The following is a 56,201-nucleotide window of genomic DNA, read 5'->3' on the forward strand; positions in this document are numbered from 1 at the left end:
CCTACTCGGAGAGGTCGTGGTCCCTCCGATGGGCGGACAAAAGGATCATCCCGAGGTTTCAGCGATCAGCCTCGATCCCGCGAAGACAGTCCTGGCCTCGTACAACACCGGCACATTCCACTGGCATATCGACGGTGCCACCGACGCCATCCCACAGATGGGCACCCTGCTGACGGCACTCGAGGTCTCTGCCGAAGGTGGCGACACAGAGTTCGCCAACACCTACGCCGCCTATGACGCCCTGTCCGATGAGGACAAAGCTCTGGTCGCAGACCTGCAGGTGGTCCACAGCTTCAGCACGGCGCAACTGCTGGCCAATCCGGACCCCACAGACAAGCAGCGGGCAGCGTGGGCCCGGGTTCCCACCCGAGTCCACCCGCTGGTGTGGACACGCCGGACCGGACGCAAGTCCCTGCTGATCGGGGCCACCGCGGGTGAGGTGGTCGGGATGTCACCCGAGGAAGGACGGGCACTGATCAGCCGCCTGCTCGAATGGTCGACGCAGCCGCGATTCGCCTTGCGCCACCACTGGCATCGCGGCGATCTGGTCCTATGGGACAACACCGGCATGCTCCATCGGGCGATCCCCTACACCGCCACCTCACGCCGGCTCATGCACCGGACCACTCTGATCGGCGAAGAAGCAGTCGCCTGAACCCTCGCGGGTAGATTCGTGGCATGAACGGCAAGGCGATGTGGCAGTGACAGCGACAGACACTTCCACCCAGGACAGCACCGACGACGCACCACCGGTCCTTTTTCCTCGACTGCTCCCCTGGATCCTGGGTATCTGCGGCGTCATCGGCCTGGCGGCCTCGTTCACCTTGACCGTCGAGAAGTTCGAACTGGCGGAGAACCCGGACTATGTGACCAGTTGCGATATCAGCCCGGTATTGAACTGCGGTTCGATCATGGACACGTCCCAGGCGGCGCTCTTCGGTTTTCCGAATTCGCTGATCGGACTCGTCGGTTTCTCGGCCCTGCTGGCGATCGCCGTCATGATGGGACGCAGACCTTCTGCGCTGATCATGCTCGGCATGCAGGTCGGGCTGACCGCCGGCATCGTCTTCATACACTGGTTGATTTTCCAGAGCCTTTACCGCATCGATGCGTTGTGCCCGTACTGCATGGTTGTCTGGGTCGTGACCATTGTCGCGTTCTGCTACGTGAGCCTGCGCAATGCCGACGACTACATCACGGGCGGTTTCCCACGGAAGATGGTGAACGCGGTCCTGAGCATCCATTCCCTGATTCCGGTGGTGTGGATTCTCGTGATCGCCGGCCTGATCGGACAGCATTTCTGGTGGTACTGGTCGACGCTCATCTGACACCGAGCGGTCAGTCGACGTCTCCACCATTACCCGCCTGCAACCTGGGCCTCAAGACCATCGAACCCTTTGTTCGCGATCGCAAAGCCGTTATGCTCGATACCAATCTGTGTCGGGCAAGCCCAGGAGGACGGCAAAATGCACACCACGGATAATTCACCTCACCCATTGGTCACCGCGTCGGACGTCCACAAGGTTGCTTTCCGCAAGCCCCCGCTGGGCAAACGCGGCTACAACGAAGACGACGTCGACAGCTTCCTCGACGAGGTGGAGGAAACACTCCGCCAACTACACAACCGCCTTGCCCGCTACGAAGACCCCACCCGCTGAGAGCACCGATCAGGCCACCACCGCGATCGCGTCCGCGGTGGAGAACAACCGCGAGCGCGTGATCGCAACCTAGACTCGGACAGATGACGGGTCACGGCAACGCTGCGGAGAAGGAACTCGGACCGCGGATTCCAGACAAGCCGAATGGGCGTGCGGCACAGCGCCTCGAGACACGTCGACGCATCTTCGATGCCGCGGTGGCCGAATTCAAACGAACTGGCGTGGCCGACGCCGATGTCGGTGCCATCGTGGCTGCAGCAGGTGTCGCACGCGGCACGTTCTACTTCCATTTCCCCAGCAAAGAGCACGTCCTCATCGAGATCGAGAACGCCGAGGTCGCCAGAGCCGCAAGAGATCTTGAGCGATTCATCGCCAAGTCACCCGGTTTGGCCGACGTGCTCTCCGAGACTGTCCGCCTGACAAAATCAGCAAAGCGCAGGCTCGGAAGGAATCTGTTCCGGGATGTCCTGGCCCTGTATTTCTCCCCCACCCGACCACAGCTCGATCTCACCCCCGCCAAAGGTCTATCCGTCATCGAACTCGTCGTCACCCAGATCGAACAGGCCCGCGATCGCGGTGAGATCTACGCCGACGTCGACCCCGCGCACAGTGCGCTCTTCTTCTTCCTCGGTCTCTATGCCTACCTGACCGTGAGCCACGAAGGACCACAAGATCCGCATGCTCTCGATCAATACGTGGCCGGCGTGATGCGAGGCTTGGAACCCCGCTGACCGGTTGCAGGATTGCACGACGTGCGCAACACGTTCCTCCACAGGGAGTTTAGTTCGGACAGAGCCCCAAACCATTACTCGAACAAACATTCGACATGATGTGTTTTCCGGAGTATTCTGGTTGAAAGAATTCAATCAGATGTGCTGGGGGGCATGATGTCTGACGATCCATCTGATGAAGTTGGGGTTGGTTCTTCTTCGGTTCCGGTGTTGGTGCGTAAGTACCTCGAGTTGGAGTTGCTCGTTGCCGATATCGCGGACTGCGCTGATTCCGATATGTCTGGGGCGGAAGTCAATGAGCTTGTGCGGGTGCATGAACGGATAGTTCGCAAGCTCGAGTTCACCGGGTTGCGTCACCTGTTGCGGGTTTCAGATCGATCATCGTTTACCGAAGCCGGGTACTCGTCACTGTTCGGGTTCACCCGCAGCGAGTTGCGGCTGACCAAAGGCCAAACCTTCTCCCGGATCCGCGGGTTGGAAGCAGTCGGCCGATTCCACACGATGCAGGGTGAAGAACTGGCGCCGAAATGCCCTGCCGCCGAACAAGCCTGGGCTCACGGGCTGATCGGGACAGCACATATGGATGTGATGCTGGACGTGCGCAAACACATACCCTCCGCGGCTGATCCGGCGGTGTATGACGTGGTCGATCACTGGATGACCGAAGAAGCCGTCGGCCAAGACCCCACCCAGTTGGCGGCATCGGGTCGTGCGGTGTTGGCGCGGGTTGATCCCGATGGCCGGCTGACCGATGATTCGGATCGCGCGCGTAAACGTTCGCTGGGGATCGGCGATCAGAGTGTGGATCTGATGGCGAAAATCTCCGGCACCCTCGATCCGGAAACCCTGGCCTTGTTGCGGACGGTGATGGATGTGTGGGCGGCGCCGGGGATGAACAACCCGGCCGACCCGAACTCACCGGCCGGGGCCTCCGATGATCCGAAACAGGATGCTGAACTGGTCAAGGCTGCCGCTGAGCGTGATACCCGCTCGAAGGGCCAACAATGCCACGACGCGCTCAAGGCGATCCTGACAACGATTCTGGAATGCAACCTGCTCGGCAAGTCGCATCGAGGGTTGCCGGCGCAGTTGATCATCACGATGACCAAAGAGCAGCTCGACGACTGCGCGGGTATCGCCAGAACGGCGTCGGGAGTGGATATTCCAGTCAAAGAGGCCCTGCACCTGGCAGCCCGGTCCGACAAATATTTGGCCGTGTTCGCCGACCACTCCGCGGAGGTGTTGTATCTGGCCCGGACCAAACGGACCGCGCAGAAAGGCCAGCGGCTCGCGTTGTTCGTCCGGGATCGGGGTTGTTCGCATCCAGGCTGCACCAATCCAGCGACCTGGGTCGAGGCCCATCACCTGCTTGCATGGATCAACGGTGGTCTGACCGACATCAACATGATGGGATCAGCCTGCCCGCCGCACCACAAACTCATCGGTGATGGCCCACATCAGTGGCAGACAATCATGATCACCGAAGGCCCCGACACGGGTCGAGTCGGCTGGATACCACCGGCGTCTGTTGATCCAGAACGCACACCACGGGTCAACCGCGCCCAGCACGTCAACGAAACCTTCGCAGCGGCCTGGGAAAAAGTCCTCGCCGACCGCCAAGCGGTGTTGGCCGAAAAGCTGGCGGAACTGACCGGCGACGAATCTGACATCCCACCGGATCCCGGCATCGACGATCCCGAGTGCGACGAATAGCCCTCATGGAACGCATGTTTCGGGCAGACAGACAGTCAATCGCCGAGTCAGAAATAGCGCCACCGTGATGGCGGGCGCGCACTGTGCCTGATACCGCCCACTCAACTCATTGACAGATTTCATTGACATCAGTCAGTGAATGGGTCTAGAACTGACATATCCGCCGACATCGAGATGGGGTCCTGGATATGTGGCTGGACATTCTGCGACTGGTGGTCGCATGGAGCGCGATGGGTGCCGTGATCGCGTTCTGGTATTGGGTCATGAAGAACATCGGTACATTCTGATGACCATCCTTGCCGGAGCGAACGTCGCTGGCAACGTGACTGTTTCACGTTGAACGCAACGCCGATCCCGGCTGCGCTCACCGTCGAGCGCAGCTGCGGCCTGACTGCCGTCGCCTTCTCCGGGCGGCGACGGAGCGGTGCCCGACTGATGACAGGCGAGCATCGAACGTTCGGACTCAACAACCTTCAGAACATTGTCCAGGTACCCTATCCAGCGATCTCGACGGATTGGACAACACGAACACTGACCTGCGGTGTTGCGCTGCAGTGTTCGCCATCCAAAGACGACATCGGACGCTATCCGCTGCACCAACTCTCGCCTCGTGAGCTGGCAGCGTTGACCGTCGTCGAGGCGGGGGTCGCGCTGCGTTGGATCGCCGATCACTGGCCTGGCCTGATACCGGAACTCGATCGCCTCCTGACTGGACTTCCGTTTGCAGACAGCGGTTTCGACGCCACCGACATGCTCCGGCGTGCAGACATGATGGCCAAATCCCGCGAGAGAATCGACCCGCACCCGCTTCTCGGACAACTACCACTGCAGGCTCCGCCAGGCCGCGGCCTGGCTGCCGCGGTCAAGCGGGTGTACAGCCGGATGCCGTGGACTTCCCCCCGCAGCGATGCCCAGCGCCTGCTGTCCATCCCGGTCGGAGGGGAAGGCGGAGTGCGTAATTCGAACCTTCCGCCACCGAGTCGACCCGAAGACGAAGACATCGAGATCCGGCCGGACCAGCGGGCGGGCATCCCATACCCCGAGTGGAACGCATGGCGTGAGAGCTTCCTCATCGACCACGTTGCGGTGCTGGAGCGAAAGCATCGGGGATCTGGGCGGGCGGGTCCACCGGTGTCGACAGATCTGCGGAAATGGTTCGCCGAGCACACCCACCGCTCGACCAAGAACCGCCTGGAGGACGGGTCCGATCTCGACGTCGACTCATACGTCAACCACCACATCGACCTGATCACCGGAGAAGCCGCCGAACCCCGGGTGTTTCGGGAGCTGTTACCCATGTCGCGGGACGTGACCACCGCCTTGCTCCTCGATGGCAGCTCCTCACTCGGCATTCGCCGCGGCGAGGTCTTCGAGCTGGAACTGGCCTGTGCTGACGCACTTTCGCGCGCGATGACGCTCACCCGCGAGCGCCACGGAGTGTTTGTCTTCAGTGGCAACACCCGCCATCGGGTGGAGGTGAACTGCCTCAAGGACTTCGACGACACACATCTGGTCGTTCCGAGTGGTTCCGGCCTGGCAACCGGTGGCTATACCCGGCTCGGTGCCCCTATTCGGCACCTGACAAGCCGTCTGCTGGCCCAGCCCTGTGAACGACGACTGCTCATCGTCATCGGCGACGGACTGATATCCGACGAGGGCTACGAAGGGCGTTATGCCTGGGCCGACGTCGCCCACGCTCTCGAAGAAGCCGACGATGCCGGGATATCTGTCTACTACATCGGCGTCGGTCCGGCCCGCGTCGATCCGCTGCCCGAGGTTTTCGGCCCCCGACGTTCTCAGCGAATCCGGCAGGTCGAACAACTCCCCCGAGTGCTGGCTCATGTTCACCGAGAACTCGTCAGCACCTGACCAATTGGAGCACAAACACCTTGACCACCGACCTCTACCTCCCCACGGGCAGCGAAATCGAGATGTTCGAGCGGGCCTTTCACCAGCAGCTTCCGGTGATGCTGACCGGTCCGACCGGTTGCGGAAAGACCCGGTTCGTAGAGCACATGGGCGAACTGCTGGGCACTGCCGTCGTCACCATCAGCTGCCACGACGATCTCACCAGCTCGGATCTCGTCGGGCGGTTCATGGTCACCGGCGGTGACGTCCGGTGGACCGACGGCCCACTGACCCGCGCGGTGAAGAACGGGGCAATCTGCTATCTCGACGAAGTGGTGGAAGCCCGCCACGATTCACTCGCGCTCCTGCATTCGCTCACCGACCATCGACGGGCCCTGTATCTCGATCGCGCCGATGAGGTGGTCCGGGCGCCGGAGTCGTTCATGGTCGTCTGCTCCTACAATCCGGCATACCGTAGCTCGCTCAAGGAACTCAAACCCTCTTTCCGGCAACGGTTTGTGACCCTGCCGATGCACTATCTGCCACCCGACCGCGAAGCCGCCGCCCTGATGGCCGAAGCCGACATCGACATTGCCGTGGCCAACCGACTTGTCCGCTGCGCCATCAGCATCCGCGAGGCCGACGAGGTGTACCACTTCGAACCACCGTCGACGCGTGTGCTGGTGACCGCAGCGAGACTCATCGCCGCGGGCGCGTCCGAGATGCAGGCCGCCGAGGCTTCGATCCTGGCACCACTGAGCACCGACGGCGCCATCAGCAGCGGTCTGAAGGAAGTCGCCGCGGCAAGTCTGCAGGCCACCGAATACCAAGAATCACAATCACATTGATCGAAGGGAGCGGCTCATGAACGAACAGGACAGGCGGCGCAAACGGGCGCTGATCGTCTTCCAGATCTTCGCGTACGGCTTCCTGCTGTCGCAGTTCTTGATCCAGCTCTACATGTACACCGCTCGGGATTGGTAGGCAGGCCATGAATCTCCCTTCGATCAACCTACGGCGAGACAAGAGCGCCGGTAACACCTCCGCCTCCTACGACGAACATCAGGACGACTCGCGCCGCGCACAACGTGAAGCCGACTGGTGGCTCACCATCGGGACGTTGCTGATGGGAACGTTGGTCCTCGGAATCGTCGGTCTGCCCATCTTCCTGCGCGGCGTGTGGCTCCAGCGCCGGGCAGGACTCGAAGGCCTGTCGGTCCGGCCCATCCTCGTCACACTCATCGGCTACCTGGTGATCCTCGACGCCGCGCTCAACAGCCTCGGCTGGGCGCTGGACCTCATCGCGAACCACACCCTGATCAACCGCGTGATCCTCACCGCCTGGGGAAACATGTTCGACGCGGGCTACTTCTGGCACTACAACGAACTGTGGATCGGCGGCGCGGGCGGTCCGGGCGAAAAGGGTTGGGAGGTGGCCCTGATGCTCACCGTCTTCCCGATGCGGATCGCGGCCGGCATCGCCTTCCTGCAGATGAAGCGCTGGGGCCACCAGTGGATGATCGTCACCTGCTGGTTCGGCGTGGTCATCTGGATCGGTTACACGTTCAACATGACGATGTACGCCGATGTGCGTTACTCGGGCGTGGTGCTCCCGGTGATCGGCTGGTGGTTGTACGACATCTTCTACATCACCCCATTTCTGGCGATCCCCTACCTACACACGGTGAATCGAGAGATCTTCACCGACTGATCGCCGCCCATCCAACCGGCAAAGGAGGACATCATGTCCGCAGAGTCACCTAAATCTCCATCGGTGGACGAGTCGCCCGACGAGGACCTGCCACTGGGTACAACACCCCCGTATGCCCGCATGCACAGGTTCATCAAACGAGGGGTGTTCGTCTGCCTCTTCGCCCTCGTCATCGAAGGTGCGTTCACCGTTCCGGCACTGGCGATCTGGTACGGCTACCCCACGCTGTCGTTCCAAGAGATCTGCAGCGAGATGCTGAAGGTCCGGTACTCCGACGACACCCTCGAGTGTGAATATCCATACCCGCTGTTCGGACCACCCGAAGGCGCCGGCCAACAGACCGCCGAAGACGAATGGGGCGTGCAGCCGAAGCCCGGCTGGGACCCGATAGGCTTCCGCGAACTCGTCCGAAACCACGAAGAGCGCGAGGCGCGCGAGTCCGCCGGAAACTAGTGGCCGCCGTTGCCAGCCAACACGGATTGATGTCGGATCGACTGGAATCCCAGATGCCGCTCGGGAACCGCCGCAACATCACCGGCATGTGATCAACAGCAGAAGACCTATGGCGTGACGGACAGAAGAGTGGTTGGCACTCAATCGGTCTCCGCGAGACGGCGCTACTCGACGGGTTGCCGGTTCCCGGTCTTCGCTCGCATCTCCACTATGTCGTCGTCGAGTTCCACCCCCACTGAATTGAACATCCAGGAAGTCACCTCATAAGCCCCAACCGTGAAGATGACATCGAGAATCTGCTGGGTATCAAGCTCGCCGGCGAGTGCCTCCCAGGTTTCCGGGCCGATCTTGCCATCGAGGACCAATTCGTCGACGGCGCGTAACAGAGTCGCGTCCGAGTCAGACCAGAACGGCGCGGATGGCCCCCAGCCAATCCGGGAGATCTCCTCGTCGTCGATACCGGCGTCATGCGCCATGTAGACGTGTTGCGCCCACTGATAGGCCGAATTGCGAAGAACTGCAACCCTCATCACCAACAGTTCACGTTGCCGAGCTGTCAGAGTTGTCGACATCAGGATGTGTCCGTTGAAGGTGAACCAGGCCCGGGCGAGCGCGGGATGATGCGCGAGCGTGCCCATCGTGTTTTTTCCTTTGGGCCGGTCAGATCGGGTCTGGACCACATAACGCGCCGACGGTGGAGTCATCGCCTTCAACGCATCGCGCATCTCGGTCGACCACTCTTTGGACGGCAGGGGTTCAATACGTGCCATCGGTAGGTTTCCTTCCACCAGCGTTCTATTGGGATACCGCGATCGCACCGACGTGGTCGGTCGAACAATACAGTCGTACAGGGCTCACGAGGTTCAAATCAAGAACAATTGAAAATTCCGGCTCGGCGACGCCACCGGGCGGCCAGGCCGGCATCGACCCGGTACTGACAGTTGGGTCACTGATGCGGCATACTTGCACAGCACGGCCCGAAATCCGAATGGGATCCTGCAGCACAACAGGGGGTTTCACATGTCTGCAGCGTCCCGGCGCACCGGCGTCGAGATGTCGAAGACTCGAGACGCTCTGCTCGACTGCGTCGAACGCCTCATGCTGGAAGAGGGTTATCCGCGGGTCACGTATCGCGCACTGGCCGCCAAAGCGAACGCAACCCCCAGCCTTGTCCAATATTACTTTCCAACAATTGATTCCGTCTTCGTCGCCGCGATACAGCGACGTACCGAACAGAATCTCGATCGTTTGACGAAAGCACTCGAGGCGCACCCCAACCAACCACTTCGCGCCATCTGGGACTACAGCTGGGAAGAGGCCAGCGGGCCGCTCATGACCGAGTTCATGGCCCTTGGAAACCACCGCGAGTCCGTCGGCGCTGAGCTCGCGGTCGTGACAGAGAGACTTCGCAGCATCCAACTCGACGCCCTGGCGGATCGGCTGATCTCCAGCTCCGTGATGAACCAAAAACTCTCCACCGGCGCGCTTGTGCTGCTGATGTCCAACATCCCGAAGATGCTGAATCTCGAGAAGGGCGTCGGAGTCGCGACCTCGCACGACGAACTCATCGAGACGTTCGAGGCGTACGTCAACGCTCTCGAACCGCCCGATGGCGACCAGCCGCGCACCTCCGTAGCCCCAGATGACAGTGCCGATCCGGAACTCGAGCACCTTCGCGCCGAAAACAGAGCACTCAAGCTCCTACTCGCCGAAGCCGAGCTGGAGAAGCATGCGTTGCGGAAAGCGACCGCCCGCAAGGAATGAGTGCGTCCGCGGCGCCTGGTATCGACCGCGAAGAACCGCTCAGCATAAAGGCAGCGGTTCTGTGCTGCGCCATGAAGCCCGATAACGCCTAGCCCGGCAAATCCACGACACCCCTCGGCACACTCGTCGGTGATCCGATATTTCGCCAGTTCTTCACAAAGACCCGTCGGCGAGACTATACAAGTGTATGGTTTCCGCTGTACGACTGTATTGCGACTCCAATCATCCGGGTCTTCGTGAACTGAGGCAACCCGATACGACCCCGGGACTGCCGCCCCGAATTCGCCGGCACGGCACCCGCGCGACGAAAGAGGAATCATGAACAACGTTGAACAACAACCTTTTCCAGACTCCAAGGTGGGGTCTACGAAAGGCCCTGGGGTACCGTCTGCCGCCACGGTCGACGTCACGAGTGCCGACTTCTTCACCGATCAGAAGTTGGCGGTCGACCCGTACGAGTACTTTGACGCGATGCGGGCGAAGTGCCCGGTGCAATCGGTGCCGCACCCCGGGGTCATGGCCGTGACGGGGTATGCCGAGGCAGTGGAAGTGTACCGGGATCAAGCAACCTTCTCCTCGTGCAACGCAGTCGGTGGCCCTTTCCCGCCCCTACATGTATCCCCTGATGTCGATGACATCACCGAGGCGATCGAACAGAACCGAAATCAGTGGCCGATGGCAGAATTCCTCGTCACCATGGATGGTGAAACCCATCAATCCGAACGCACCCTGCTCAAACGCCTCATGACCCCGACGAGGCTACGAGAGAACGAGTCGGCGATGGCCGAGATCGCCGACGCCTGCATCGATTCCTTCATCGACCGCGGTGCGTGCGAGTTCATCGCCGACTACGGCAAGCCCTTCACCACCCTGGTCATCGCCGACCTTCTCGGGGTCCCCGAGGACGATCGCGAAGATTTCCGTAATGCACTGGCGGGTAGCACCATTGGCACAGTCGGCGACGATTCTGCTTTGACGGACAACCCACTCGAGTACATGTTCAAGAAGTTCACAGCGTACGTTGAAGACCGGCGCGCCCGTCCACACGAGGACGTTTTGACGCAACTCGCGCAAGCGACGTACCCCGACGGTTCAATCCCCCCGGTGAACGCGATCGTTCGCATGGCAACCTTCCTGTTCGGGGCAGGTCAGGACACCTCGGCACGGATGATCAGCTCTGCGTTGCGGATCCTCGCACAGGACAAAGCGATTCAGAATCACCTTCGAGCCGAACGCGGTGACATACCCGCGTTCATCGAAGAAACACTCCGCTTGGAGAGCCCGACCATGAGTGACTTTCGACTCGCCCGTCATTCGACCACCATCGGTGGTGTCGACATCCCGGCGGGAACCACGATCATGATCCATCCGGGCGCGGCCAATCGCGATGAGCGTCAGTTCGACGAACCCGGCGAATGTCAGATCGATCGCTATAACGTCAAGGAACACATCGCTTTTGGTCGTGGCGCACATTCATGCCCGGGCGGTCCGCTCGCTCGCGCCGAGGGTCGGGTCACCATTGAGCGACTCCTCGAACGCACGACAGATATTTCGCTTTCCGACTCCCACCACGGGCCCGCCGGCGACCGCCGCTACGAGTACGACCCCACGTACATCATTCGCGGCCTGAGCAACCTTCATCTCACCTTCTCCTGAACGACCACCACCACTCGGAAAGAAGACTCCTGTGAACAAAGTTGCCGTAGTAACCGGCGGAGCCTCGGGCATCGGTCTGGCCATCACTGAACGGCTGGCTCGCAATGGGTACAAAGTCGCAGCATTGGACGTCCAGAAAGTGGCGCTCGACACCCATGTCACCGCCATGCAGGCCGATGGACTCCAGGTCAGCGGGCATCACGTCGACGTCTGCGACCGCCAGTCCGTCGACTCCGCGATCGCCGCGGTCCGAAAGGAATTCGGCGCGATCCAGGTCATGGTCACCAGCGCCGGCATCACATCCTTCGAACCGTTCACCGAGATCAGCGTGGAACAGTGGAAGCACACCCTCGACGTCAACCTCAACGGGACGTTCCACAGCATTCAGGCCGTGATCGACGACATGGTCGAAACCGGATGGGGTCGAATCGTGACGATCTCGTCAACTGCCGCGCAGACCGGAGCGCCAAGTCGCGCGGACTACGTGGCCTCCAAAGGTGGAGTCATCGCACTGACAAAGGCGCTGGCTTACGAGTATGCAGGAAACGGCATCACGGTCAACACAATTCCACCGTCGCTGGTAGACACTCCACTCGCCCGCAACGCCGAAGCCGCGGGCAAACTGCCCCCGGTCGAAGACCTGGCCGCCATGACACTGGTCAAGAGAGCCGGCACCGGCAATGACATCGCCGCAGCGTGCCAGTTCTTGTGCTCAGAAGACGCCGGCTACATCACCGGCCAACAGATCAACGTCAACGGAGGCTGGTACATGTGACCGACCAACGAATGCGAGTTCGCGTCGATGTGCAGGCATGCGAGGGGCACTCGTTGTGCATCGACCTCGCGCCAGAGCTTTTCGAACTCGACGACGATGACATCGTGACCGTCCTCGATGAAACGCCAGGCCTCGAACACCGGGAATCCCTTCGAAAAGCTGTGGCCGCGTGCCCCCGCCAAGCGATTGCCATGTCATTGCAGTCCAATAACTAACCCACACTCCAAACAGCCAGATACCCCTAGGATGCCCGATGAAATCCGTTCACGTGCTCATATTGGCACTGACAACAACGTTGTTGATAGCAGGTTGCAGCGACCGCGGTAGCAGTAGCGAGGATTCAGCGACAACCGGCAACAGCGCAAGTGCCGACACCAAGCTCGACTCCTTCGGCGATCTCGACAAAATCTGCCAATCCGGCTCAGGCGAAACCGGTTCCAGCTCCCAGGGTGTGACAGCCGACGAGATCAAGCTCGGCGTGTTCACGGACGTCGGGTTCACGAAGAACCCAGAGTTCGTCGATACCGCGAAGGTGTTCACGTCCTGGTGCAACGATCTCGGAGGCATCAACGGCCGGAAACTCGTTGCCAATACCAGGGATACAAATCTCATGGACGTGCGCAAGCAAATGGTCACCGCCTGCCGAGACGACTTCGCGCTGGTGGGCGGCGGATCAGGACTCGACGGCCTCGGGGTCGAAGAGCGACTCAAATGCGCACTCCCGAGCTTTGTTGCACAAGTAGCTCAACTCAACGCGCTGGGCGCAGATCTCGAGATCAGTGCCGACCCCAGTCAGACCACGGGGTTCGACCCCTACTTCCAGTTCCGCTCCTGGCTCTTGGGGACCTACCCAGAATCGGCCAATGCCGTCGGTATCATCAACGGCGATTCTCCGGTCACCAAACTCCTGGGGCAACAGGCCGTCGAGTCCACCGAAGCGGCCGGCGCCACCTTCATCTACAACGACGTATATCCCGCAATGGGAGTTGCCGATTGGACGCCCTACGCCCAGTCGATCAAGAGCAAAGGTGTCCGCGGTCTGATCTTCTACGGCGAGTTCCGGCAGTTGCCGAAGCTCGAAGCAGCACTGACAGACATGGACTACAAGCTGGACTGGATCGACACCAACAACAGCGCGTACGGCAGTGAGTTCATCGAACTCGCAGGAGAATCAGCAGAGTCCCAGAACAACTTCCTGGACCTCGGCGGAAATGCCCCCGTCGACAGCGGTGACACAGTTCAGGCAGTCGCAGATCTCACCGCACTGTACGAGAAATACGCGCCAGACGCTCAGATCACCCTCCCTTCGATCCGTGCGTTCTCCTCGTGGCTGCTGTTCGCGAAGTCGGCCGCTAGCTGCGGTGCCGAACTCACCCGTACCTGCGTTCTGGAAGCTGCGACGCAGCAGACCGCATGGACAGGTGGAGGTCTGCACACCTCACACAATCTGGCCCAAACCACGCCCCCATCACCGTGTTTCAATGTTCAGAAGTCAACAGCACAGGGATGGGTCGCCGCCGACTTCCAGCCGGACCAAGGCCTATACCGCTGCAACATACCGGTTTTCGAGAACACAACCGACTTCGGTACACCGATGACTCTGGCCGATGTCGGCAAGTCGATGGACGACGTCAACTAGACGCCCCCGCTGGCGGCAATTCTCCGGAGCCCTACCCCACCAAGACGATGACGCTGCATCTCGAGTTCGAGGTGCAGCGTCATTGTTTGTCCGGTTCCCCAGAGGCCCACAGTCATCGCTCGGCGGGGCGGACCAGTTCACGGACACTACACAAAAGTGCCGAGGTGCAGGACCCGAACGGTCCTACACCTCGGCGTCGATCTTGGCTCAGATCCGAACTCAGGCCATCACTCGGAGACCTCAAATCCTTCGTAACTCGTTGCCAGATTGAGCTTCTCGGGGTCGGGCATCGCCATCTGAAGGTAGATGTCCACATGCCAGATCTTGCCTTCGTCATTGAACTCATACACCGACAGTGAATTGACCACATTGGTGAAGTCGTCAAAAATTGCCCGCTCTTCAAGTTCGAGGAAGACGACATTCCCCTTTTCCGTGATCCTCTTGAATGAACATTCCCAGTTCGCGGTTGGCGCCCAGTTACTGAAGAACGTTCGGTACTCGGGCCAGGTCATCACCTCTTTGAAGTTGCCGACCCGTTCAAAATCATCGACCGCAAGCAGTTCTGCCAGGGGCGCAAGACTCTCTTCCGAGACCTCGGTCCCCTGCGTATTGTCAACGATGCCCTTCACGATCAAGCCGTAGTCGAGCACCTTTCGGGAGAGCCCGGTGTAGTTTCCCACAATATCTTCCACGTTCTCCAAAGCGATACGCCACCTTCCAATTTCGAGTGATCGACCGGGATTCGGGAGGGAATTTCCCTCCCCATCCATGCCTGTACAGATGTACAGCATACGACTGTATTGTAGGACGGCGTAGCAGCTTTCGGACCATTACCCAGATGTTTGCCCCGTCGCACCACAACGCTGAGACCGCGCCTCCGCCACTACCCCAAACTCAGCAGTATCGCGGTCGGGAAGAATATGGCCACATAGCCCGCAAAACATCGCAGGTGATCAGGGCGCACGACAATGCGTTCGAGAAAGAGGAACGTACCCACCAGCAGGCTGATCACCAGCGGATGACCGAGCAACACCACGGCGATCATCGCCGGACCACAAGAGTCGATACATGTCTTGCCCTGGTACACACCGAATCTCAGGCAAGAACGGTCCGCCGCCTGGCCGGCGAACCGGATCGGCCGGGTCCGATGACACCTCTGCAGCGCGATCCGTTTGAGTGGTGTGAGTTCGTAGAATCCGGCGAGGGTCAGAGCAACGACCCCAACCCATCGATACTCCACCACAGGCAGCGCCATCGGAAGGACGAGCAATCCAAAGGCCGACCAGACGGCAAGGTAGCCCACCACAAACATGCCGACTGCACGCTGCCGGCGTCGTTTCCGGCTGGAAAATGCCACGTATCGCGCCGATGGAATGGTCGACGGCAACATCATCGCTGCGGCCATCAGCAACCACATACATCCGGAGCTGACCGCCAGGCCTATCGAAAACGTTTGGGCTCCTGCATGTTCAGCGTGGCCTTCGGCCCCTGAAGGGGACCACATGAGGAAGCACCACGCAGCCCATGCGGCCAGGACAACGGCGACCACCGACCACTCCGGCCGAGCCCGGAGAACCGCGACATCATGGGGGCTCACCATGTGCGCCATCGGGTCATCCGAACAGGATGCTGACCGAACCGACCTCGACCTCACCGACGCCGACACTGTCCTCGTCGATTTCACCGACCGGCGCAAAGCGCAACGCCAAACTGGACGGATCCCACTGTCCGGTGGCCAGCAACGACTGAACGGTGTCAGTGATGTCGAAGGTGAAGCTCAGTCCGTGTTCACCGTCGGCACGCATGGATTCGGTGAGACCGAACAGCGGCAGATTGCCGACCCAGATGTCCTCCGGGTCAGGTCCCGACGCTATGTAGACGCCAAACGTTGTGGTGGGCGGATTCTCGGCAACAAAGTGCTCAACCGACAGCAGCACCCGACCCGTCTCGCTCACCCGGGCAACTTCGAGATCGGGGATGTCCACCTCGACCTCTTGGGACACCCCGTTGGAGAGGACCAGCGGCTGGTCGACGGCGCCGATACGTTGCGGTGGAACGTTTTCAGACACGATCAGCTCCTCCTCGCGGGGCGACACACCAGCCGAGGCCGGAATCGACAGGTCTTCATAGGTGTGCGGGCGCAGACCCGGATCGACCACACTGCTGACGGCGACGTTCTGCGCACCACCCCCGACATCGGCAAAGGCGAACTCTTGATCCAGGAATGCCGACGCGGATTCATCCGCTCCCGAGCCCGAACTCGCTCGCCACACCTCCCACAATCGGTCGATGTTGGCGTGGTGCAGCCAGAAGATCGGGTCGCCCGCGGCCTGGTCGAAGTCGCTCATCTTTCCGGCGGCACCCCCCACGGCAACGTGCACCGTGCCGTGTGGCGTGCCCTCCACACTGCCTGCGACAGCAGCACCCGATTCGTTGAGATGGTGGAAGCCGGTCACCGGCCCACCGAAACTCGGTTGAGGCGACGGTGCCGCGTATCTCGTCTGCGCAAACCAACCGCGGGCCGTGGTCTCTGTCGGCAGCAACACCTTCGGGTTTGCCAGGTCGTTGATCCGCGGTGCGCGTTCCGGTTCGAACAACGGATTGGGCTGCCCGGCCAGCTGCGGCATCCGGAAGATCGGCGGCAACGAGTTGCTGTCAGTCCGGTCGTAGTCCCAGTACGGCAGTGCCCATGACTGCCGGACGTCGATGGGGGTCAGCAGATCGGCTGCGATGATCTCTTGGCAGATCGCCTCGAATCGATCGAGATAGATGCGGTGCCATGGCAAGAAGAACCAGGAGAAGTGCTGGCACTGATTGCGCAATCCGTCGCGCGGGTCCGGCGTCATGCCGTGCACCTGTGTGTGGTGTGACCACCACTTTCGAGGGTCCCGACCGCTGTTGAGCTTGAGTACCCCCACTGCCCTTGCGTAGGCGGCGAGTACCGGATGACAGACGTTGGTCGCCGACAGGTTCCAGGCATCCAGACGGACCGATTGAGCCGACGGCGGAGGAATCCGACTCTCTGCCAGCGACCTGATCTCGTCGAGTCTGCGGACCGTTCGCGGCCCGACGTCGTCGATGATCTGCCCGTCGGGCACCAGTAGTTCATCACGTTTGAACCGGTGGATCGCGGCCGAAGTCTCACCACCGTAGACACCATCCGAACCGAATCGGGGCAATGCACCCTGATCCCAATCCAGCAGCGCCAGTTGCACCCTCGCAACAGCTGGATCAGTCCGGTTCGTGGTGGTCGAGATACGCTGAGGCCCGTCGGCAGCGATCGCCTCCAACAGCGGATCGTCACGGAAAAGACTGGAGACGAGCATCGTGAGACCTCCGGTTCAGATGAACAGATCGGCCGATACCGTGAACGCCCAGTTCTGACCCGAACCGCAACACCCACTGCCAGCGACCATACGTTGATCGCAACAGTCCGTGGCCCACCTTGGCACGAGTAGTCCGCTACCTGTCCTCACCGAGGAGTTGTGCAGTGTTTCGCGAGGTCAGTCGCCACCAACACGAGCAGTTCGTGGCTCAGTGCCCGAACACCAGCTTCAACGCGACAATGACCATGGCCAACGTCCCCAGACCAATCGCAGTCCAATGCGTTTTGGAGGTGACCTCCTCCTTGCGAATCCGCACGATGACGTAACTGATCGTCGCGATGCGCAGAACCATGAACAGTTCAGCGATCAGTTGTGCGGTCCTGGGTTCGAACAGACCCACCACAGCAAGCGCGAGGATCAGGCTCGGGATCACGGCGGCGACCAGAATCGGCAGGCTGTCGCGCAACTCCGCCATCCGCGCCTCGCGGGTGGCAACCGTGTGTTCACGAACAGACCGGCCGACGAGTTCGGCAAAATAATGTGCAATGAAGGTCGTGACGGCCGCACCGACGATCACTGCGATGCCGAACCTGTCGTGCGACTCCGTGACCGGGATCAGCGCCGCCAGCACCAGAATGTTGCCGTAGATGTAGGCGCTGATCCGGCTCGCCATCTGCTCGCGCGTCAGGGAATTGCCGCCACCGAACGGCGTGCGGTTGACCAGCCGAAGAAATCTTTCCTCCATAACGGGAAAGCATGGCATAGTTCGGGAATTGCGGGCCCGCCAGACACGAAACTCATTGCGGTACATTCTCTTCACCCCTAGCACCCCGCGTTCCACAGATTCCACGCGTGCGCGTTGGGGACGCGGCGGCACCAACCAGCACATCAGTGCCGGTGTGGACTTTCGCCGCCCGGCAATTTCATCCGGAACGGGTGAGGACTTACCGTCTGCGCCCGCGCAAAATCGTCTCTGCAGAACTCCCCTGTGCATTGACGAACTCCGAACGGAGACCCGACCATGACCGAACTCGATTTCGATGACCTCGGCCCAGTTGACTATCTGGTGATCGAGTTCCCTGCCGACCGCAATCCCGATGGCTCAGCGCTTCCGCTGCTCGTCGATCTCGTGGAGCGCGATGTGATCCGGGTGCTGGATCTGACGTTCGTCCGCAAAGAACTCGACGGGTCGGTCAGCGGCGTGGCCATCGAGGACTTCGGGCTGACCGGTGACTTCGACGTCACCCTTTTCGCCGAGGCGACGTCCGGACTCATCGACCGCACCGACCTCGACGAGGCTGCCTCGGTCTTGCAACCGGGATGTTCAGGCGCCGTACTGATCTACGAAAACCGTTGGGCCGCACCCTTCGCCGCCAAGTTGCAAAACAACGGAGCGCAATTGGTCGCCTCCGGACGTATCCCGACTCAAGCCATCCTCGCGTCCCTCGACGCACTGGAAATCTGAAAACGAAAGGCCAAGGAACCACGCATGCCCGGACTACTTCGCGGGGTCGCCCGCACTGCCGTCATCGCCGGAACCGCAACCTCGGTGTCCAACCGGGTCTCACGACGCCAAGGTCAGCGCTGGGCCGAACAAGCCCAGCCGCAGGCTCCGCAACGGCAGCAATATGCGCCGCCACCGGCTCCGCCCGCTGCACCTCCTGTCGACCGGATCGGCGCCCTGCAGCAACTCGGCGAACTCAAGGCCCAGGGGGTCCTCACCGATGCCGAATTCGAGGCCGAAAAGGCGAAGATCCTCAACAGCTGACCACTGCACGCTCAGCCTCGATCAGTCGACGAGCGACTTCCGATGATTCCGGTTTGCCACAATGAGCTCGTCGAGTGAGTCACGTGCCCGAATGAGGTCGTCGATGTGAGCGGTGATGCGATCCCGCTCCTGGATCATCCGGTCGAACGCGCCGTCGCTGTTCTCTTCGCTGGGTGATTCAACGCAGGGCATGACCTCCGCGATGGTCCGACTGGAGAGTCCGGCGGTGTAGAGCCGCTGGATGAACACGACGTGGTCGACGTCGTTGTCCACGTAGTGTCGCTGTCCGCTCGGACTTCTGGTGCTGGACAGAAGGCCCTGTTCCTCGTAGTAGCGCAGCGAGCGCACGCTCACGTTCGTCTGCGCGGCCAGTTCGCCGATCCTCATCGAGTGTTCTACCTCTCAGGCACTTGCCCCTCACATCAATGTCAGGTTTTAACGTACTCCTCGGGCCCATCACCGGGCCGATGAACACGAGGAGACGCCCATGAACACCTTGTTCGATCGTCACGAACTTGCCGGCCTGACCCTGCCCAACCGGGTGGTGATGGCGCCGATGTCGCGGGTCCGCGCGACGGCGGACGGACTGGCGACGTCGTCGATGGCGGCGTACTACGCGCAACGTGCCACGGCCGGCCTGATCCTCACCGAAGGTGTGCAACCAAACGTTGTGGGGCAATCGAATCCGGGTACGCCGGGGCTGCACACCGACGAGCAGGTCGAGTCGTGGCGTCGGGTCACCGATGCAGTCCACGTCAACGGCGGACGGATTTTCGCTCAGCTCATGCATGGTGGCCGGGTGTCCCACCCCGACACCACCGGTCTGCAGCCGGTGGCCCCTTCTGCGGTTGCCTCCCCCGGCGAGGTCTTCACCCCAACCGGACCACAACCCGCGCCGATCCCGCGCGCGCTCACACTGCACGAGATCCCCGAGCAAGCTCGCTCTTACGCCGACGCTGCCGTGCGCGCGATCGATGCAGGATTCGACGGCGTCGAGCTGCATGGCGCCAACGGGTACCTGATTTCGCAGTTCCTCTCACCAGAATCCAACCTGCGCAACGACTCCTACGGCGGGTCGATCGCCAACCGGATCCGGTTCGCCGTCGAGGCGGCCGCGGCGACCGTGCAAGCAATTGGCAGCGCCCGCACCGGCATTCGGCTCTCCCCCGGTGCCGGCCTCGCCGGCACCGGCGAAACGAACATCCCGGAGGTCTACTCCGCGCTGCTCACCGAACTCGCAGATCTCGACATCGCCTATGTCCATCTCGAGGCAACCACCGACGAGGACACACTCATTGCGTTGCGACAGGCCTGGCCGGGCACATTGATCGTCAATCCCGTTTTCCCGATGGGACCCGAGCAGGCCGACAAGACAGCCGGTGATCACTGGCTCGGACTCGGCGCCGATCTGATCAGTTTCGGCCGGGCATTCATCTCCAATCCAGATCTCGTCGAGCGCCTGCGGACGAATCTTCCTATCGCCCCGCACGATCCCGACACCTGGTACACCGGAGGCGATACCGGCTACCTCACCTATCCCTCGTTTCAGTACAGCGCGTAACCCCCAAATCCTCCGGCGTCGCGTGACCCCTCATCGCAAGCTCGGCGCGCCCTCGCGCCTCCACACGCAATGGAGGTAACCGGTCAGTACGGCGAGGTCCGCGACCTCTGTGGGCGTCGCCGTCTGCCCGTTCGTCTTTCGCAGCAGCTTGTTGTAGCCCTCCACTGCTGCTGCCTGCTGTTCCGGATTCCACTTCGACCACGGGCGTTGCTCGTTGTGCGCTGCGCGCCAGTTGTAGGCGTCCCCGCGGCCACCGCCACGCAGAGCCGCTCGCAACTGGGCGGTCAAACTCCGCGGAATGTAAGCCAATCCGCCGTTCTGGTACTGCCAGACGTGTGCCATCTCGTGGATGAGTGTGTGCCTGCCTCGCTGGGTCAGGTCCAACCCGTCGCCATCGAAAAGTCCCCACGCCGCCTTGAAGTGAATCGTCGCACCCAGGGTGACCGGTGAACCGATCGCAAACACGCTGCCGCGCGTAATGCGGATCGCGGTGTAGTCGACACTGTCGGCGAAGATGTCGCGCGCATAGTCGAGCTCAACGGCGGTCAGCGCCCGTTTCCTCGGTCTGAGGGCATCTGCCAGCAAGCCTGGGTCGAGGTGCCCACGAAGGGCACCAAAACGCCTGGTGAAGCACACCCGCATGGAGGTCTGGCGTTTTTCCTTCTTGCTGCGCACGCGCCCCATTATCCGGACCGGCGGACGACTTCCGAACCCCGCGCCGGATCACCCGCGCGCTCGGATAGCGTGGACAACAGCCACCAACAACACCGACGGCGCCTGAGGCGTCGGACGAGGAGACAGTCATGCAGCTCACCGGGGTAGGCATATGGAGTTCACAGTTGCGTTACGGCGATCCCGCCGAATCAGCAGAGGCCGCGTCCGAACTGGAGGAACTGGGATACACCGCGCTCTGGTTCCCCGACGTCGGCGGCCCGGTATTCGACTCGGTCGGCAATCTCTTGCAGGCGACCAAGACAGCCGTGGTGGCCACCGGCATCCTCAACCTCTGGATGCACGAGCCTGCGGACGTGGCCGCCAGCTACCACCGTCTGGTCACCGAGTACGGCGATCGTCTTCTGCTCGGTATCGGTGTCAGTCACGCGCCGCTTGTCGACGCCGGCGAACCCGGGCGATACAAGAAGCCACTGGCGGCGACCAAGGCATTTCTCGATGCCATCGATGCAACCGAACAGCCCGTGCCCGTCGACCGGCGAGTACTCGCCGCCTTGGGACCAAAGATGCTGCACCTCTCCGCGACTCGCGCCAGCGGATCCCACCCGTACCTGGTCACACCGGAGTTCACCGCGCAGGCCCGAGAAGCACTCGGCACCGGCCTTCTGCTCCTTCCCGAGCAGACCGCCATCCTGACCACAGATCGCGATCAGGCCCGGATCATCGGCACCGAATGGCTCCGCAACTACCTCAAACTCCCGAACTACGCGAACAACCTCCTGCGGTCGGGGTTCACCCAAGAAGACCTCGACACCGTCAGTGACCGGGTCTTCGACGCGATCATTGTCTGGGGTGACGAGGACGCAATCCTCGGAAGAGTCCGGGAACACCACGCCGCCGGCGCCGACCACGTGTGCGTGCAGGTCCTCGGCGCCGACCCGGCCGCCTATCCCCGCGAGCAGTGGCGTCGACTGGCTGCCGCCCTGAACTGACAGACCGTCGGGTCATGGGCGATCCGAACAACCTGGTGTCGAATGCGCACCGTTGGGTACTCGCGGCATGCCCAACAACCAGGAGGTCAGTGTGAATCTCACCGAACAAGAACTCGAACTCTTTCAGAGCGCCTTCGATTGGGCTCGACAGGGCGACCACGCAGCGCTGCAGTCATTTCTCGACATCGGTGGTCCGGTGAATCTGACCAACGACCGCGGCGACACGTTGCTGATCTTGGCTTCCTACTACGGCCATATCGAGGCCGTCCGAGTGCTGCTCGCAGCTGACGCAGACGTAGAACGCGTCAACGACAACGGCCAAACTGCGTTGGGATCAGCAGTCTTTCGCCGAAGTGAAGTCGTCGTGCGGGCACTGCTCGCTGCGGGGGCGGACCCACACGGAGGGGCTCGATCAGCCACGGCCGTTGCCGAGTTCTTTCAACTCGACGATATGGCCGCAGTGCTGATCGAGCCCTGACGCCTCCGGGGCTACTTCTTCTTCGCTTGCCGCTTCTGTTCCGGCCGATCCGGAACAGACGGCGGCACTGCAGAACTCATGACGGCAGGGGCACGATCCCAGGCACGGTGCAGACCAACCGCGGCCAACAGCGACTCGTTGAACGCCTTGACCGCCGAATCACCAACCACCACACCGGGATCATCCAGCGCGATGCCGGCGGCCTCGAGTATCGCGCCGCCGTCACCCCAGGCTCCGATCGCCTTGCAGTGCCGGAACGCCTCCTGCAGCAGCAGGACCAACTTGATGTCGGCAGAAGGCGTGGTGCCTCCGGCGACAACCAGCGCATCGAACTCGATGGACCGGACGGTCAGGAATGTCCGCTCGACGACCTGCTTTCGCGCTGCCTTGCCGAGCACGCCGCCAACGGGGGCGATGACGTGCACGGTCGCGCCTTTGCTTTCGGCAGCAGTTCGCAGTTTGTCGATTCCGCTCAGATCAGAGTTCTGATCTGCGATGACACCGATCTTGCGTCCGGCGATCGGCCCGGGCGCGAGGATCACCTGCGACAGGGCGGGTGAGGTGATGACGTCGGGAACAGGTTCGCCCTTGGGTGCAGGCAGACCCAGTCCTGCAGCGACACGTTCGCAGAGATCTGTGTCGACGTTCGCCAGCACCTGCAGCTCGCGTTCCTTGATGGACTGCTCGAACACCTTGCCCAGCTCAAACGTGAACGCCTCGACGATATGGTCCTGTTCGATCGGGGTGAGGCTGCGATAGAACATCGCCGGCTGCGTGAAATGGTCGTCGAACGACACCGGATTGGCGCGTACGGCACGACCTTCGATCACCCGTTCGGTCTGGACGTAGCCACCTTCATCGAGTCCGGCGAAGACCGGTTCGTCGTCGTCGATGCTGTTGTCGCGGTACGGCGCAAGTCCGGTGTGCACAGCGGTTTGATGGAATCCGTCGCGATGCATGTCATTGACCGGCGCGTGCGGCCGGTTGATGGGCAACTGCGCGAAGTTCGGTCCACCGAGCCGGGTGAGCTGAGTGTCGAGGTACGAGAACAACCTCGCCTGCATCAACGGATCGTTGGTGACCTCGATGCCGGGCACGAGATGGCCGGTGTGGAAGGCGACCTGCTCGGTTTCGGCGAAGAAATTGGTGGGATTGGCGTCGAGTGTCAGCTTGCCGATCAACTGCACCGGAGCGAGCTCTTCGGGCACCAGTTTGGTGGGGTCGAGCAGGTCGATGCCCTCGAAGGTCTCGGTGCCGTCGTCGGGCATCACCTGGATCCCGAGCTCGTATTCGAGGGGCGCGCCTGCCTTGATGCCGTCGGCCATGTCGCGTCGATGGAAGTCGGGGTCGACGCCGGCTGCGATCTGCGCTTCTTCCCACACCAGCGAATGCACACCGGCGACCGGCTTCCAATGGAACTTCACCAGGCTGGTGGTGCCATCGGCAGCGACAAGCCGGAAAGTATGGACGCCAAAGCCTTCCATCGTCCGGTATGAACGCGGGATACCGCGATCACTCATGTTCCACATGACGTGGTGGGTGGCCTCGGTGTGCAGGGACACGAAGTCCCAGAACCCATCGTGAGCCGACTGCGCCTGCGGCAACTCGATGTCGGGTTGGGGCTTGCCGGCATGGATGATGTCGGGGAACTTGATGCCGTCCTGGATGAAGAAGACGGGGATGTTGTTCGCGACCAGGTCGAAGGTGCCCTCATCGGTGTAGAACTTGGTGGCAAATCCACGAGTATCACGGACGGTGTCCGCCGAGCCTCGCGATCCCAACACTGTCGAGAAGCGTACGAAGACGTCCGTCTTACGGTTCTTATCCGCGAGGAAACCCGCCTTCGTCACCGATTTGGCAGTGCCGTACGACTGGAAAGTTCCGTGCGCGGCCGCGCCCCGGGCGTGCACGACCCGCTCTGGGATGCGCTCGTGGTCGAAATGCGTGATCTTCTCGCGCAGATGAAAGTCTTCGAGGAGGGTGGGTCCGCGTTCTCCGGCCTTGAGCGAATGATGCGTATCGGGTAACCGCAGGCCCTGGGCGGTGGTGAGAAACTCGCCTTCTTGTGCGCGGGTATCCGAGGCGCCGGTCGGACCGATCGGTGCTGGTGATGATTGATCCGGACGGGGTGAAGGAGGCATGTCCACTCTGCTTTCTTCGAAGTCTGTACGGGCTGTTCTCGGAGAGAAAGTCGTTGACGTGCAAAGTGCAAACACCCGCACGACAACGACCGCCGGCTACCATTTCTGAACCGTGCAGATCCCGTGTACCCAAGCGCCCCAATTCTTAAGCGCACCCGGGTTTGTGGCAGCCACCGATTACGCGGGGGCCACCGATCCCGGCGTCACCGGACAGCAAACCCCGGGAGGCGCTGCGTGTCCTCGATGACCGAGAAGTGCGATGCGTCGCCTTTGATGACGCGGCTGGTGTTGCCATGGACATCGACGGGCAGGTCGCCGGCGAGGGTCACCCGGTGCACACTGCGGGCCTGGTTGCCATAGTCGGAGATCCCGTAGTGCTGCGTGGAACGGTTATCCCAGATCGCCAGGTCACCGGGCTCCCATGCCCAGCGAACGGTGTTCTCGAGCTTGGTGATCCGCGCCTGCAGCAACTGGAAGAGCGCGGTGGTCTCTGATGGCTTGAGGCCGACGAATTCTTTGACAAAATGTCCGAGCAGCAGCGTCTTCTCCCCTGTTTCGGGATGCACGCGGACCACCGGATGCTCGGTTTCGTAGATCTCGCGGGTGAAGTCGCCGTAATTGCTGGCACCAATGGCGGGCACCTTGATGTTCTGGGAAGCCTCGGCGTAGTCGTACGCATTGGTGTGGACGGCACGCAGGTTCTCGACCAGGTGCACCAGCGATTCCGGGAGCTGGTTGTACGCCGCTGTGGTCGACGCCCAGGTGGTCGCGCCGCCGTATTCGGGAATGGTGGTGGCGCGAAGGATCGACGCCTTCGGGATCCGGTCGATGAACGTGACGTCGGTGTGCCAACTGCTGGCCGCGCCGTCGATGATCAACATCTTGTTCTCGGCCGAGGTCAGTGTGGGATGCGTGGTGGTCTGGAGGCCCAGGGTGCCTGCGAACTCGTACTGAAGGGCGTCATCGAGATGATCTTGCCCCCGGAAGAACACGACACTGTTGGTTGCGAGTGCATAGCGGATCGCCAAGGCGGTCTCTGCGGACAGATCGCCGGAGAGGTGAACGCCCTCGATTCGGGCTCCGATGTGTTCACCCACCTTGTGGACGGTGATCCCACCGGCCGCATAGATCTCCTCGGCACTGGTTGCTGCGGTGGTCCGATCGAACTCGGCTACTGCGGTCATGACAATCCTTTCCTTGTTGGACAGAAGGTTTCGAAAAGTTGGACTGGTCGAACATTTCTCAGATCACGGCTGCGAGGGGCTTCGAAACGACGATGTCGGCACGACGTTCGCGTTGCCGGACGGGGTCTGGAATGGGGACAGCAGCAACCAACTCGCGTGTGTATCCGTGCATGGGGTTGCCGAAAACCTGCTCAGCGCTTCCCAATTCCACGATTTCACCTCCCCGCATCACCGCGACCCGATCAGACACCTGATGGACAACGGCGAGATCGTGACTGATGAACAAGCACGCGAATCCGTGCTCGGCGCGGAGCTCGGCGAACAACTCGAGTATCTCGGCCTGCACAGACACGTCGAGCGCGCTCGTGGGTTCGTCGGCCACGAGCAACCGGGGTGCCAGTGCCAACGCCCGCGCGAGGGCGACGCGTTGGCGCTGACCGCCGGAGAGTTCACCGGGCTTGCGTTGCGCATACGATCTCGGCAGCTTCACAGAGTCGAGTAGGTCACCCACCCGCGCAGTCAATTTCGACCCCGAGGCCACCCGATGGACCTCGAGTGGTTCGCCGATACTGGCACCCACCGAGCGACGCGGATCGAGTGACGCGGCAGGGTCCTGATGTACCAGGGCCATACCCCGGCGACTCCTGCGCAGTTCCGAACCGGACAATTTTGCCAGGTCCCGGCCATCGAGCAGCACCTCACCGGCGGCGACGGAGGTGATGCCGAGTGCAGTCCGTCCCAATGTCGTCTTACCTGAGCCGGATTCACCGACCAGGCCCAGAACCTCTCCGGGATGCAGATCGAGGGATACACCGTCCACAGCCCGGAACTCGGGGTTGCCGTGCCGGGCCGGGAAGACCACGGACACTTTGCGAAGTGACAACACGGCGTCGGTATCGGAGACCGGTGTGGTGGATTCGGCAACCTCACCGGCTTCGGGGAGCCTGGGGACCGCGGCCAGCAGCGCCTTGGTGTACTCGTGACGAGGCGCCGAGAAGAGGCTTGTCACAGAGCTTTCTTCGACGATCTGGCCGCGTTTGAGGACCACCACGCGGTCGGCGATATCTGCCACGACGCCCATGTTGTGTGTGATCAGGAGAATGGCGGTCCCGGACCGATCGCGCAGCCGTCGCAACAGTGCCAGTATTTCTTCCTGCACGGTCACATCGAGCGCGGTGGTCGGTTCGTCCGCGATCAACAGCGCCGGTTCGCCCGAGAGTGCCAGGGCGATGACAACCCGCTGCTTCTGACCGCCCGACAGTTGGTGCGGATACCAGTCCACCCGAACCTCGGGCTCGGGGATCTCGACCATCCGCAACAGTTCCACCGCTCGGGCCCGGGCGGCGCTTCGGGACACCTTGCCGTGCGCCCGAAGGGCCTGCGCGATTTGCCATCCCACTTTGCGGACCGGATTGAGCGCGGTCTGCGGTTCCTGGAAAACCATCGCGGCGCGGGTTCCCCGCCACTGGTTGAGAGAGCGTTCCGTTGCGCCGATCACCTGGTCGCCGGCCAAGACGATGGAACCGTGCGCCTGTGCGCCCTGCGGGAGCAGCCCAAGGGCGGCACGGGCAGTCATCGATTTGCCCGAGCCGGATTCGCCGACCAGCGCCACGATTTCGCCGCGCTCCACGCTCAGATTGACGTGGTCGACCACGGGGGTCACCCCACTGTCAGCATCGCCGAACCTGATGACGAGGTCGTGGATCGACAGCAGGGTGGCCGTGTGTGAAGTGGTCATGATCAATCCTTCGGTCCGCGACTGGCTACTGTCAGATTCGGCGGGCATGGTTCAACCCCTGGGCGATGAGGAGGAAACTCAGGACCATCGCCGACACGACGATCAGGGGTCCAACTGCGTAGGCCGGGTTGGCGTCGAGGTTCGGCACCGATGCGGCGATGATCGATCCCAGCGAGGGGTTTGGTGGCCGCACTCCGATGCCGAGGAAGCTCATCGCACTTTCGGCGAACACACCCGCCGACATCGACAGTGCCAGTTGCACACCCAACGGTTCTGCGGCATTGGGAAGAACGTGCTTACGCAGCACCCACCAACGGCCTGCGCCGATCACTTCTGCCGCCTCCACGTATGGCAGCTCGCGCACCTTCAACAGTGTCGTTCGCAGCAGCCGCCCGAAGATGGGGATCTCAGCCGCCACGATCACCGCCACGACCGGCCACACTCCCGGTCCGGTGATGGCGACAAGGGTGATGGCCAGGATCAACAGCGGGAAAGCAAGGATCACATCGAACACGCGCTGCGTGACCACGTCGGCGACCGTGTTCAGACTCGACAACAGTCCGAACAGGGCACCCAGAACAGCGCCGAGCGGAACCGCGACCACGATGATCAGCACGTTGGTGCGGATGCCGTACAGAGTTCGGGTGAGCACGTCACGATTCACCTCGTCGGTGCCGAACCAGTGATCGGCACTCGGCCCCAACAGGTTGGCGCCTTCGATCTGTTCGTTCGGCGAGAACGAGGTGAGCCACGGCGCCAGCACACCGGCGGCAATGATCACGCTCAAGATGATGACGCCGACGAGTCCCTGACCGGACAGCAGTGCGCCGAGCATCGGATTGCGACGCCGATCGCTGTTGTCGGAATCGGCGGTGTGTCCATCGATGCCGGGCTCTATTTCGATGACGCTCATGCCTGTCCTCCGATCCGGATCCGTGGGTCGAGGTAGGCGTGAAGGATGTCGGTGAGCAACTGGATGAGCACGAAGATCGTGACCGACAGCAACAGCAACACCTGAACCACCGGATAGTCGCGCCGACCGATGCCCTGCTCGATGAGTTGACCGATGCCCGGCCAGGCAAAGATCGCTTCCACCAGCACCGCACCGCCCAACAGATGACCGGTCTGAATGCCGACGACGGTGAGCATGGTCGGTACGGCGTTGCGTAGCGCTGTGCGGGTCACCAGATTCCACCGCGACACCCCGGCGGCGCGCGCGGTGATCACATACTGCTGGCCCATCTCGGTACGCAACGACTCGCTCAGAAACCTCGTCAGGGAGGCGGCCACCGGCAGTGCCAGACACACCGCGGGCATCAGCAGGTACTGCACTGTGATATCGGGTTGCGCCCAGAATCCCTCTGGCGGAACACCGCCCGACGGCAGTACCGGAAAGATCACCGCGAAGACCAAAACGAGCAACACGCCCGTGACGAAGTTCGGGAGAGCAACAGAGACAGTGTTGATGGTGTTCACCGTCGCGGTCAGCCATCGATTCGGCCAGGCGACCACTGCGATGCTCAACGCCAGACTCATGATCACCGCGAGGAGAAGCGCGGTTCCGGCCAGGACCGCCGTGTTCCCGAGACCGGCGAGTACCAGATCAGCGATCTCACCACCGAGCACATACGACCGCCCCAGATCGAAGGTCAGAACGTCACCGATCCACGAAAAATATTGCGCAACCATGGATTTGTCGAGCCCGAGTGAATGCCGGATCGAGTCGATCGACTCCGGGGTGGCGTCCGGTCCGGCCAACACCACAGCCGGATCACCCGGCACCATTCGCATGGTGAAGAAGATCAGTAAGGATGCCAGGAACAGGACCACCAGCGCGGAGGGCAGGCGTCCGATCAGATAGCGAAACATGTGTCGTCCGATCTCTCAGGCAACGTAGGCGTCGGTCAGCAGGGTCTGCCTGGATTTGGTCCACGCCACGTCGTGCACCCGCGTGGCGGCGGTCGGTTGTGGGATCTGCACCGCGATCTCGACGAGGAACACGTCGCGCAACAGCAGATCACTGATCTGCGCGTAGTGTTCGACCGCCGTTCCGTCGACTCCGTCACGGGTTTCCCACGCAGCGCCTGCCGCTTCGGTGTACTCGGGTGATGAGTACCGAGATGCGTTGTGGGCAGCGTTGAACGGGTATGCACTGACGGTGAGAGTGGACGGAACATATTGGGCAAATGTGTGGCCGTAGAGCCACAGTCCGCGGAACTCGGCAGCGATCAGCGTCTTGAGGAATACCGATTGTTCGATCGGATCGAGTTCCACCGTGATTCCCACGTCGGCGAGATTTGCTTGCACGATCTGCGCGATGGCCTCGAAGTCGCCACCCCCTCCGGGGTACGTGAGCGGAATGGTCGGCAGTTGGCCCACCTCGGCGACCAGCGACTTGGCCTTGTCGACATCTCTTGTGTACGTGTTGTTTTTCGCCTCGTCGTACGCCACCGAGTGTTTCGGCCACGGCAGGTTGACGGCATAGCCCGAGTCGCGGAGCACTTCGGTGACGATGCGATCACGATCAATCGCGTACGCCAGTGCTTTCCGGACACGGACATCAGCGAGCGCAGGCGCGGTGACGCTCACTCCGAGATACGACTGTGTCTCCGCGCCCTCCAACCCGGTGACGTTGAAACCGTCTGTGTCGCGGAGGGTTTGTGCATCCCGTCCGGCCAGCTCGCCGGCGTAGTCGATCCGTCCCGACTTGATTGCACTGAGCCTGCCCTGCGCGTCCGGGATGATCAGGGCTTCCACACGGTCGAGGTACGGCCGATCGGGCACCCGGTAGTTCGCGTTGCGCTCGAAAGTGATCTGACTGTTGGGACTTCGCGACGTGAACACGAACGGTCCGGTGCCGATGAAGGTTTCACCATTCTGCAGCTGACCGAATGTCTCGCTGTCGAAGATCGGAGCAAGTTCGAAGACATCGAACAGGTTCCCGACCGGGTGTGCGAGCGTCAGAACCAATGTCTGTGGATCACTCGTATCGTAACCGGTGATGATCGCAGCAGTGCTGCGGAGCTGGGCAGAGAACCGGGGATCGGTATAGGTACGCAACGAGAACTCGGCGTCCTTCGCGGTGAACTGTCTGCCGCTGTGGAAATAGACGTCATCACGCAAGTGCACGGTGTACGTCAAGCCATCCGCCGATTGCTCCCAGGACTTCGCCAGCAGCGGCTGGGGTTCGATGGAATCGACGGGATACCGGGTCAACGTCTCGAAGACCAAGCCCAACATGAGGGTTCCGGCCAGGCTTCCACCCGTCAACAACAGCGGCGGGTTGATGTCATCGGTGACTCCGACTTTCAGGCTGCCGCCGCGTACCGGCTGCGCCGATGCATCACCGGCTTCGCGCTGCTCACCGACCGCCGAGGAACACGCGGCCAGGGACCCCGCACCCAGTACCGCAAAGGCGGTGAGTCCGGCACCACGAAGGAAGCCGCGTCGGCTGACGGCAGCCGTTGAAATAGACGAGCGCATGGATTTACGTCTTTCAGGATCAAGAGGGACAGAGGGAGTCGATCGGCGTGAACCCGTGCGGGGGTGACAGCTCAGCCGGCGGCGGGAATCGGCGCCTCGGGCGCCACTTCGATGCGATGGATACGCCGGTTGCCGTCGCCGTAGTCGTAGATGGCGTTGTGCTGGACAAAATGGTTGTCCCAGATCGCGATATCGCCGACCTGCCAGCGTCTGCGGCACGTGAACTCGGGCCGTATCGACTCTGCTCTGAGGAGATTGATGATCGCATCGCTCTCGGACTTCGACAATCCGTTGATGTCCGGGGTGAACAGATTGTTCACGAACAGCGACAGCTTGCCGGTCTGCGGGTGGCGGATGACCACGGGATGACGAATATCTGTTGGCTGGGCGGGCGTGTTCGGAAAGCGGTGCGAAGCGCTCAGGCCGAGAAGCAGCTGCCGGATGGGTTCCGACAGCGCCTCGTAAGCGGCGATCTGACTCGACCACATGGTGTCGCCGCCGAACGCCGGCAGCTGCTGCATGTGCAGAACGCTGAACCGTGAAGGCCTCGGCTTCCACGACACATCGGTGTGCCACTGATTCGCCTGGTACGCGTTCTCGTTCTCGGTGGAGATCACCGAGATCTCCGGATACCCTTCGTCGCCGAGGTTCTGAAGATGCACGTGGGGGTGTTCGATCGGTCCGAAATGTTTCGCGAATGCGGTGTGGACATCGGGATCGAGTCCTTGGGCGGGAAAGAACAGCACACCGTGCCGGTACAGCTCATCTTTGACCCACTCCACCTGCGCGCCATCAAGGTTTCCGACTGCCGCACCGTGGATCTCGGCACCGATCATTCCCGAAATCGGGTGCACCGACAGTGACGGTTTGGTCTCGAGAGTCGTCATGGGTCTCCTTGAATCGCGCTGATGTTCGGTGATGGCCGATGCCATCCGAATGTGAATCTAATGCGATCTCATTAACTTGACCCCGTATAGATTTCACTTGCGTCCATCTCTTGATTTGCCGGCGCCGAGTTGCTACAGGCAGGCCAGTGGTTTCAAATCAGCCCGGCGCGAGGCTAGGTTTGACGCTGTGGCAAACAGCAAAGGGCGGTACGCCTCGGGAGAGGCCACCAGAACACGTCTGATCGAGAGCGCCGAGCGGTTGTTCGCCGAACGAGGCTATGACGCGGTGTCCCTCAACGATATTCGGCAGGCGGCCGGGCAAAACAACGCCTCGGCGATCAGTTACCACTTCGGATCCAAAGCCGATCTCCTGCAGGCGATCTTCGAGTACCGACTACCCTCGATCAACGCCGATCGCAACGCCGTCGTTTCGACCTTGTACCGCGCCGAGGAGGCACCGTCTACCCGGGCAGTGCTGTGGGCGACGGTGCAGCCTCTGGCCAACACCCTTGGTGAGGGCAACAGATATGTCGGCGTCCTCGACCAACTGATGACCGCCGGGCTGATCGGAGAACACTTCATGGCAATCGACGCCTCGGTCAACGAAAGCGGTCGCGTTGTCGCCGAGTCGCTGCGGGCGTCCGTCGGGCACCTGCCGCCTGCGGTGGCCGATCTGCGTCTGGAGCTCGTCTTCACAAGCATGGTTCGGCACCTCGCGAACCTCGGGCGAAGCGGGACCGTCCCCACTACCGAGGACCTGACCGACGCGATCGACGCCTGGGAGGGACTTCTCCTGGCCCCCGTCTCCACTCCACGGATCTGACGACATCCGGACCTCGGTGCGTTCACAAACCGACCGCGCGTCGGGCCTTATGAACTCATTGCGCCTGTGTCAGTGCAGGTCAGTTCCGAATGACTGTCGCCGACCACCCTGCACAGCTCCCAGTTTCGCGGGATTGGCAACATTGTGGATCTCCGCTATCCGACCATCGGAGTTCATCGTGAACGTGAAGGTGCCGATCACCCGCGCGGCCCCGGTGATCAAAACCCCTAGGGCACCATTGATCTCGGTCACGGTGAAAGCCATGTCGGCAATGTCGACGCCCTCGTAGGGCCGCTGCGACACCCCGGCCAGCCAGGCCGATACCGCAGTGGCGCCAGAGATCGGCCGCCGCGCCTGTCGAACCTTGCCTCCACCGTCTGTCCACAAGGTCACCTCTGGAGCGAGGAGTTCCATCAATGCGTTGATGTCGCCACCGCCGGCCGCGGCGAGAAAACGATCGACCACGTCGCGGCTGTGGCGTGGCCCCACGTCGAACCGTGGGCGGCGGGCCTGCACGTGCGCTCTGGCGCGCCGACCTGTCTGGCGCACAGCAGTTTCCGTTCGCTCGAGCGTGGTGGCGATTTCGGTGTAGCTGAAGCCGAATACCTCTTTGAGCACAAAGATCGCCCGCTCCAACGGGCTCAGGCTCTCCAGGACCACCAGCATCGCGACCGACACCGATTCAGCCTGCGAACCTTGATCAGCGGCTTGATCAAGTTCGGTCAGGATCGGCTCGGGCAACCACGGGCCGACGTAAACCTCGCGTCGACGTTGGGAGGAGCGGAGACGATCCAGAGCGACATTGCAGACCATCCGCACAAGATAGGACTTGGGTTCGGCCACCTGTTCCATGTCGACCCGCGACCATTTGAACCAGGTGTCCTGCACCGCGTCCTCGGCATCTACTGCGGTGCCGAGGACCCGGTAGGCGGCTGAGAACAGCAGGCCTCGGTTGTCGTCAAAGATCTGTTGCGCATCCACTACTCACGTCATCTCGCCGTCGTCGCACGGCCCCCGTGTCGCCACGGAATCGCGCCTGGGAAATTCTTCATCACCCCGAATGCCTTCCAGGGACTGCTACTCACCGTCTCCTTGTACATGGTGGCCGATCTACCTGTGAGCACATAGCGATTCGGCGAATCGTCGGGCCGGGTGAACTGGACAACGGCATCGGACCTGCCGAGGCTGAGTGGTTGATGCATGTACGCGAACCGAAATGGTTTGGGCTCTTTACCTTTGAGCTCGCGGACAATCGAGGCTGCGGCGTGTGTTCCCGACGGCATCCCGCTCTGACAGGTGCCGTGGATGATGCCGTAGTTCTGGCGGATGGCCGCCACGTCGCCCACCGCGTACACGTTCGGGTGGGACAGCGATCGTAACGTCGTGTCGGTCACGATCCGACCGGCGTCGTCGACGGTGAATCCTGCCTTGGCCACCACGTCCGGAGCTTTGACGCCCGCGGTCCACAACACCGCATCGGCAGCCACCTGCTCACCGCCGACGAGATCGACGCCGTCAGGCAACACCTTGGCGATATCGACGCCATCGCGCACGGTCACGCCGAGGCGAGCCAGGGAATCCGCCACGTATTCCTGGCCCCTCGGCCCCATCTGAGATGCCGGCGGCCGGCGGCTCAGCAATGTCACATCGAGGTGGGGGTGCTGTTCGGCCAGTTCGGCCGCGGCCTCGACACCGGTCAAACCGCCACCTGCAACCACCACTGCACCACCGTCCACGATCCTCTCGATTCGGTCGGCAAGCCGTGCGGCACTTTGGACATCGTCCAACGTGTACGCATGTTGCGCCACCCCCGGAACCGCTGAGGCTGCGACACTACCGAGCGCGCAGACCAGGATGTCGTAGCGAATACGGGACCTGTCACCGAGCCGTACCGACTGGCCTTCCGGATCGATCTCGTCGACCCACCCACACCGGAAGTCGATACCGGTTCCGTCCAGCATCTCTTCAATGTCATAGAACGCGAGCTCCTCACCGGCTGCCACCTGATGCATGCGCAACCGCTCGGTGAATCTCGTGCGAGGGTTCACCAAGGTGACATGGGTCGGACCGGATGCCCAGGAACGTCCTCGGGCGCGCCGAGCGACTCCGATGGCCGTGGTCATTCCTGCGTAGCCGGCACCGAGTATCACTATCTCTGTCATGACTGGCGTCCTTTCTCTCGTCGGTATCCATAAGACGCAGCTCAAGGTCCAAGACGTGACATCGACGACGTTTGCATCGGGCTGTGCGATCAGCTGATGACTGCCGGGGAGAGATCGTTGCTCGCCCCGTGGCAACCCCGGGACACTGACCGGGCCCTGGTTCATCTCCCTCATCAGAGCGATGTTTGAAGAACGCCGGTACCGGATATACCCCTATACGGTCCGGTTGAAGTCGCAGCCCGCCAACCAACGCTCGCGGCGTTATCGCCTCGAGTACCGACGCGCTGGGATCCCCGGCGCCGAAGAAGGGCATTCATGAGCTGGAGTTGCGACACCTGTGGGCGGAATCTGAAGATGCCGTACATCACCGACCACCTCGCCGAGGTTCACGCCGGGTACACCAGCGGATGGGCAATCACCGCGGACATGGCCATGTGCCCTGCCTGTGCCACAGCATTGATGGCGCCGAAGCTGGATGACAGCAGCGTGGTGGGCTGACCCCCCAACGGGCGGTTCCCCCGGGCCCTCGGGCCTGGGGAATGCCACTTTGCCGGCCATCGGCACCATCGAATGCCATCGGCTGGGCCGGGCCGAACTAGTCACTCGTCGTCTGACGACCGGTACGCACTTCGATAGCGAGCGCGGCGAAGTCGAGCCATCCGACTTTGTAACACCGAATTCCGGCCCTTTTTTCTGCTCGATGAGAACAAAGCAAAAACGGCGCCAGCGAATAGGATCGCGGCAACCGCGGCGATAATCGCTCCGATCGCCGACCCATTGGCCCAGAAGACCAGGGCCACACAAATAGACGCGACGGTGGCCAGGACGCAGAGAAAACCAGCCCAGCCCGCGGCATGCATCTTTCCGACTTCACGCTGAATAGGTGTATTTCTGGGCATCAATCGCTCCTCTGGTACATCACCCTGGCGCGAGTTCTCTTGAACAACTCATCTGCCGCGAAAAGTACCCACAACCGAATGGGGTAAACGCCGCGAGCGGCAAAAGTCAGGGGTTGCAGCGCCCCGCCATCAACAGCATCGCGGGATCTGCTGCGTACAGTCGGGGCGTACTCACACCATCACCATGGCCAGTCCGACGACACATATGGCCATGACAGCGCACAACACCGCGGTCAGCGCGGCACTGACCACCAATCCGACCACCAAGACCACGCCACCGAGCGCGAGTGCGAACGCCGCCACCAGTGCGAGCGTTGACCCGCGCTTCTCACCGAGATCGTCCCAGATCTCCTGGTCCGAAATCCTCACGTCCGGAACCGCAGCTCCAGCGTTGTCATTGTCAAAGATTCTGCGAGAGAACATTTCCACTCCTCTGCCCGCAGCACCCGTACTCGCTCGTCGTTGCGCAGATAAATGATCTGCCGTCGATGAACAAAGTAAATACTGGGTATGCGAGGTAACCGAGTTTCGAACAACCGGAAAGAATGATCACGACATTTCGAAAGCCCGGATGACGACCAATGTCGATTGTGCGGCTGGGTGGTGAACCGTCCAACAAGGATAATCCGCAGTATCTCGTAAAAGCAACACGTCCCCGATCAGCGTGGGGGTTCCGATGCGCCCGTTCTGGGTACCCCGTTGCAGAGAAGCGAATGGCGCGATTTTTTGCGTACAACGACAGGAGCACCGATCATGACCACGAAGGCCAGCGCCTCACCAAAGTATTCACATGAGTGACACGCATGACCGCGGGACGGATCCAGAGAACCTGCCGGGGATGGAGGGCGCCCATGGGGTCGAGCCCGGCGCCACACCACCGGAGGCCGCGCAGACGTCCGGGCTCTCTGCTTCCGAACCCCGCACCTCGCGGCATTTCCCGCCGACCGGAGTGGCCACGATCATCGTTGTGGTCCTGATAGCGATCCTCTTTCTGGCCGCTGCGATCGGGATCATCGTTCAGATGGTCTCCTGACCCAGGAGTCAGCGATCGAATCCGGCTCTGCCAACCGCCGCGGCGGACTCCGCCTGCCGCAGGTTTCAGGCGGTCGGTGTCCGGCTACCCAGAGACATGCAGAACACCAACTCCTTGCTGCTGCGGTCCCGAGGCATCTGATGGTCTCTGACGCAGTTGTCATCGGTGGTGGCCACAACGGCCTGGTCGCCGCTGCCACGCTCGCCGACGCCGGATGGGATGTCACCGTGCTCGAGGCCCAGCCCGAACCGGGAGGGGCGGTACGGAACGCGGAACTGACGTCTGGCTACGAGAGCGACCTGTTCAGCGCGTTTCACCCACTGGCAGCAGTGTCACCGGCGTTTCGCGAACTCGATCTCGAGTCGCACGGTCTCCGGTGGAGTCACGCACCGGATCCGTACGGGCATCCCAGTCACCCCGACGACGACAACGCGGTGATCATCCACCGGGACCCCGCCGAGAACGCTGCGCAGTTCGCCCGGTACGACGAACGGGACGGGCGCACATGGCTGGCGCTGACCGAGCAGTGGCAATTGTTGAAACCGGCACTACTCGAGACGTTGTTCGGCCCGTTTCCGCCCCTGCGCGGCCCCCTGTCGATCCTCCGCAGGCTGGGTATCGGTGATTCGACCCGGCTCGCGCGGTTTCTGCTGCTGCCGGCAAATCGGATGGTCACCGAGTTGTTTCACAGTGAACGTGCGCGTTTGCCGATGCTCGGCAACGCGATGCACGCCGACGTGCCACTCGACGCGCCGGGCAGCGGAGTCATGGGCTACCTGCTGACCATGCTTGCCCAGGACACCGGCTTTCCGGTCCCGGTCGGCGGGGCGGGTGCGCTGACGGAGGCGCTGGTGCGGCGGTGCGAATCGGTGGGAGTGCAGATCGTGTGCAATTCTCCGGTCACCGGCATCGAGACCAACTCCGGCCGAGCTCGCGCAGTGCGAACAGCCGACGGGACGTCATGGAAGGCCACACGGGCCATCATCGCGAACACGTCCGCGCCGAACCTCTACAAGAATCTTCTGCCCAAGGGCGATGTCCCCGTACGGGTCCTCGACGACCTGGAGAACTTCGAATGGGATGCACCGGTCGTCAAGGTGAATTACGCGGTGCGCGAGCCCATTCCGTGGACCTCGAAGAACCTGGGCCGGGCCGGAACCGTCCACGTCGGAGCAGACAGGCACGGTTTGATGCGTTGGATGACCGACATCAACACCGGGGTGGTCCCCGCACATCCGTTCTTGCTCGTCGGGCAGATGACAACCGCCGACCCGACACGATCACCAGCCGGGACCGAAAGTGCCTGGGCCTATTCGCATCTGCCGAGAGGCATTGACGATGATTCCGCCGCGCTGCAACTCGCTGCGCGAATGGACGCGGTGATGGAGGCTCACGCTCCGGGATTCGGGGACCTGCTCGTCGGCCGACACGTACAGACCCCGGCCGACTTGACGGCCGCCGACGCCAACCTTCACGCCGGCGCCGTCAACGGCGGCACGTCCCAGCTGCATCAACAGTTGATCTTCCGGCCGACGCCAGGACTGGGACGGGCGGAGACGCCTGTGGAGCGCTTGTATCTCGGAAGCGCCTCGGCCCATCCCGGCGGTGGAGTGCACGGTGCGTGCGGACGTAACGCGGGGCGGGCCGCACTCTCTGCCGACGGCGTCAGAGGGCTCCCGCGTCGCTTTCTGACGCGCAAGACCATCGATCTGTTCACCAGATAGAAGAAGGAGAGGCTCGCTCGAGGCGACTATCCGGTCTCCACCAGTTTCCGCGCCACCTCTGCAAGCGGCACATTGCTGTCCTGAGACAGCTTGCGTAACAGTTCGAAGGCCTGCACCGCATCGACGGAAAACCGCTCCATGATCATGCCCTTGGCCTGCCCGATGATGTCGCGACTCGCCAGTGCACTGTTGAACTGTATTTCCTGGCGCGCCCGGAACAGGGCCAGGGCGGCGTGGGTGGCGTAGACGAAACCCAGCTCTTCGGACTCCCTGGTGAACGCGTTCACCTCCTCGGAGAACAGGTTCAGCGCCCCCATCGCACCTTCATGGGTGAACAACTGAAATGACAGGCTCGATCTGACGGCAGTTTCGCTGATCGCCCGTGCGGCGAACGCGGGAAAGCGCTGCTCGTCGCAGAAATTGTTCATCCACACCGTCGGCTGCTCCCACGCGGCTTCAAGGCATGGACCCTCTCCGACCTGCTTCTGAATCTGATCGAGCTGCTCCACCACCGGATCCGTGACACCGAGCGATTCGAACTCATTCTTCTTCTTGACCAACAGGACGCCTGCGAATTGAGCCCCCGGCACGTGTGTGACCGCGCCTGATGAGATCGAACCGATCAGTGTATCGATGTTGTCCTGCGCCGACGACAGTTTGTGCATGTCTCGCACCAGTTCGGCAATGGTCGTGTGCACTTCGGCGTCCATCCAACCCACCGTTCTATCCAACGCTCACGGCGGCTTCTTCCACCGACTCGCCGGTCAGTATACGCACGAGACGGGTGGCCAACGGGCCGATGCTGTGCAGGACGCGCATCTTCTGAAGGGAATTGGGTACAGCGTGGTGGAACCCGGAAGGAGCCATCATGCGTCAATCCATTGTTAATCAAACCGAACAACAACTTGCGGGTGTGCACAGCGTACTGGTCAGACAGAAGCGTGATCACATCGAAGTCGACCGTCTTCTGCTATCGCTCGATACCGCACATGGACACCAACGGGAAGAATTGCTGAATTCGTTGTGCCGCCTGGTTTTCACTCATGCGTTCGCCGAGGAAGCGATCTTGTGGCCATACATCCGCCGCCGCGTTCCCGACGGCGAAGACCTCACCCTCGAAATCGAACAAGAGCACCAGCAGATCAACGAACTCTTCACCGAGCTCGAGACGCTTGCGTGCCCCACCACACCGTGTTCGATGAGATCACCCGACTACTGCGTGAAGACGTCCGGGATGAAGAAGCTACGCCTGGGAGGCCGTGCGCGGTATCGCACCGACGCGTCCCCACCCCGTGGTCGCCCGCGGTGACGATCCCTCGACCCATCGAAGCTGACGGGGCGAAACCGACCGGGGCCGGCCTCGCATTCGGCCCGGATCGGCGCTCGATGTCGACACTGTCCCCGCAAGTACCCTGAAACGACGCGCAGACTCTGGCCGTTCCCGCCGATGCCCCTTACGTCGAATTGCTCTACACCCCATCCCCTTTCGGGCCAGCAACAGAGCGCAGCGCGCGGCGGGACGGCCTATGGGGTTGCAAAGCCGGTCGATGACTGCGACTATTGGTCCAGGTTAAATGACTAGCCATGCTCTGCGTCGGCAGTCCCCTCATGCCAACGTTTCCCAATTGTGTTCAGGGAGCGATTGTGAAGTCAGAATCCAAATTTGCCGAATACTCCAGCGTGGCTGCGTCCGCGTGTGGCCAATTCTCCATTTCCACGATCCCTTGCCACGACCTTTTTGTTCTGAGTGTGCGGGGCGACCTCGACTTGATGACGGGCGCTCAGCTGAGCGAGACCATCGACGAAGCCCTCGCCTCGGGCGCGAAAAGCCTGGTCATCGACATGACGATGACCGACTTCCTCGGCGCCGCCGGCCTCACCGCCCTCGACTACGGACGCCGACGAACCGAGACTGCGGGCGGCCGATTTGCCGTGGTGGCTGCCGGCCGCGCGACAGCCCGCCCTATCACGGCGCTGGGACTGGGCGAGTCGCTGAATATGCACCGCAGCATCGATGACGCGATGGCTGCTTGCGGCCGAGGTGGCCCGGCGAGCCGCCGCCTCGTAACCGACGCAATCGGCGTGCAGGGCCTGACCAGACCTGCATGAACCGGCTACGCCATCCCGACGACACCGGGGTGGCACGGTGCATTCAGCTGTTCCGATTGCCAGATATACGGCAGATTACGGTTCGAACTCGGTGCCGGTGATCTGGGATGACAAGACTCTCCGCACGCAGACACCCATGGTGTCGCCGCATCACCAGTTGTTGAAACAAATTGCGATGCAACCTTTTCCACCGCATTTGTCTCGCTTGTTTCGCCAGTTGTCACCTTGCGGCGCCCTGCCACGGAAGGTCGAACACCTGCGATGTCTATAAACGACTGGATTCCAATATGTTTCGTCACACCGACTACCTGCAATTCGATGTCAAGCCGGAGACTCCCGACCCCGTCTACGCCCGAAAGCTACAGGAGCTACTCGGCGGCGCGTTCGGTGAAATGACCGTCACCATGCAGTATCTGTTCCAAGGATGGAACTGCAGGATGCCCGGCAAGTACAAAGACATGATCATGGACATCGCGACCGAAGAGATCGGTCACGTCGAGATGATCGCAACGATGGTGGCCCGACTTCTGGAGGGCGCACCGGCAACCGAGTCGAGCAAGGCCGCCGGTGGAGATCCGGTGACCGCGGCTGTGCTCGGTGGAATGGATCCGCAGCAGGCCATTGTTGCCGGCGGAGGTGCCCTCCTCGCCGACAGCAACGGGGTCCCGTGGAACGGCCGCTACATTATCGCCAGCGGCAATCTCCTTGCAGACTTTCGTGCGAACGTCACCGCGGAGGCCCAGGGCCGTTTGCAGACAGCTCGCCTGTACCACATGACCGACGACCCCGGCGTGAAGAACATGTTGAAGTTCAACCTTGCCCGAGACACCCACCATCAAAACCTCTGGCTCGCCGGGATCGAAGAACTCAAGGCCGACGGTCTCGAGGAGACCATCGCACCGAACGCGTTGCTGGACGAGGAGTACTCCGAACACGCCGAGAACCTCTGGCATCTCTCCGACGGTGTGCACTCGGCCGAAGGTGGCTGGGCGAACCGGGTGGCCCCGGACGGTAGGCGCAGCATGGGGATTCTCACGGATCCGCAGCCACTGGGCGGCAAAGGCCAAGCGCCGGCACCGGATCCCAAGCTCTACGCCACCTACGACGGCTCACTTGGGACGCCGAAATCGGCGGCACTCGGTACCGAAAAGGGTCTCATGGGCAAGGTGAAAGATGCCCTTGATCCCGACTCGTCACAAGACAAGGCCTAAAAGCGGAGCACCCGTGTGCACTCTGGCACGTCAATCGCGATCAGAGGCGGCGAGTTTCTCCAGATAGGCGTCGAGCACCGCAGGGACGATCAGCGCGGACAGCTCATGGTGCAGCTGAGCCCGGATGTAGCTGTCCACCGTGAACTTCGGTGCGAAATGCCAGTGTTTGAGAGCCCAGCCATGCGCCAGCATCATCAGGTCGAAGACCACCAGGTCGACATCGACGGGCTTCATCAACCCGAGTTCGATGCCGGCCTCGATGGCACCGCGCATCGGTGCGGAGGTCTCGACCTCTAGGTCCTTGATCTGTTCGCGGCCGGCAGCATTCAGGGTTCGACTCTCGCGATACGTGAGGATCACCGCATCGCGATTCTCGTCGACGATGGTGGTGTAGCGTGCGAATCCGGCTACCAGCCGGTCGACCGGGTCGTCACCGGCACTGTCCATCGCGGGCTTGAGCTGGTCGCGGAACGTCTCCAGGATGTCGACGATCGTGGCCAGCAGGATGTCTTCTTTGTTGCCGAAGTACTTGTAGATCAGGCCGACGCTCACCTCGGCCTCATCGGCCAGTGCCTGCATGGACATCTGGTGAAAGCCGGTGCGCTGCATGACGGTCACCGCCGCATCGAGCACCTGACGCCGCCGGGAGGAGACCCGTACCGCACGGACTGCCTCGTCGACGGTCAACTGCGCGTCTGACTTGGCCATGCGGTCCTCCTCTTCCACTCGATGAACATTGATTCATCACCGTAGCGGATCGTCACATCTGCAGATCTTTGGCGATGATCGTCTTCATGATCTCGGTGGTGCCGCCGTAGATGGTCTGAATCCGGGCATCGACAAAAGCCCGTGCCACCGGGTACTCCCGCATGTAGCCGTAACCGCCGTGCAGCTGCAGGCAGCGGTCCGCGGTACGCACCTGCAATTCGGTGGTCCACCACTTGAGTTTTGCCGCGCGGGTGGCGCTGAGCTCACCCTTCACGTGGGCGGCGATGCAATCGTCGAGATAGGTTCGGGCGATGTCGATCTCGGTCGACAGTTCGGCCATGACGAACTGGGTGTTCTGGAACCCAGAGACCGGCCGGCCGAACGCGGACCGCTCGCGCACGTACTCGAGAGTTCGGGCGAACACACCCTCCGCCGCCGCGACCGCACCCACCGCGAGTGACAGCCGCTCCTGCGGAAGGTTGTGCACCAGTTGGTAGAAACCCTGCCCCTCTTCACCGAGCAGGTTCGCCGCCGGCACACGCATATCCGTGAAGGCGAGTTCGGAAGTGTCCTGGGCGTGTAACCCGATCTTGTCGAGATTGCGGCCGCGCGTGAATCCCGGGGTCTCGGCGTCGACGACGAGCAACGACAACCCTTTGTGACGATCCGGAGATGTGCGTACGGCGACGACGAACAGGTTTCCGTTCTGCCCGTTCGAGATGAATGTCTTCGCGCCGTTCACAACGTAGTGGTCGCCGTCGCGTACAGCCGAGGTGCTGATACCGGTCAGATCACTGCCGGTACCCGGCTCGGTCATGGCGATGCCCAGCACGGTGTCGCCGGTGACGACCCCGGGCAGCCACTGCGCCTTCTGCTCGGGGGTGGTCATGTCGGTGAGGTACGGCAGCACCACATCGTTCTGCAGGGAGAACGCGATCGCTTCGGAGGCGGCCCCGGTGCGGGCCGTCTCATCGATGACTATCGCGTTGTACCGGAAGTCGTCGACGCCGGGACCGCCATACTCTTCGGCGACCGTGAACCCCAGTAGCCCTTGCTTACCCGCATCCGTGAACAGGGAACGATCCAGTATCTTGTCGTCCTCCCACTTCTCGTGGGCGGGGACGATGCGCTCGGCCACGAATCCGGCGACGGCAGCACGGAAGTCCAGGTGTTCGACGTCGTGTGTCAGTGCGCTCATGTCGGTACTCCTTCGCCGCGTGTCAACGGAATGCGTTCTGACCGGTGAGGGCCTGTCCGAGGACCAGCTGGTGCATCTCGGGGGTGCCCTCATAGGTGAGCACCGATTCGAGGTTCACCATGTGCCTGATGACCGGATATTCGAGGGATATGCCATTGCCGCCCAGTATCGTTCGTGCCGTGCGGCAGATCTTGATGGCCTCGCGGGTGTTGTTGAGTTTGCCGAAGCTGACCTGATCGGGACGCAGGCCGACGCTGTCCTTGAGACGGCCCAGGTGCAGGGCCAGGAGCTGGCCTTTGTGCAGTTCGACGGCCATGTCGGCGAGCTTGCCCTGGGTCATCTGGAATCCGGCGATCGGCCTGCCGAACTGCGTGCGCTGTGTCGAATAGTCCAGTGCGGCCTCAAAAGCTGATCGTGCTGCGCCGATCGACCCCCAGATGATGCCGTAGCGGGCCTCGGTGAGGCTGCTGAGCGGGGCCTTGACGCCTCGACCGCCACGCAGATCTGTGCTGGGCATCAATGCCGATTCGGGTAGACGGACGTTGTCGAGAACGATCTCCCCGGTGGCCGAGGCGCGCAGTGACAGTTTGTGTTTGATCTCGGGGGTACTCACACCCGGAGTATCGGTCGGCACGATGAAACCACGTATTCCGCTCTCCCCCTGCCCATCGTCGGTCTGGGCCCACACCACCGCCACGTCGGCGATCGGCGAGTTGGTGATCCACATCTTGCTGCCGTCCAGGATCCAGTCAGAACCGTCCTTACGTGCCCGGGTCTTCATCGCAGACGGATCCGATCCGGCATCCGGTTCGGTCAGTCCGAAGCAGCCGATGATGTTGCCTTCGGCCATCTGCGGCAACCACTGCTGCTTCTGCTCTTCGCTTCCGTTGTTCCAGATCGAGAACATCGCCAGGGATCCCTGCACCGACACCATCGATCGGATACCGGAGTCACAGGCTTCCAGTTCAAGACTCGCCAACCCGTAGTGGACGGAGGTCGATCCGCCACAGCCATAACCCTCGAGATGCATTCCGAGGACACCGAGTGATCCGAACTCTTTGAAGAGTTCACGCGCATGTGGAATGCCGCCTTGCTCAAACCATTCGGCGATGTTCGGCGCGACGTGCTCGTTCAGGAAGCCTCGGACGCTGTCACGGACGGCAAGTTCGTCGTCGGAGTACGACAGATCCAGGCCCAGGAGGTCGGTGCGGTCGAAGGTCGGTGCTTTTTTGGTACTCAAGATCCGGCTCCTTGTGTTTCGGGCGTCGGGCGGTGAAAGTGGCCGTCGGCCATGTCGGTACGCGCGGTCTCAGCCGCTTTGTAATGAAGCTTCTTGCCGGTTGCCGACAGTGGCAGGGTGTCGACGAGTCGGTAAGCGCGAGGACGTTTGAAGGTCGACAACATGGGGTGATCGCGACAGTACCGGTCGAGTTCGTCTGCGCCGAGTGCCGGATCGGATGTGACCACGTAGGCAACCACGACCTGGCCCCAACGGTCATCCGGTACCCCGACCACAAGACAATCCGTGACGCCGGGGTGGCCGTTCAGCGCCTCTTCGATCTGCACGGGGTGGACGTTCTCGCCACCGGAGATCAGCATGTCGTCTTTGCGCCCGACGATGGTGACGAACTCATTTTTGTCCCAGGTCGCCAGGTCACCGATGTGCAGCCAACTGCCCGAATACTTCGCCGCTTCCTGCTCGGGCGATTTGTAGTAGGCCATCGCACTTTTCGGCGACCGCACGATGATTTCCCCGACCTCGGAGCCGTCGCGTGCGACGGTCTGATCCGGACCGGCGAGTGAGCCGTCATCGAGGATCTTCACCACGGCGACGTCGTCGTCGATACAGGCCCGACCGGCCGTCCCCGCCATCGCCGGCAGGTCGGTCGGACGCAGAAAGGTGTTCCAGAAACCTTCGGTGCTGCCGTAGCCGTTGAAGATCCGGGGTGTGAGCACCCGCTGGTAGAGCAGTGCCGCGTCTCGTTCCAGCGGTGCGCCCATCGTGACGATGCCACGCAGGGACGACAGGTCTCGAGGTCGGTCCTGCTGTGCCTTCGCGAGCATCCCGAGGTTGGTGGGTGCCCCGATGAGGAAGGTCAACCCGAACTCCTCGACGCGATCGAGAGTGAGATCGGCATCGAATGTGCGTTGCGGCACCAGCGATGAACCGAGGTAGAACGTCGGATTCGGTCCTGCACAATATAATCCGCCGCGATGGAACCAGGGTGTCATGTTGAGCGTGCGATCTTCCGGTGCCAGCGGGAAATGCATGATGACGTCGTGTGCGCTGAAGATCTCGATGGCACTGTTGAGCGGCACGGCTTTTGGCATGCCGGTGGTACCGGACGTGTAGAGACGGGAGGTCTCATCGAAGACGCCGCGGGTGACGGTCGGCGGGGCGGCGGGTCCGGTGGTGAGGTCGTCGAACCTGATCGAGGTGTGCCCGGCGACCGGCTCCCCCGGACCGACTGCCACCAGCAGTTCCGGTACGTGCGCGGCCCGCTGGAGGGCGTCGGCCACCATGGGCGACAGGTCCGCGTCGTAGATGAAGACACGGGGCCTGCTGATGTCGATGATGGTGGCGGTTTCACCGGCCGCGAGACGATAGTTCAGCGGCGACCCGACCGCCCCGGCCGCCTGGGTTGCGAGATAGAGCTGCGCGAACTCCGGGCCGTTGAACAGTTGGTAGGCAACAACATCCCCGGGGTGCACCCCGGCCGCGGCCAACGCGGTGGCGATGCGGTCCACCCGGTCGCCCAACTCGGCGTAGGTCCACTGCACCCCGGTGACCGGGTCGATCATCGCGACGCGGTCGGCGTAGCGATGGACGTTGCGTCGAAAACCGTTGAGATAGGTGAACTCGGTTTCGAAATACGCCCGATAGGCGTGGGCGTCGTACTCTGCGGGTGTGCCGGCGTCGCTCATGATGCTATCCCGCCATGGTCAGGCCGCCGCTGACACTGATCACCTGTCCGGTGATGAATGACGCGGCGGACGAGGAGAAGAACAGGACTGGCGCGGCGACCTCATCGGGCCTGGCCAACCGCCGGAACGGAATAGCCCGGACCAGAGCATCTTTGAGCTTCTCTGATTGCGCCTGGAACAGCGGGGTGTCGGTCGGTCCCGGGCACACACAGTTGACGGTGATGCGATGCCGGGCCATCTCCCTGGCCAGGGATTTGCTCAGTGCGATGACCCCGCCTTTGGCTCCGGCATAAATGGCTTCACCAGAGCTGCCGACACGACCGGCATCGGACGCCAGGTTGATGACCCGGCCGCCCGGCTGATCGGGATTGTCCGTGGCCACCTGAACCATCCCTGGCAGGAAGGCACTGCACATGTGCACGGGTCCGAGATAGTTGATCGCGACCACCTTCTCAGCGAATTCCGTTGAGGCGTTGAGGAATTGATCCGTACGATCCCAGCCTGCCGCGTTCACCAGGATCGTGGGAATCCCCAGCTCGGCGTTGACCTGATCGCGGAGGGCATCCACCTGTGACCGATCTGCGATGTCCACGCCCATCGGGGTGATCAGATCGCTGTGCTCGGCGGTCCGCTTGGCGGCTTCTTGGTCCAGATCGGCGGCGACGACGGCGATACCCTGGTCGGCCATCGCGAGGGTGATGGCCTTGCCGATGCCCGACCCTGCGCCGGTGACCACAGCGATTGTCTTGGTACTCATGGTTGTCCTCTCAGCTTCCGACATACTTGCCGAAGTCAGGGGTCCGTTTCTCGGCGAAGGCGTGGGCGCCTTCGAGCCCCTCGGGTGAATGGGTGAACAAATCCAGGGCAGACATCGCGAGGTTGCTCAGACCGGCTTGGTGATCGGTGTCGGCGTTGAAGCTCTGCTTGAGGAATCGCAGCGCGGTCGGGCTCTTCTCACCGATCTCGGCGGCGATGGCCTTCGCCTCGTCGAGCAGCTTGTCGGCGGGGACGACGAAGTTCACCAGACCCCAGCGTTCGGCCGTCGCGGCGTCGTACTGCCGGCACAGATACCACATCTCCCGTGCGCGTTTCTCGCCGACGACCCGGGCCAGGAATGCCGAGCCGAAACCCGCATCGAAGGATCCGACCCGGGGTCCGGCCTGCCCGAACTTCGCGGTCTCGGAGGCGATCGACAGATCGCAGAGCACGTGGAGCACGTGGCCGCCGCCGATCGCCACACCGTTGACGGCCGCAATCACGGGTTTGGGGACGTCCCGGATCAGCTTGTGAAGGTTGCCGATTTCGAACATGCCGCTCTCGGTGGGGCCGTAGTCCCCGGTTTCCGCACGTTGCTTGACGTCACCGCCGGTGCAGAAGGCCTTCTCCCCGCTCCCGGTCAGGATGATCGCCGCGATGCCGTTGTCAGCCCATGCCTTACGGAACGCGCTGATCAACTCCTCGACAGTCTTGCCCCGGAACGCGTTGTAGCGGCTCGGACGGTTGATCGTGATGACTGCGGTGCGGCCGTCGACCTCGTAGACGATGTCCTCGTAGTTCGAGGCAACACCAGTGAGTGATTGAGTGTTCATAATGAGTGAATGTACATTCACTCTAATTGTGTGTCAACGGTCACAGGATGAATCAGCGGTTCACATGCAGATTTGGACACGCATCGCGCCGCAAGGTGAGGGCGTGAATACCTAGCCTGCGGGAACGGGCAGCGGTGCCAGAGAGTTGCCCGGGGGGATCGATGAGCAGTTGTCCGGGGGGGCCGCCCCGGCGAAATGCTGATCGAGGAAGCGAGCCGCTTCCGCCTGGAACGGGACGTACGCCTGGCCGTGGCTCAGTCCGGCGTACCGCGTGTAGTTGACCGGCACTCCCCGACCGCAATACGTGTGGGCCAGAGCCTGGACGTCTCGGGTGATCATGACCTGGTCACCGATTTCATCGATTTGGCCGACGGCCAGGAACAGGGGCACATCAGGGGTTCCGGCGGTGCCCATGATGTTGTCGTTGATGGCACGGACCACCTGGGGTACCTGCAGCAGCGAGGTAAGGGGCGGGGCGACCATCTGGGCGTCGGTGAGTCCGGGATAGGCCGCGACGAACTGGTCGATGCACTGATGCTCGACACGCTTGACGATCTCGGCGCCGTAGGAAGACAGAAACGACGAGGGGTTGAGATCGTAAGTCCGGTTGTATGCGACCACCAACGCCGGGATGACGCCCGACCAGTTCTGGCTCCCACTCACGTAGGGCAAATTGTGCGCCAGGTCGACGGGCAGACCGCCGCCCGCCGCAGCCACGATGTTCAGGTCGGGCGCATAGGTGGGTGCAACCTCGGCGCCCCACTCGGTCGGGACCGACCCGCCCGAGTATCCGACAAGTCCGACCGGCGTGGACGAGGGCAGGCGCAGGACGGCTTCGGCCGCCCGGACGCCATCGAGTGCGGCGTATCCGGATTGACGCCCCACGGTCCATTCCAACCGTTGACCTTCGTAATCGGGGACGCTGACGTGGTAACCCGCAGTCAGATAGCCCGCGATCACCGACTGTCCGGCCAGCGACAGTTGACTGGGGTTGTTGCCCTGCAGGGTGTACGACGGGTCGCACTGCGAGCCGAGGGCGTCGTATGCGGTGTGGAAGGAGACGATCCGGGTATCTGCGGTTGGTGTGATCGGCCGGAATACCGTGGTCACGGTCGTCACCGGGGCACCTTGCTGATCGGTGGTCCGGTACAGCGCCTGCGTACCCGCGATCGGCGTCCTGAGTTCGCCGGCCGCGAAGGTGATGTCGCGGGTGCGGAGCACGGTCCCCGGCGCCACCGCATCCAACGGTCCGGTGTACGCGTAGAACGGATCCTCCGCGGGCAGTGGCGCCGCGGTCGCTGTCCCGGTGGATGATTCGATGGTCACCGGCACCACGAGTGCTGCGACCAGCAATGCCACGAACGCAACGATACCGAAGAAAGCCGAGCGTGAGCTGGTGTACCACCGACCATGAATCCAATTCATCGGGCTCATGGGAACTCCTTGTCGCCATTGCCGCAATCGAGACCGCCAGGAAGAATGTTCCTATTTTGTCACATTCACGCTGCTTTTACTCCTGCATTGTCGAATGTATTGCCATTGGGTTACGGAAACCGGTAATTCCAGACGCAGAGATACCGTCATCGATGGATATTTTGAGGACCAAAACAGTTGCTGCGGTGGACTTTCTATCGCAGCGACACACCGAGGTCGCCGTGGAGCAAGCCCACCGACGGTCTCACCTGTCGATATTCGGGCGATTGCGACAACCGGGACACGATGTCGAATTACGTCTGTACCGCCGGCCCCACTAAGCTCGACAACATGACAGTGCGGGCAGGCGTGGTCGTCACCGGAACCGAGGTTCTCACCGGTCGGATCACCGATCAGAACGGTCCATGGGTGGCCCAACAGCTCCTCGAGCTCGGCGTCGACATCGCGCACATCACGGTATGCGGCGACCGACCCGACGACCTGACGGCCCAACTGCAGTTCCTGGCCGATCAGCGCGTCGATCTCATCATCACAACCGGAGGTCTCGGACCGACCGCCGACGACCTGACCGTCGCGACGGTCGCGGCGTTCTGCGGTCGCGAACTGCTCCTCGATACCGACCTCGAGGAACACATCAGCGGCATCATCAAACGGTGGCGCGGACGACTGTCCTCCGATCCCGATCCGGCGCCGTTGCAAGCGGGCATCCGTAAACAGGCGATGGTTCCTCAAGGTGCACAGTCGATTTCGCCGACCGGTACCGCACCGGGCGTGGCGATCGAGGCAACCGGGCTACCTGCCATCCTGGTGCTTCCCGGCCCACCGCTCGAACTGCAGGCGATGTGGCCTGCGGCGCTGAAGACGTCTGCGGTTACAGAGGCCATGGCCAACCGATCAGTGTTGCAGGAGTCCATCATTCGGGCGTATGGCCTCTCCGAAGCCGATCTTGCCGCGACATTGCGCGCCGCCGAACAAGATCTGGCCGGGTTCGAAACCCTCGAGATCACCACCTGCCTGCGACTCGGAGAGCTCGAAATGGTGACCCGCTACCCTGATTCGTCGACTGACACCTACGCCGACTTGTCATCGATCGTCACGGAACATCATGGCGCACGGATCTTTTCGACGGACGGTTCGACCATCGACGACCAGATCGCGGAAAGACTTGCCGGGCATCTGGTCGCCACTGCCGAATCATGCACTGGCGGCCTGCTCGCCGCGCGGCTCACCGACCGCCCCGGGTCGTCGGCGTACGTCGTCGGCGCAGTCGTGGCCTATGACAACGCGATCAAGACCGGTCTGCTCGATGTGCCGTCGGAATTGATCGCGCGGCAGGGAGCCGTCAGCGAACAGGTTGCCGCACAGATGGCCGAGGGCGCGTTGAGCCGGCTCGGCGCCGATGTCGCGGTGTCCACGAGCGGGATCGCCGGCCCCGGCGGCGGAACCGATCTCAAACCGGTGGGTACCGTCTGCTTCGCCATCGCGGTCGCGGGTGAGCCGACGGTGACACGGACACAACAACTCCCGGGTGACCGCGCAAATGTACGAGCACTCGCCGTCACGTCGGCGATGCATCTGCTCGCAGAAGTGCTGGAGGCGACACCGCCCAGGTGACGCTGTGCGCCACCCGGGTCGCAATATGGTGATCCATCAGCCGTTTCGGTTGTGGCTCAGCCTTGTTCCGCGGACGGGGTTCACCGCGCGACGGTGATGTTGAACGTGGCTGTCTGCAAGGCACCGGCGAGCGCGAAGAACATCGGGGCAAGGTGCTCGGTCGCCAACGCGGTTTCGACACCGCCCAGATCGAGAATGCTCTCGTCGGGCCATCCCAGGTCGGTCAGCAAACCGGCGACCACCGTCTTGGCGGTGCTGTCATCGCCGCTGACGAAGACGGACGCCCGGGGTAGGGAGGCCAGTGGATCGACCATGATGGTGAAGTTCATCGTGTTGAGGGTCTTCACGACACGGAGCTGCGGGAACCGGGCCTGTACCTGTTGGGCCACGCTGTCGCCTGGGTATGCCAACGTCATCTGTGGGGTGAGAGCTGCTGACGGGTCCAGCACGATCTTGTCGCGCAAGACATCCGCGCCGATGTCCTGCAACGTGGCGAGTACGGCGGTGCCGGGGATCGCGGTGATCACCACGTCAGCTGAAGCAACCGCGTTCTGTTGACTGACGGTTCCCGCTTTTCCCGAAGGTGTCCGTGACCCGTAGACGACGTGGTGGCCGGCGGAAGCCAGTCGTGCCCCGAGTGCGGATCCGACTTTGCCGGTGCCCAATATTGCGATGTTCATGAACTCTTCCTGTTTCAGGGACGTAAGTACCCACGGTGACGCGGGCTCGAGCCGAAAATGAGATCGACGACGATCACCAGGGAACGACCCCGGCGTCCTCGAAGAAACCCCCCGTGGGACCGTCGTCGGCAAGAGTGGCCAGGGCGATCGCGGTCTGGGCGCCTTCTGTCGGGCTGCGGACACCGCGGAAGCCATTGAGGTCGGTGGCGACAAACCCTGGGCAAGCACAATTGATGAGGATGTTGGTGTCGGCCAGTTCCTGGACGTATTGCAGGGTCACCGCATTCAGGAAGGTTTTCGAGGGCGCATAGGCCACTGCAACCGGACCGGTTGTCGTTTCGCTGCCGGGACCGGATTGCCGGGTCAGAGAGCCCACGCTGCTGGACATGTTCACGATCCGTGCCGACGGTGATCGACGCAGCAACGGCAGCATGGCGTTGGTGACTCGAATGGCGCCGATGACGTTGGTCTCCACGACCGCACGGATGAGAGCCGGATCGACGGTGGTCGGCTCTTGCGGACCGCCGCCGGTGATGCCCGCGTTGTTCACCAAGGCGTCCAGACGGCCGGCTCGCTCTTCTATCAGGTCAGCGGCCGCCGCAACACTGCGGTCGTCGGTGACGTCCAATGGGACACCGAAGGCGTCGATGCCCGCTTCTCGAAGTCGGGCCACCGACTGCTCCCGTCGTGTCTGGTCCCGGGCTCCCACACCGACACTCCAACCCAGCGCACCCATACCCGCCGCGATCTCGTAACCGATGCCCTTGTTTGCGCCCGTCACCAGGACGATCTTCGTTTCGCTCATGCCATCGATCATGCGTCCGCTCAATCAGATCCGTCCAAGACCGTTCAGGTCACAAGCGATACCCGCAAGGTATTGGAACTGTCCGCTGTGAGTACGCTGTTGCCGTGGAATCACGAGAGCTGCGGTACTTCGTCGCTGTCGCCGAAGAACTACACTTCGGCCGGGCGGCGCAGCGCTTGGGTATGGCTCAGCCACCCCTGTCCAGAGCGATCAGCCAACTCGAACGGCGACTGGGCGCAGAGTTGTTGCGGCGCAACAGCCGAGAGGTGTCCCTGACCGAGGCCGGCACCGTATTGCTGCACGAAGGACGGGTGGCGCTGGATGCGATGGAGGCCGCCGAACAGCGCGCTCGCCGCGCAGCCCTGGCAGGCGCCGGCCAAGCCGGAGTGATCCTGGCTTCCAAAGCAGGAGCATCGAGCGAACTGCTGACGAAGCTACTGCACGCCTACGCCGCTGAACCCGGATCGATCCGCGTCGATGTCGTTCTGTGCGCGCCCGGCGAGCAAGCACAACTACTGCGCAACGGTCGCGCCGACGTCGCCTTACTCCACCAACCTTTCGACGACACAACAGGATTCGATACCGAGGAACTTCTCACCGAAGATCAGATCGCGGTCCTTCCGGCCGGCCATCGCCTCACCACTCGATCCGACCTGCACCTCCATGATCTGGCCGACGTACCCGAGCTACCCATGCCTCGCTGGCCCAGACCAGACGGAACCTACGCAGAAGGCCCAGGCCCCCAAGTCCACAGCCACGCCCAAGTTCTGCAGCTCATAGCCCTTGGCCGAACACTGATGGTGGCGCCTGACTCCTGTAGGACGCAACTGCACGATGACCTCGTGGCCGTACCGATTGTGGACGCGCCGAAAATCACCACGGTCATCGCCTGGCCACCACACAGCCGGTCGCGAGCTGTCGCCGAACTCGTTCAAACTGCACTTCGCCTCTGAATCCGAGGTCCGTTCGGCCGTGCAGGTGAAGCGCTCACCTGGATTCAGGAGACAGAACGTGCCATCAGCTGTCCGGGATCACACCCGAGGCACCCGCCGGGTTCCCCTCAACGCAGCGAGCGGCCAGTGCCTCTTGAAACAGCGTGCGGCACTGGACTCCTGAGTGTTGTCCCGGTCCGCCATAGGGCGACGGCTCCGGCGCCACCTCGACCACGGCAAGACCAGGACCGGGCCGACCCAAGAACTCGGCAAAGGAGTTTCTCAGTTGTTCCTCGGTTGTCTCCGCAGGGATGAGTTCGACGCTGCGCAGTCCGGCGCCGCGTCCGATGGCAGCGAAATCCGCCGTTGCGTTCGTGCCGAGCGGTTGGCCGCCACCCGTTTCGTACCGTCCGTTGTTGAAGACGACGATGTGGAGGTTCGGAGGAGCCGTGCTTGCGATCGTGAGCAGAACCCCGAGGTTCATCGCCAGGTCACCATCGCCTTCCAACAAGACGAAACGCAGGTGCGGCCGACTCACGGCAGCCCCGAGTGCCAGTGCAGGCGCGGTTCCCATCGGGTCGGACGCGTAGTACGTGAGCTGACTCGCGCCCTGATCACGCCAGGCCCGGCCTGCCGTTCCGAGGCTCGCGAAGACCACGGCGTCTTTGTGGAGCGCGTGGTCGAGCGCACGTGCCACCGATGATCGCTTCATTCTTCAGAACCCCGCCAGCACGCGTTTTGTGCACAACAGAACCACGGGACGCTGCGTCATTTCTGCTTCGTCGAAGGCGGTCTCGAAGATCTCGCTGTCCGACGAGGACTGCACCTGGTGAACGCGCAGGCCCACCGCTGACATGACACCGTAGGTGACCGAATGCTTGTAGGCCTGATAGTAGAAGTTGTCACCGGCAGCGCCCCGATCGGCGGCGATGACCACGAACGGAATCTGATGGTGGAGGCCGTAGCCCGCAAGGGCATTGGTGGCCAGAAGCAATCCGGCGTTCTGGCACAACAGGACCGACCGCGCGCCCATCAACGAGGCACCCGCGCAGATACCCACACCATCGTCCTCTCTGACGACGGACACGTGGCGAATGCTCTCTTCTTCCTCGACCTCGGCGATCAGGGGACCGAGCCAACTGTCGGGTAGTGCGGCCGAGACCCTCACTCCGGCCCGTACCAGACTCCGCGTGATCGGTCCGGTCTGCGCTGAGGTGCTCACCGGGTTTCACTCCATCGGCGGTATGCCTTGCGGGTCAGGCCGATCGCGGCTTGTATCTTCCACTCGTTACCCGGTAGCGGATGTGCGCGATGCGATAGTTCGACGTCGAGCGCCTTCACCAGTTCCCCTTCGGTCGGTCGTACGTCCCGGAACGCGGATTCGACCGCCGTGGGATGCCATGGAGTGGGTGCCAGTGCACCGAAACACAGTCGAGGCCCGGACCATTGGCCACCATCATCGACGTGGGCGGACAAGATCAGCGACAACATCGCGAAGTCACCGTCGTAGAGCCGGATCTTCTCGAAGACGGACCTGGCCACACCCGCCTGCGACGGCACGGTGACCGATTCGATCATCTCGTCCGGCAGGAGACTGAGTTCGCCAGGCCCGGAATAGAGTTCGCCGATGTTGACCGTCCGGGACCGACCGGGGCCGGTGACCTGGATCCGAGCGTCCAAACCGGAGAACACGGTCGCGAGATCCGACGGTGTCACGGCCTGACAGCGGTGCCCACCGAGTGCCGCGTGGTGGAACCGATGATCGCCGTCGACGGCGTAACACGGACACGTGACGCCGCCACGCTTATAACAATCGAATCCATTGCGGAAGTACCAGCACCGCTTGGCCTGTGACAGATTCCCACCCACTGTGGCAACGGTGCGGATCTGAGCAGACGCGATGGAGTCGACGGCTTCGGCGATCACCGGCATCGATCCTCGGGCCCAGTCGGCGATTTCGGTCAGTGTGACGGCGCCGCCGATCGTGTAGGCCCCGTCCACGCCGTGGACTATCTGGCGCATCGCTGTCACGTTCGCGGTACTGATCAACACCCGTGGCGCGATCAACAACTGTTGCTGCTGGACAAGGACATCCGTTGCCCCACCGACCAGCACGGCGGCTCCGGCCGGTTCGTCGGCGAGCATCGCCACCGCTTCGTCGACGAGGGTCGGAGAAG

58 protein-coding genes (2 of these 58 only partly in view) are annotated in these 56,201 nt (G+C 62.3%); 28 read left to right on the top strand and 30 right to left on the bottom strand.

Features of this window, described 5'->3' with window-relative positions; all coding sequences use genetic code 11:
- The 9 genes from AC56PL_RS24825 to AC56PL_RS24865 form a co-directional block, all read left to right on the top strand.
- Window positions 1-655, top strand: partial view of a TauD/TfdA family dioxygenase gene (locus tag AC56PL_RS24825; RefSeq protein WP_495517427.1) — the 3' portion only. Its footprint begins 179 nt before the window's first position; the window shows 655 of its 834 coding nt (coding positions 180-834); the start codon falls outside the window, past its left edge; it ends in the stop codon at window positions 653-655.
- Between the two features lie 40 nt (window positions 656-695).
- On the top strand, window positions 696-1,328 hold the full coding sequence (locus AC56PL_RS24830) for a vitamin K epoxide reductase family protein (protein ID WP_497155462.1): 633 nt from the start codon (window positions 696-698) through the stop codon (window positions 1,326-1,328).
- Between the two features lie 138 nt (window positions 1,329-1,466).
- Entirely contained in the window at window positions 1,467-1,658 is a 192-nt protein-coding gene (locus tag AC56PL_RS24835) for a DivIVA domain-containing protein (protein WP_482140434.1), read from the top strand.
- An 83-nt stretch (window positions 1,659-1,741) separates the two neighbouring features.
- Window positions 1,742-2,389 (top strand): TetR family transcriptional regulator, encoded by a 648-nt coding sequence (locus tag AC56PL_RS24840; protein ID WP_495517425.1) that lies wholly within the window; start codon window positions 1,742-1,744, stop codon window positions 2,387-2,389.
- Window positions 2,390-2,542: 153 nt separating this feature from the next.
- Window positions 2,543-4,102: an HNH endonuclease signature motif containing protein gene (locus tag AC56PL_RS24845; protein ID WP_497155463.1), complete on the top strand. Its 1,560-nt coding sequence runs from the start codon at window positions 2,543-2,545 to the stop codon at window positions 4,100-4,102.
- 336 nt (window positions 4,103-4,438) lie between these two features.
- Window positions 4,439-5,971, top strand: coding sequence for a nitric oxide reductase activation protein NorD (locus AC56PL_RS24850; RefSeq protein ID WP_497155464.1), 1,533 nt, complete (start codon window positions 4,439-4,441; stop codon window positions 5,969-5,971).
- Between the two features lie 20 nt (window positions 5,972-5,991).
- Entirely contained in the window at window positions 5,992-6,798 is an 807-nt protein-coding gene (locus AC56PL_RS24855; protein WP_497155465.1) for a CbbQ/NirQ/NorQ/GpvN family protein, read from the top strand.
- Window positions 6,799-6,941: 143 nt separating this feature from the next.
- Entirely contained in the window at window positions 6,942-7,661 is a 720-nt protein-coding gene (locus AC56PL_RS24860; RefSeq protein WP_482140444.1) for a hypothetical protein, read from the top strand.
- A 33-nt stretch (window positions 7,662-7,694) separates the two neighbouring features.
- Window positions 7,695-8,114 carry a hypothetical protein gene (locus AC56PL_RS24865; RefSeq protein WP_497155466.1) on the top strand — a complete coding sequence of 140 codons (420 nt, stop codon included), beginning with the start codon at window positions 7,695-7,697 and terminating at the stop codon, window positions 8,112-8,114.
- Window positions 8,115-8,278: 164 nt separating this feature from the next.
- Here the strand turns inward: AC56PL_RS24865 and AC56PL_RS24870 are convergent, their stop codons facing one another.
- Complete coding sequence (locus AC56PL_RS24870) at window positions 8,279-8,884, bottom strand: carboxymuconolactone decarboxylase family protein (protein ID WP_497155467.1); 606 nt, start codon at window positions 8,882-8,884, stop codon at window positions 8,279-8,281.
- Window positions 8,885-9,134: 250 nt separating this feature from the next.
- Between AC56PL_RS24870 and AC56PL_RS24875 the strand changes: the two genes are divergently transcribed.
- The 5 genes from AC56PL_RS24875 to AC56PL_RS24895 all read left to right on the top strand — a co-directional run bounded on the left by AC56PL_RS24875 (window position 9,135) and on the right by AC56PL_RS24895 (window position 13,948).
- Window positions 9,135-9,878, top strand: coding sequence for a TetR/AcrR family transcriptional regulator (locus AC56PL_RS24875; protein WP_497155468.1), 744 nt, complete (start codon window positions 9,135-9,137; stop codon window positions 9,876-9,878).
- Between the two features lie 318 nt (window positions 9,879-10,196).
- Window positions 10,197-11,534 (top strand): cytochrome P450, encoded by a 1,338-nt coding sequence (locus tag AC56PL_RS24880; RefSeq protein ID WP_497155469.1) that lies wholly within the window; start codon window positions 10,197-10,199, stop codon window positions 11,532-11,534.
- Window positions 11,535-11,565: 31 nt separating this feature from the next.
- Window positions 11,566-12,309: an SDR family NAD(P)-dependent oxidoreductase gene (locus AC56PL_RS24885; protein ID WP_497155470.1), complete on the top strand. Its 744-nt coding sequence runs from the start codon at window positions 11,566-11,568 to the stop codon at window positions 12,307-12,309.
- A gap of 11 nt (window positions 12,310-12,320) precedes the next feature.
- Window positions 12,321-12,524 (top strand): ferredoxin, encoded by a 204-nt coding sequence (locus AC56PL_RS24890; RefSeq protein ID WP_497155645.1) that lies wholly within the window; start codon window positions 12,321-12,323, stop codon window positions 12,522-12,524.
- 38 nt (window positions 12,525-12,562) lie between these two features.
- The gene (locus tag AC56PL_RS24895; protein WP_497155471.1) at window positions 12,563-13,948 is read left to right on the top strand and encodes an ABC transporter substrate-binding protein; all 1,386 of its coding nucleotides are present in this window, start codon (window positions 12,563-12,565) and stop codon (window positions 13,946-13,948) included.
- Window positions 13,949-14,175: 227 nt separating this feature from the next.
- Here AC56PL_RS24895 and AC56PL_RS24900 read toward each other — a convergent pair whose 3' ends face one another.
- The 4 genes from AC56PL_RS24900 to AC56PL_RS24915 form a co-directional block, all read right to left on the bottom strand.
- Window positions 14,176-14,739 (bottom strand): hypothetical protein, encoded by a 564-nt coding sequence (locus tag AC56PL_RS24900; RefSeq protein ID WP_497155472.1) that lies wholly within the window; start codon window positions 14,737-14,739, stop codon window positions 14,176-14,178.
- A 92-nt stretch (window positions 14,740-14,831) separates the two neighbouring features.
- On the bottom strand, window positions 14,832-15,557 hold the full coding sequence (locus AC56PL_RS24905; protein WP_497155473.1) for a copper chaperone: 726 nt from the start codon (window positions 15,555-15,557) through the stop codon (window positions 14,832-14,834).
- Window positions 15,558-15,561: 4 nt separating this feature from the next.
- Window positions 15,562-17,274, bottom strand: a complete 1,713-nt coding sequence (locus AC56PL_RS24910) for a tyrosinase family protein (protein ID WP_497155474.1) — start codon at window positions 17,272-17,274, stop codon at window positions 15,562-15,564.
- Between the two features lie 208 nt (window positions 17,275-17,482).
- Complete coding sequence (locus tag AC56PL_RS24915) at window positions 17,483-18,085, bottom strand: hypothetical protein (protein WP_497155475.1); 603 nt, start codon at window positions 18,083-18,085, stop codon at window positions 17,483-17,485.
- Between the two features lie 210 nt (window positions 18,086-18,295).
- Between AC56PL_RS24915 and AC56PL_RS24920 the strand changes: the two genes are divergently transcribed.
- The gene (locus AC56PL_RS24920; RefSeq protein WP_497155476.1) at window positions 18,296-18,739 is read left to right on the top strand and encodes a DUF6325 family protein; all 444 of its coding nucleotides are present in this window, start codon (window positions 18,296-18,298) and stop codon (window positions 18,737-18,739) included.
- 24 nt (window positions 18,740-18,763) lie between these two features.
- On the top strand, window positions 18,764-19,042 hold the full coding sequence (locus tag AC56PL_RS24925) for an SHOCT domain-containing protein (RefSeq protein ID WP_497155477.1): 279 nt from the start codon (window positions 18,764-18,766) through the stop codon (window positions 19,040-19,042).
- A 21-nt stretch (window positions 19,043-19,063) separates the two neighbouring features.
- Here AC56PL_RS24925 and AC56PL_RS24930 read toward each other — a convergent pair whose 3' ends face one another.
- On the bottom strand, window positions 19,064-19,429 hold the full coding sequence (locus tag AC56PL_RS24930) for a MerR family transcriptional regulator (RefSeq protein WP_497155478.1): 366 nt from the start codon (window positions 19,427-19,429) through the stop codon (window positions 19,064-19,066).
- A 100-nt stretch (window positions 19,430-19,529) separates the two neighbouring features.
- Between AC56PL_RS24930 and AC56PL_RS24935 the strand changes: the two genes are divergently transcribed.
- Window positions 19,530-20,603 (top strand): alkene reductase, encoded by a 1,074-nt coding sequence (locus tag AC56PL_RS24935; protein ID WP_497155479.1) that lies wholly within the window; start codon window positions 19,530-19,532, stop codon window positions 20,601-20,603.
- Window positions 20,604-20,633: 30 nt separating this feature from the next.
- Here the strand turns inward: AC56PL_RS24935 and AC56PL_RS24940 are convergent, their stop codons facing one another.
- Window positions 20,634-21,278, bottom strand: coding sequence for an eCIS core domain-containing protein (locus AC56PL_RS24940; protein WP_495517407.1), 645 nt, complete (start codon window positions 21,276-21,278; stop codon window positions 20,634-20,636).
- Between the two features lie 128 nt (window positions 21,279-21,406).
- On the opposite strand from AC56PL_RS24940, the gene AC56PL_RS24945 reads away from it, so the two are divergent.
- Window positions 21,407-22,267 (top strand): LLM class F420-dependent oxidoreductase, encoded by an 861-nt coding sequence (locus tag AC56PL_RS24945; RefSeq protein WP_497155480.1) that lies wholly within the window; start codon window positions 21,407-21,409, stop codon window positions 22,265-22,267.
- Window positions 22,268-22,334: 67 nt separating this feature from the next.
- Window positions 22,335-22,745 carry an ankyrin repeat domain-containing protein gene (locus AC56PL_RS24950; protein WP_495517405.1) on the top strand — a complete coding sequence of 137 codons (411 nt, stop codon included), beginning with the start codon at window positions 22,335-22,337 and terminating at the stop codon, window positions 22,743-22,745.
- An 11-nt stretch (window positions 22,746-22,756) separates the two neighbouring features.
- Here the strand turns inward: AC56PL_RS24950 and AC56PL_RS24955 are convergent, their stop codons facing one another.
- From AC56PL_RS24955 to AC56PL_RS24985, 7 genes are all read right to left on the bottom strand, one after another.
- Window positions 22,757-24,886 (bottom strand): catalase, encoded by a 2,130-nt coding sequence (locus AC56PL_RS24955; protein ID WP_497155481.1) that lies wholly within the window; start codon window positions 24,884-24,886, stop codon window positions 22,757-22,759.
- A gap of 203 nt (window positions 24,887-25,089) precedes the next feature.
- Complete coding sequence (locus AC56PL_RS24960) at window positions 25,090-26,070, bottom strand: TauD/TfdA dioxygenase family protein (protein ID WP_497155482.1); 981 nt, start codon at window positions 26,068-26,070, stop codon at window positions 25,090-25,092.
- Window positions 26,071-26,128: 58 nt separating this feature from the next.
- On the bottom strand, window positions 26,129-27,808 hold the full coding sequence (locus AC56PL_RS24965) for a dipeptide ABC transporter ATP-binding protein (RefSeq protein ID WP_497155483.1): 1,680 nt from the start codon (window positions 27,806-27,808) through the stop codon (window positions 26,129-26,131).
- 31 nt (window positions 27,809-27,839) lie between these two features.
- Window positions 27,840-28,721, bottom strand: a complete 882-nt coding sequence (locus tag AC56PL_RS24970) for an ABC transporter permease (RefSeq protein ID WP_497155484.1) — start codon at window positions 28,719-28,721, stop codon at window positions 27,840-27,842.
- Window positions 28,718-29,677 (bottom strand): ABC transporter permease, encoded by a 960-nt coding sequence (locus AC56PL_RS24975; protein ID WP_497155485.1) that lies wholly within the window; start codon window positions 29,675-29,677, stop codon window positions 28,718-28,720. The genes AC56PL_RS24970 and AC56PL_RS24975 overlap by 4 nt, the downstream gene beginning before the upstream one ends.
- A 15-nt stretch (window positions 29,678-29,692) precedes the next feature.
- Window positions 29,693-31,291: an ABC transporter substrate-binding protein gene (locus tag AC56PL_RS24980; RefSeq protein ID WP_497155486.1), complete on the bottom strand. Its 1,599-nt coding sequence runs from the start codon at window positions 31,289-31,291 to the stop codon at window positions 29,693-29,695.
- A 71-nt stretch (window positions 31,292-31,362) separates the two neighbouring features.
- Complete coding sequence (locus AC56PL_RS24985; protein WP_497155487.1) at window positions 31,363-32,178, bottom strand: TauD/TfdA dioxygenase family protein; 816 nt, start codon at window positions 32,176-32,178, stop codon at window positions 31,363-31,365.
- A gap of 187 nt (window positions 32,179-32,365) precedes the next feature.
- On the opposite strand from AC56PL_RS24985, the gene AC56PL_RS24990 reads away from it, so the two are divergent.
- Window positions 32,366-33,001 (top strand): TetR/AcrR family transcriptional regulator, encoded by a 636-nt coding sequence (locus AC56PL_RS24990; protein ID WP_497155488.1) that lies wholly within the window; start codon window positions 32,366-32,368, stop codon window positions 32,999-33,001.
- A 69-nt stretch (window positions 33,002-33,070) separates the two neighbouring features.
- Here AC56PL_RS24990 and sigJ read toward each other — a convergent pair whose 3' ends face one another.
- Together sigJ and AC56PL_RS25000 are read right to left on the bottom strand one after the other, a co-directional pair.
- The gene (gene sigJ, locus AC56PL_RS24995; protein ID WP_497155489.1) at window positions 33,071-33,982 is read right to left on the bottom strand and encodes an RNA polymerase sigma factor SigJ; all 912 of its coding nucleotides are present in this window, start codon (window positions 33,980-33,982) and stop codon (window positions 33,071-33,073) included.
- 8 nt (window positions 33,983-33,990) lie between these two features.
- Window positions 33,991-35,163 (bottom strand): NAD(P)/FAD-dependent oxidoreductase, encoded by a 1,173-nt coding sequence (locus tag AC56PL_RS25000; protein WP_497155490.1) that lies wholly within the window; start codon window positions 35,161-35,163, stop codon window positions 33,991-33,993.
- Window positions 35,164-35,478: 315 nt separating this feature from the next.
- Here AC56PL_RS25000 and AC56PL_RS25005 point away from each other — a divergent pair, with 315 nt between their 5' ends.
- Entirely contained in the window at window positions 35,479-35,661 is a 183-nt protein-coding gene (locus AC56PL_RS25005) for a hypothetical protein (protein ID WP_495517394.1), read from the top strand.
- Window positions 35,662-36,233: 572 nt separating this feature from the next.
- Here AC56PL_RS25005 and AC56PL_RS25010 read toward each other — a convergent pair.
- Window positions 36,234-36,485: a hypothetical protein gene (locus tag AC56PL_RS25010; RefSeq protein ID WP_495517393.1), complete on the bottom strand. Its 252-nt coding sequence runs from the start codon at window positions 36,483-36,485 to the stop codon at window positions 36,234-36,236.
- Window positions 36,486-36,852: 367 nt separating this feature from the next.
- Between AC56PL_RS25010 and AC56PL_RS25015 the strand changes: the two genes are divergently transcribed.
- The gene (locus AC56PL_RS25015) at window positions 36,853-37,095 is read left to right on the top strand and encodes a DUF6480 family protein (protein WP_495517392.1); all 243 of its coding nucleotides are present in this window, start codon (window positions 36,853-36,855) and stop codon (window positions 37,093-37,095) included.
- Between the two features lie 140 nt (window positions 37,096-37,235).
- Window positions 37,236-38,819: a phytoene desaturase family protein gene (locus tag AC56PL_RS25020; protein WP_497155491.1), complete on the top strand. Its 1,584-nt coding sequence runs from the start codon at window positions 37,236-37,238 to the stop codon at window positions 38,817-38,819.
- A 26-nt stretch (window positions 38,820-38,845) separates the two neighbouring features.
- Here AC56PL_RS25020 and AC56PL_RS25025 read toward each other — a convergent pair whose 3' ends face one another.
- On the bottom strand, window positions 38,846-39,529 hold the full coding sequence (locus tag AC56PL_RS25025; RefSeq protein WP_495517390.1) for an ANTAR domain-containing protein: 684 nt from the start codon (window positions 39,527-39,529) through the stop codon (window positions 38,846-38,848).
- 158 nt (window positions 39,530-39,687) lie between these two features.
- Between AC56PL_RS25025 and AC56PL_RS25030 the strand changes: the two genes are divergently transcribed.
- The 3 genes from AC56PL_RS25030 to AC56PL_RS25040 all read left to right on the top strand — a co-directional run bounded on the left by AC56PL_RS25030 (window position 39,688) and on the right by AC56PL_RS25040 (window position 42,139).
- The gene (locus AC56PL_RS25030) at window positions 39,688-40,128 is read left to right on the top strand and encodes a hemerythrin domain-containing protein (protein WP_497155492.1); all 441 of its coding nucleotides are present in this window, start codon (window positions 39,688-39,690) and stop codon (window positions 40,126-40,128) included.
- A 299-nt stretch (window positions 40,129-40,427) separates the two neighbouring features.
- Window positions 40,428-40,928 (top strand): STAS domain-containing protein, encoded by a 501-nt coding sequence (locus AC56PL_RS25035; protein WP_497155646.1) that lies wholly within the window; start codon window positions 40,428-40,430, stop codon window positions 40,926-40,928.
- A gap of 287 nt (window positions 40,929-41,215) precedes the next feature.
- On the top strand, window positions 41,216-42,139 hold the full coding sequence (locus AC56PL_RS25040; protein ID WP_495517387.1) for a manganese catalase: 924 nt from the start codon (window positions 41,216-41,218) through the stop codon (window positions 42,137-42,139).
- A gap of 30 nt (window positions 42,140-42,169) precedes the next feature.
- Here AC56PL_RS25040 and AC56PL_RS25045 read toward each other — a convergent pair whose 3' ends face one another.
- From AC56PL_RS25045 to AC56PL_RS25075, 7 genes are all read right to left on the bottom strand, one after another.
- Window positions 42,170-42,847, bottom strand: coding sequence for a TetR/AcrR family transcriptional regulator (locus tag AC56PL_RS25045; protein ID WP_497155493.1), 678 nt, complete (start codon window positions 42,845-42,847; stop codon window positions 42,170-42,172).
- A gap of 52 nt (window positions 42,848-42,899) precedes the next feature.
- Window positions 42,900-44,045: an acyl-CoA dehydrogenase family protein gene (locus AC56PL_RS25050; RefSeq protein ID WP_497155494.1), complete on the bottom strand. Its 1,146-nt coding sequence runs from the start codon at window positions 44,043-44,045 to the stop codon at window positions 42,900-42,902.
- A 22-nt stretch (window positions 44,046-44,067) separates the two neighbouring features.
- A complete protein-coding gene (locus AC56PL_RS25055; protein WP_495517384.1) occupies window positions 44,068-45,285 on the bottom strand; it encodes an acyl-CoA dehydrogenase family protein in 1,218 nt (405 codons plus the stop codon).
- A complete protein-coding gene (locus tag AC56PL_RS25060; RefSeq protein WP_495517383.1) occupies window positions 45,282-46,970 on the bottom strand; it encodes an AMP-binding protein in 1,689 nt (562 codons plus the stop codon). Before AC56PL_RS25060 ends, AC56PL_RS25055 begins: the two co-directional genes overlap by 4 nt.
- A gap of 4 nt (window positions 46,971-46,974) precedes the next feature.
- Window positions 46,975-47,727: an SDR family NAD(P)-dependent oxidoreductase gene (locus tag AC56PL_RS25065; protein ID WP_497155495.1), complete on the bottom strand. Its 753-nt coding sequence runs from the start codon at window positions 47,725-47,727 to the stop codon at window positions 46,975-46,977.
- Window positions 47,728-47,737: 10 nt separating this feature from the next.
- On the bottom strand, window positions 47,738-48,559 hold the full coding sequence (locus AC56PL_RS25070) for an enoyl-CoA hydratase-related protein (protein WP_497155496.1): 822 nt from the start codon (window positions 48,557-48,559) through the stop codon (window positions 47,738-47,740).
- A gap of 111 nt (window positions 48,560-48,670) precedes the next feature.
- Window positions 48,671-49,984, bottom strand: a complete 1,314-nt coding sequence (locus AC56PL_RS25075; protein ID WP_497155647.1) for a lipase family protein — start codon at window positions 49,982-49,984, stop codon at window positions 48,671-48,673.
- A gap of 339 nt (window positions 49,985-50,323) precedes the next feature.
- On the opposite strand from AC56PL_RS25075, the gene AC56PL_RS25080 reads away from it, so the two are divergent.
- Entirely contained in the window at window positions 50,324-51,607 is a 1,284-nt protein-coding gene (locus tag AC56PL_RS25080) for a competence/damage-inducible protein A (RefSeq protein ID WP_497155497.1), read from the top strand.
- Between the two features lie 80 nt (window positions 51,608-51,687).
- Here AC56PL_RS25080 and AC56PL_RS25085 read toward each other — a convergent pair whose 3' ends face one another.
- Together AC56PL_RS25085 and AC56PL_RS25090 are read right to left on the bottom strand one after the other, a co-directional pair.
- Window positions 51,688-52,287: an NADPH-dependent F420 reductase gene (locus tag AC56PL_RS25085; RefSeq protein WP_497155498.1), complete on the bottom strand. Its 600-nt coding sequence runs from the start codon at window positions 52,285-52,287 to the stop codon at window positions 51,688-51,690.
- Window positions 52,288-52,360: 73 nt separating this feature from the next.
- The gene (locus AC56PL_RS25090) at window positions 52,361-53,092 is read right to left on the bottom strand and encodes an SDR family oxidoreductase (RefSeq protein WP_497155499.1); all 732 of its coding nucleotides are present in this window, start codon (window positions 53,090-53,092) and stop codon (window positions 52,361-52,363) included.
- 104 nt (window positions 53,093-53,196) lie between these two features.
- Between AC56PL_RS25090 and AC56PL_RS25095 the strand changes: the two genes are divergently transcribed.
- Entirely contained in the window at window positions 53,197-54,045 is an 849-nt protein-coding gene (locus AC56PL_RS25095; RefSeq protein WP_497155500.1) for a LysR family transcriptional regulator, read from the top strand.
- Window positions 54,046-54,109: 64 nt separating this feature from the next.
- On the opposite strand, the gene AC56PL_RS25100 is transcribed toward AC56PL_RS25095, so the two are convergent.
- The 3 genes in view from AC56PL_RS25100 to AC56PL_RS25110 are tightly spaced (at most 3 nt apart) and all read right to left on the bottom strand, a layout consistent with a single transcriptional unit that may run on beyond the window.
- Window positions 54,110-54,736 carry a thiamine pyrophosphate-dependent enzyme gene (locus AC56PL_RS25100; RefSeq protein WP_497155501.1) on the bottom strand — a complete coding sequence of 209 codons (627 nt, stop codon included), beginning with the start codon at window positions 54,734-54,736 and terminating at the stop codon, window positions 54,110-54,112.
- 3 nt (window positions 54,737-54,739) lie between these two features.
- Window positions 54,740-55,246 (bottom strand): thiamine pyrophosphate-binding protein, encoded by a 507-nt coding sequence (locus AC56PL_RS25105; protein WP_497155502.1) that lies wholly within the window; start codon window positions 55,244-55,246, stop codon window positions 54,740-54,742.
- Window positions 55,243-56,201, bottom strand: the 3' portion of a protein-coding gene (locus AC56PL_RS25110; protein ID WP_497155503.1) for a molybdopterin cofactor-binding domain-containing protein. The gene runs 2,365 nt beyond the window's last position; only the last 959 of its 3,324 coding nucleotides appear in the window; its start codon lies beyond the right edge, outside the window; the stop codon is at window positions 55,243-55,245. The genes AC56PL_RS25105 and AC56PL_RS25110 overlap by 4 nt, the downstream gene beginning before the upstream one ends.

The organism is Williamsia sp. Y721, from assembly GCF_059683565.1.

What these genes read in the sequence shown, in the direction of transcription:
- AC56PL_RS24865 (WP_497155466.1), top strand. Translation starts at nt 7,695, where the DNA reads ATGTCCGCAGAGTCACCTAAATCTCCATCGGTGGACGAGTCGCCCGAC.
- AC56PL_RS24835 (WP_482140434.1), top strand. Translation starts at nt 1,467, where the DNA reads ATGCACACCACGGATAATTCACCTCACCCATTGGTCACCGCGTCGGAC.
- AC56PL_RS25005 (WP_495517394.1), top strand. Translation starts at nt 35,479, where the DNA reads ATGAGCTGGAGTTGCGACACCTGTGGGCGGAATCTGAAGATGCCGTAC.
- AC56PL_RS24930 (WP_497155478.1), bottom strand. Translation starts at nt 19,429, where the DNA reads ATGAGGATCGGCGAACTGGCCGCGCAGACGAACGTGAGCGTGCGCTCG.
- AC56PL_RS24985 (WP_497155487.1), bottom strand. Translation starts at nt 32,178, where the DNA reads ATGACGACTCTCGAGACCAAACCGTCACTGTCGGTGCACCCGATTTCG.
- AC56PL_RS24920 (WP_497155476.1), top strand. Translation starts at nt 18,296, where the DNA reads ATGACCGAACTCGATTTCGATGACCTCGGCCCAGTTGACTATCTGGTG.
- AC56PL_RS25030 (WP_497155492.1), top strand. Translation starts at nt 39,688, where the DNA reads ATGCGTCAATCCATTGTTAATCAAACCGAACAACAACTTGCGGGTGTG.
- AC56PL_RS25035 (WP_497155646.1), top strand. Translation starts at nt 40,428, where the DNA reads ATGCCAACGTTTCCCAATTGTGTTCAGGGAGCGATTGTGAAGTCAGAA.
- AC56PL_RS24945 (WP_497155480.1), top strand. Translation starts at nt 21,407, where the DNA reads ATGCAGCTCACCGGGGTAGGCATATGGAGTTCACAGTTGCGTTACGGC.
- AC56PL_RS24870 (WP_497155467.1), bottom strand. Translation starts at nt 8,884, where the DNA reads ATGGCACGTATTGAACCCCTGCCGTCCAAAGAGTGGTCGACCGAGATG.
- AC56PL_RS25080 (WP_497155497.1), top strand. Translation starts at nt 50,324, where the DNA reads ATGACAGTGCGGGCAGGCGTGGTCGTCACCGGAACCGAGGTTCTCACC.
- AC56PL_RS24975 (WP_497155485.1), bottom strand. Translation starts at nt 29,677, where the DNA reads ATGTTTCGCTATCTGATCGGACGCCTGCCCTCCGCGCTGGTGGTCCTG.
- AC56PL_RS24905 (WP_497155473.1), bottom strand. Translation starts at nt 15,557, where the DNA reads ATGGCGCACATGGTGAGCCCCCATGATGTCGCGGTTCTCCGGGCTCGG.
- AC56PL_RS25025 (WP_495517390.1), bottom strand. Translation starts at nt 39,529, where the DNA reads ATGGACGCCGAAGTGCACACGACCATTGCCGAACTGGTGCGAGACATG.
- AC56PL_RS24965 (WP_497155483.1), bottom strand. Translation starts at nt 27,808, where the DNA reads ATGACCACTTCACACACGGCCACCCTGCTGTCGATCCACGACCTCGTC.
- AC56PL_RS24910 (WP_497155474.1), bottom strand. Translation starts at nt 17,274, where the DNA reads ATGCTCGTCTCCAGTCTTTTCCGTGACGATCCGCTGTTGGAGGCGATC.
- AC56PL_RS25020 (WP_497155491.1), top strand. Translation starts at nt 37,236, where the DNA reads ATGGTCTCTGACGCAGTTGTCATCGGTGGTGGCCACAACGGCCTGGTC.
- AC56PL_RS24925 (WP_497155477.1), top strand. Translation starts at nt 18,764, where the DNA reads ATGCCCGGACTACTTCGCGGGGTCGCCCGCACTGCCGTCATCGCCGGA.
- AC56PL_RS24875 (WP_497155468.1), top strand. Translation starts at nt 9,135, where the DNA reads ATGTCTGCAGCGTCCCGGCGCACCGGCGTCGAGATGTCGAAGACTCGA.
- AC56PL_RS25070 (WP_497155496.1), bottom strand. Translation starts at nt 48,559, where the DNA reads ATGAACACTCAATCACTCACTGGTGTTGCCTCGAACTACGAGGACATC.
- AC56PL_RS24980 (WP_497155486.1), bottom strand. Translation starts at nt 31,291, where the DNA reads ATGCGCTCGTCTATTTCAACGGCTGCCGTCAGCCGACGCGGCTTCCTT.
- AC56PL_RS25075 (WP_497155647.1), bottom strand. Translation starts at nt 49,984, where the DNA reads ATGAATTGGATTCATGGTCGGTGGTACACCAGCTCACGCTCGGCTTTC.
- AC56PL_RS24840 (WP_495517425.1), top strand. Translation starts at nt 1,742, where the DNA reads ATGACGGGTCACGGCAACGCTGCGGAGAAGGAACTCGGACCGCGGATT.
- AC56PL_RS25050 (WP_497155494.1), bottom strand. Translation starts at nt 44,045, where the DNA reads ATGAGCGCACTGACACACGACGTCGAACACCTGGACTTCCGTGCTGCC.
- AC56PL_RS25085 (WP_497155498.1), bottom strand. Translation starts at nt 52,287, where the DNA reads ATGAACATCGCAATATTGGGCACCGGCAAAGTCGGATCCGCACTCGGG.
- AC56PL_RS24950 (WP_495517405.1), top strand. Translation starts at nt 22,335, where the DNA reads ATGCCCAACAACCAGGAGGTCAGTGTGAATCTCACCGAACAAGAACTC.
- AC56PL_RS25015 (WP_495517392.1), top strand. Translation starts at nt 36,853, where the DNA reads ATGAGTGACACGCATGACCGCGGGACGGATCCAGAGAACCTGCCGGGG.
- AC56PL_RS24895 (WP_497155471.1), top strand. Translation starts at nt 12,563, where the DNA reads ATGAAATCCGTTCACGTGCTCATATTGGCACTGACAACAACGTTGTTG.
- AC56PL_RS25060 (WP_495517383.1), bottom strand. Translation starts at nt 46,970, where the DNA reads ATGAGCGACGCCGGCACACCCGCAGAGTACGACGCCCACGCCTATCGG.
- AC56PL_RS24955 (WP_497155481.1), bottom strand. Translation starts at nt 24,886, where the DNA reads ATGCCTCCTTCACCCCGTCCGGATCAATCATCACCAGCACCGATCGGT.
- AC56PL_RS24845 (WP_497155463.1), top strand. Translation starts at nt 2,543, where the DNA reads ATGATGTCTGACGATCCATCTGATGAAGTTGGGGTTGGTTCTTCTTCG.
- AC56PL_RS25065 (WP_497155495.1), bottom strand. Translation starts at nt 47,727, where the DNA reads ATGAGTACCAAGACAATCGCTGTGGTCACCGGCGCAGGGTCGGGCATC.
- AC56PL_RS24960 (WP_497155482.1), bottom strand. Translation starts at nt 26,070, where the DNA reads ATGACCGCAGTAGCCGAGTTCGATCGGACCACCGCAGCAACCAGTGCC.
- AC56PL_RS24900 (WP_497155472.1), bottom strand. Translation starts at nt 14,739, where the DNA reads ATGCTGTACATCTGTACAGGCATGGATGGGGAGGGAAATTCCCTCCCG.
- AC56PL_RS25090 (WP_497155499.1), bottom strand. Translation starts at nt 53,092, where the DNA reads ATGAGCGAAACGAAGATCGTCCTGGTGACGGGCGCAAACAAGGGCATC.
- AC56PL_RS25040 (WP_495517387.1), top strand. Translation starts at nt 41,216, where the DNA reads ATGTTTCGTCACACCGACTACCTGCAATTCGATGTCAAGCCGGAGACT.
- AC56PL_RS25045 (WP_497155493.1), bottom strand. Translation starts at nt 42,847, where the DNA reads ATGGCCAAGTCAGACGCGCAGTTGACCGTCGACGAGGCAGTCCGTGCG.
- AC56PL_RS24880 (WP_497155469.1), top strand. Translation starts at nt 10,197, where the DNA reads ATGAACAACGTTGAACAACAACCTTTTCCAGACTCCAAGGTGGGGTCT.
- AC56PL_RS25000 (WP_497155490.1), bottom strand. Translation starts at nt 35,163, where the DNA reads ATGACAGAGATAGTGATACTCGGTGCCGGCTACGCAGGAATGACCACG.
- AC56PL_RS24970 (WP_497155484.1), bottom strand. Translation starts at nt 28,721, where the DNA reads ATGAGCGTCATCGAAATAGAGCCCGGCATCGATGGACACACCGCCGAT.
- AC56PL_RS25100 (WP_497155501.1), bottom strand. Translation starts at nt 54,736, where the DNA reads ATGAAGCGATCATCGGTGGCACGTGCGCTCGACCACGCGCTCCACAAA.
- AC56PL_RS24860 (WP_482140444.1), top strand. Translation starts at nt 6,942, where the DNA reads ATGAATCTCCCTTCGATCAACCTACGGCGAGACAAGAGCGCCGGTAAC.
- AC56PL_RS24915 (WP_497155475.1), bottom strand. Translation starts at nt 18,085, where the DNA reads ATGTACCGCAATGAGTTTCGTGTCTGGCGGGCCCGCAATTCCCGAACT.
- AC56PL_RS24935 (WP_497155479.1), top strand. Translation starts at nt 19,530, where the DNA reads ATGAACACCTTGTTCGATCGTCACGAACTTGCCGGCCTGACCCTGCCC.
- AC56PL_RS25010 (WP_495517393.1), bottom strand. Translation starts at nt 36,485, where the DNA reads ATGTTCTCTCGCAGAATCTTTGACAATGACAACGCTGGAGCTGCGGTT.
- AC56PL_RS24890 (WP_497155645.1), top strand. Translation starts at nt 12,321, where the DNA reads ATGCGAGTTCGCGTCGATGTGCAGGCATGCGAGGGGCACTCGTTGTGC.